A 41023-nucleotide genomic window follows, 5' to 3' on the forward strand; every position below is an offset into this window, starting at 1 on the left:
GGTAGAATTGATCCGTGAGGAAATACGTTCCACGGAAACCTGCGACCGCATCGACCCAGGTGGCGCTGTCTTCGCGGCTTACGCCATCGAGGACGCCGCCGGAGAAAGATACCCGGGTGCTCGCGTACCAGAGGCGCACCCCGGCAGTCACGTCCAGATGGCTTCGGCCATTGGTCAGCAGGCTGTAGCCGCCTCCCACCAGGCCCGAAAACGTCTCGGACGTCACACCGATCTTGTTCGTCAAAACCCCGGCGGGGCTGTGGTCACCTGCAGACAGCTTCGTGTAGATAACGTCGCTGAAAATGCTGAAGCGGTCATACCTACCCTCTGCCACGCCCATAAAGGCGAAATCCAGATCCTTGAGTATATCGCCGAAATCGGACGTCACGCTCGCCGGCGGAAGGCCAAACTGCCCGACAGTGCCGTCGATGCCGGCAGCCCAGAAATACGGGCTGGCATTGAACTGCCAGCCGGACGCGGTCTCGCTGTCGGCTTCGGGTTGGAATGGCAGGAACTGCTTATCCGCAGCCTTCGCCGAAGGCGAAAGCGTCAAAGCCGATGCGAATACAATTGAGCATACTGAAAAAAACTTCATTTTCTCCTCATTAACGGCCGACGCCCGCCGGCGAAAGAATGTTCACCGACGAAACAGGAGACGCGTGTACGACCTGCTGATTGCGCCACTTCGCTTGCCGTCCGCATCGAAGTACCTGTCTTCGCGGCATAGCCGCTCTTTGACGTCGCAGAAGATGCCATTGGCAAACGTGAACTCCGTCCGGTCGAAATCACCGTGTGAAAACAGCTTGATTGCAGCCTTCTTGCCAAGGTGCTTTTGCGTCAACCGGCGCGAAACGCCCCTATTGTCGGCGCACATATAGCGGTCACAGAGCACGCCTTTCTCCGGTGAGCGTAGCCCGTCCGCCGAAGCGGGTGTCGCAAACGCTGCAGCCAGCAGTCCCACGAGAGGCAGGAGGCTTTTTCTTGCTTGCATGGGGGACCACCGTATTGCGGTTGCTTGTGGAATACTCAAAATTGTACAGAAGCCTATTGTCTTATCGCGCCGACAGAGCGGCTTCCTCCGCAGCGCAGCTTGATGCCTCAGCCGCCCCGGCAGTCTTCAATTCGTCGCGTGCCGCCGCGACATCCGAGAGGAACTCTGCATTGTTATGCAGTTTTGCGACCGTCGCCGCACCCATGATGCGTCCCGCGTCGACGTCGCTCTGCCAATGTGCATCGCAAATTACGCGGCTCTGGCCGAATTCTATGCCGCGTTTCATCAGGGCATCGGCGCGTTTCGGGCTGATTTCGCTCAACACCAACGCCCAGGCCCAGCCAGCCGCCGTATGGCCCGAGGGATACGAGCCGTCGGTTCGCAGCAGCGGCTCCTGATCGGGATAGCAGGTGCCTTCATTGTGGACCACGAAGGGACGCGTGCGATTGTAGGTATTCTTCACCCCATACGTCGACAGGCCAGCATCGGTCAGGACCTTCTGCATCAAGCGGTACAGATGAGGGGTCTTTTCCTCATTGATATCGACGCCCATCGCGCAAGAAAAGGCTTTCGCCGGCTGCGGAAATTGCAGATCAGCGTCTGCACGCGCCAGATCCCAGCGCGGCGTACCACGCAGCGGTATGGTTGCGGCTCTGAACTCTTCGTCACGCGCAAGCGCCGCACTATCGTCCGCCGGCGGCGGGCCGAGCAGCACAAGGCTGTCCGGCAAGTCCCTTTTCGCGAGGTAACCCGGCGCCAACTGGAAATGAGGATCGGTAATTTCCGGCTGGGATGCACTTTCCGCACCAGCCGAGCCTATGCCACAGCCGGCAAATAAGATCGCCGACACCAGAGCAGATTTATGGATATTTTTTAGCATATGAGACTTGCCTAATGATTTATTCAAATTAGCGAAAGCATATCTTCGAATACCTTCACGACAGGTAAGGATTATTTTCGAAAATAAGCTGCCGAAATCACAAGGTTAACATAGTGCAAAATCAAATAAGCGATTGCTAATTGTCAACCGAAATGATTCAATAGTTTCTTTTCTCATTTCGCCACATTGCTTTGCCAAACTTGAAAACTTCGTACATAGATTTTCCTCGAAGCACTGTGTCAAACCGGACAATTGAGGGGAAAAATGGTACGTATGTCTCGGGATGCAGCAGAGCGCATCATATGCGGCGACGGCTGGCTGGCTCACATGTCCGAAGCCTTCAGAGCGCGGTTGCTACAGAATGCGTTGCTTCTCAAGTTTGATGCTGGCCAGATCATGTTTCGGCCAGGCGATCCGCCTGGAGGCATCTACGGGCTGGTCTCGGGAACGGTGACCGTGGACACGGCGCCTCTCGATTCGATGCCGCGCCTGATCCATATCGCTTTGCCCGGCGGATGGACGGGCGAAGACAGTTTCATGACCGGCGAGCCAAGGCGAATCGAACTATGTGCCCGAAGCGAAACCTGGGTGATGCACGTACCACTGGATGTGATGGAGCAGATGGCAGCAGCCGATCCGAAGGTCATACGGGCTTTCGGGGTCATGTCCACCCTCTCGTCGGACGTCCTCCTGCGTGTCGTGCACGATCTGCAAAGAAAGAGCGCGAGCTCCAGAGTGGCGTCGGTCCTGCATCGCATGTCGTGGAAATCAGGTGCGTCAGTCTCCGTTTCACAGGAGAATCTCGGAATCATGGCGAACGCGTCGCGCAAGCAGGTTAACAGTGCGATCAAGCGCTTTGCGCAAGCCGGCTGGGTCGATATCGGTTATCGAACCATAACGATCACGAACGCTCTGGCGTTGCGACGATGCGCTGAAGAGGAACTCGTCGACTGACTTCTGCGGTGGTCGACGCTCAATGAGCTGATTGTAGTGGGGTCCACCCCTTCCAAGGAAGTCGAGCATGATGTCCGCCATTGAAGGAAGAGAGCCGATCCTGTCAGTCTTGGGGCCTAAACCCAGACCTTGGCGGCAAGGACTCTGATGTCCGCTTTTCGTGTTGGTATCCCAGCAGCGGACGGTCGGCCATCGGCCCCTACGCTGCCGAGCTGCAATGCGCCCGCATGTCGCCGTTTAGGCCCGCCTTTGTCGCCGCCCGGAAGCAGATATCGCAGGTGGCAATGCTGGAGGTCGTGGTCGCGCCCCATGTCAGCGTTCCCCGACCCTTGACTTTGACATCGAGTAGGACTGAGATCCATTTCGTACCGGTATAAAGCAAGTGTTGCCCGGTACGAAATTCAAGCAGACCGGTCATCCCATTTTTGCATCCGCCAAGCCGGTCGCAACCGGGAGACGCCTTCATGCAGAAGATTCCGCGTCGAGAATTCATCACAAAGGGCAGTGCGGCCCTTACGGGTCTTGCGGCCTTCTTTGCCACCCGACACGCCTATGCTTTTCCAAGCCGACCCGGCGAGGAAGTCGTCAAATGGCTCGATCAACTGCCGCCGAACCCAGTTCCGGAGGTTATCAAGAACCAGCTCGTCTGGGAGGACCTCGACTCCTGGGTAACGCCCAACGACAAGTTCTTTTCAATTGCGCATTTCAACCGGCCAGTCATTGACGCAAGCACGTGGAAGCTCGAAATCGGCGGCTTGGTCAAAAAGCCGACTACGCTGACGCTCGCCGATATCAAGTCTCGGCCGCGCCAGGAGGTTACGTTCACGGTCGAATGTTCGGGTAATACCGGCCTCCCGTTTTTCAACGGGGGCATCGGCAATGCGCGCTGGTCGGGCACGCCGCTCGCCCCGATCCTGGAAGAGGCCGAAGTCCTCGACAGCGGCATCGAGGTCGTCTTCTGGGGCGCCGACGAAGGCGAGATCAAAAGAGCCGACGACGTTAAGTTCAAGCAGAATTTCGCGCGCAGCATGTCGCTCGCCGAAGCCATGGATCCAAAAAATATCCTTTGCTACGAGATGAACGGAACTCCCCTGCCGCCCGATAACGGGTTCCCGCTCCGGCTGATAGCGCCGGGCTGGTACGGGATCGCGAATGCGAAATGGCTCAAGCGCATCGACGTGCGCGGCCAGCGCTTCGAGAACCAATTCATGGGACGCGACTATGTTACGCTTCGCGAGGAAGATCACAACGGCGAGACCATGTGGGTGGAAACCTCTGTCGGTCGGGCGCGGCTCAAATCTGCACCGGCCCGGGTGACGCGCACCGGCAACGATTACCGGATCGTCGGGGCCGCATGGGGCGCGCCGATCGACCGGGTCGAGGTGAAGATCGACGATGGACCGTGGATCCCTGCGACCATCGATGAAGCCGACAAGGCGGAGTTTGCCTGGAAGATGTGGTCTATCGACTGGCCCAAGCCTGCCGCCGGGGAGCACACCGTCACCTCACGCGCGATCGATACGAGCGGTAACGCCCAGCCGGCGATGAGCGATCCGTGGATCGCCAAGAAACACACCTACTGGGAAAGCAACGGACAGGTGACTCGCCGCATTCAGATTCCTTGACGGCCCAGCGGCCCGTAGCGGATCGGGTGGGTGGTGGGTATGGGGCGGGCGGCGTGTCCGCGCCCTGCGCCGCCCAATCCATCTGACGACCCAGGAGGTAGGATTTGTTCTCATGTCTTATCGGGGGGGCTGTCTACAGGTCCGTCCAGTCCGCCTTGAGCCGGCAGACCGAGATCGTACCGGTGTCGCGTGCGGCCGCTTTCGCCATTCGGGCGCCGAAAGCTGTCGGACTGATAACGGCCCCGAGACTGACGGGCCGGTTCCAGCTTGAGCAGCCTGTCAGCAACGCGCCGATGTCAGTCGCGGAAGCAATTTTTAGACCTTCCTAAGAGCGGACGTTGTCCATGCGCAGATAACTTCTCAACTCCTTGCTATCCCGCCTCAGCAGACGTCGCGAGTTTCTTTCGGAGAAAGTCTCGAATCATGGCATCTTAAGAAATTGCGTGGCTGAATCCCGAAGTGGACAAGCCCCCCTCCAGGAAGGCTCTCTGGTTCAAAAGGAATTACTATGTCCGGCGCGAGCGACTTCGACTTTCTTCACCGCAATTGGAATGTTCAGCATCGTAAGCTGTCAACCAGGCTCGAGGGGGCAGATGATTGGATTGAGTTCGGCGGCACGAGTTCTACCAGACCGATAATGTCGGGGCAGGGCAACATCGAGGATAATGTGATCAATGACCCTGGTGGCGCTTACCGCGCTGCGGCTTTGCGTGCCTTCGATGGTGCCAGCGGACTTTGGCGCATTTGGTGGCTCGATCTGCGCTCCCCCTCGACACTAGGCGTTCCTGTCGTAGGCAGGTTCGAGGGAGGCAAGGGTGAATTCATCGCCGACGACACCTGGATGGGGCGCCCGATAAAGGTTCGGTTTGTTTGGCTGAAGGATACCGGCATTGGCCCGCGATGGGAGCAATCATTCTCGCCCGACGACGGGCAAACCTGGGAACTAAACTGGTCTATGCAGTTCAGCTAAGCCAACCTGACGGGTCATATCCAAGCCGAAGTCAAAGCGCTATCGACCCGGATACTCCCGCTTCTGATCCGCATCGCCGCGATCGCAAAGGCGGTCCCACAAGGGGAAAGCTCCCAGTACAGTCCCGGTGCAACCGAGATTAAGGGAGATGACGATGTTCTATGCTGCGTTGGACGTGTCACTGCGCTCAGTGGCGATCTGCATTATTGACGGAGCCGGGAAAGTCAGACTTGAGCGGTCGGTGCCATCTGACGTGCCTGACCTTGTTCCCTGCCTGAACGAGTTCGGCGAACCGATTCATCAGGTCGGGCTTGAGGCTGGTACGCTCACTCAGCACTTAACCTACGGCTTGACGGAGGCTGGTTTCGATGTCGTGTGCATGGAGGCGCGCCAAGTCAATGCCGCTCTTTCGGCCATGCGGAAGAAGACTGACAAGAACGACGCCCGTGGCATAGCCCAACTGCTGCGATCGGGTTGGTACAGCCGGGTGCATGTGAAGAGTGTCCAAAGCCATTACATCCGTGCACTCCTCTCCAGCCGCAAGGTCATGCAACGGAAATGCATGATCTCGAAAACGAGATTCGCGGCCTCCTCAAAGTCTTCGGCGTCAAGCTGCCGATGCGCCTGCGAGGTGGCGCGTTCGAAACGGCTGTCCGCGGCACAATCGAAGGCGGTCCAGCGTTGAGCCACGCGTTACTCCCGCTGCTGGAAGCCAGGCAAATGCTCCTGGAAACCTTCCTTGAACTCGATCGACGAGTCCGAAGTGTCGCGAAGCAAGACGCCGTCACCGCACGGTTTATGAGTGTTCCTGGTGTTGGGTACGTGACGGCATTGAGCTTCAAGGCCGCGGTTGATGACCCCGCTCGCTTCAGAAGTTCGCGTACCGTCGGCGCTCACTTCGGATTGACGCCGCGAAGGTTCCAGTCTGGCGAGAAGGACAACCCCGGTCGCATCTCGCACGCCGGAGACGCCGACGTGCGGGCGACACTCTATGCCGCCGCCAATGCGATGCTCATGCGCTCGATTGCCTGGAATAGCTTGAAGGCCTGGGGCATGCGGTTGATGAAGACCAAGGGACACCGACGAGCCATCGTAGCCGTTGCCCGAAAGATTGCCGTCGTCCTGCATCGCATGTGGATCGACGGTACAGAGTTTCGGTTCGGATCGGAGGCTGCAGCATGATTTAACACTGCCCTCGAAACCGACCCCGGCCGGATCGTCCCATGCGGACGACGGGATGGATGAAGCCGCCTATGACTGCTGCGCTTCGAGCGCGCCCCAAAGCGAGGCTCTCCAGACCCTGATCCCATGCATGCGTGCAGCGGCTCCAAACGCAAAGGAGTCAGTAGACTGCGAAGAGAAGCGTGACCCGCGTGAACGATCAGGCCAACGACGATCAAAAGAGCTTGACCCAAATGCCCGATTAGAGAAGCAGCCATACACCAGGTGACGACTACTGGCTCCGGTCAGAGTCCTCAAACCTCGCGACATCCGGGCACGGCATTCAGACAAGAACCGGAGCCTTGGAGCGGCCAAATAGGGAGCGTAGCTGCAAGACAGCCCAGTTACATTACGGTGAAGCCGTTTGCTCCGCGTTCTCCCATTGCGAGGACGAAGTCGATCGTCTGGCCAACCGCAGAGATGTCTTCATCGGCTTCGTCGGGAAATGTCATGGAGAACCCATCCTCGATCAGCATTCTGATCTGAACGACTTCGAGCGAGTCAGCCCCGAGGTCGTCGACTATGGAAGCATCGTTGTCCAAACCGTCTTTCGGAAGGTCGAGTTGTTCTGCTATGATTTTCTTTACGCGGAACGCGACATCGGCTCTGCTTACATCGATAGGCATTGAAATATCCTCGGGGGTGGGCGTAGCATGGATCGCCGTGGCCCGGCGTCCTCAGTTCTATGCCCGCCTTTTGAACGACGGCAGGAGTATAGCTTTGATTGCTTTTGGATTGCGTTGGCCCTGAGAGAAGAGCCGGATAATGGCGCTCCCCAGCGACTGTGCGGTGGCGCTGTCGCGAGAGAAGCTGCAGGCATCAAGGCATTCATCGAAAACGCTCTGAAGCTCGTTCAGATCGTCGGGGTCGAACATCCGGTCGTATTTGCTGCTGCCTGGAAAATCAGGATAGCCGGCGGCGGCGTGGCTTAGGGTTTTGGTCACGTGACTCTCTCCCTCGTTGGGGCGAGAGCTGCCATCTCCCTGTCGTTCCTGCCGTACATGTGGAAGCGATAGGGAACAGTGCGCCTTATGTATCGAGGCGTCTATTAAATTCGACGTACTGTCCCCTCACGGCAGCAGCGATCCGTAGCAGTCTGACCGTGCCGGCAAGAAAATCACCTTCAACTCCCAGAGTTTCAGGCGCTAGAGGGTTGGCTGACCCGGACGAGATACCGCCGGCACTTGCGCTGACGGCTCGCCCCTGCGAGAAAACTCAGGAAGGGGTCAAAACGCGAGCACGATCAACACGACGAATACCAGCGATACGATCAGCGCGATCTGCGCGATTGCGTCATCGGTAATGAGGGAAGCGAAGAACGAAAAGGCGTTCAAGTATGTTAGCCGGAGTGTCTCGGAGAACATGTCGTTCTCCTTTCTGATCGGGGCCGGGGTTGCCAACCTCGAACAGCAGCGCCCTTTTAATAAGCTGCTGGAGTTTAGACAGTGGGCGCTTTCCCGCCCGAAGGCAAACAGTTAATTCCGGAACGACAACTTGTTTCGAACACAATGGCTGCTTATACACGCATCGGTATCGCTGATGAGCGCTGGAACGCTTCTGCCGCTCGCGAATGCCGCAATCGCAATCTGACTTTGACCACGGATGTACTGGCACTGGGTGGAATAGCGATTGGTAAGGAAGGTCGGTGCGTTTTCGCCCCGGCCTTTTTTTGTTGCGCGCGTGCCGTTGTTGGCGTCTTGCAGCGCTGCTAGACTTTGTTTAATCGATGCCGCGGGATACCCGTCGCCATCCTTCATGGAGATGCCTATGGCGGCCTTTACGATACGATATCGGTTCGCTGCGAGGCTGATCAGTCATGGACGGTCTATGACGTTTTCACAGGCGATCCGGCGAAACCTTCGAGCTGGAATTTGGTGGACCTAACGTTTGACGAGTCGACCACATACTGCGCCATCCTGAACGCCAAAGACCTGAACCGCAGGAATATGCTGGGCATCTAGGCGAAGGCGGTATCAGTTCATGTTGTCCTGTGGGGTTGCTGAATGATCCGCCAATCTTGCCGTCGCACCGCCATCGGTTTGTGGCCAGGGACCCACTAAGGCTTGTGGTTTGAGCGCGTCAAGGAGTTCGGGACGAAGTCCATCACCGTGCTCAGCGGCGAGGACACGAAGTGCCACCAAGGGGGAGACAGCGCTTCTTGACCTTGCTCCCTGGAGGTGTCGGAATGGAGCGGCAGAATTCATCTGAAATCTCTCACATAGAGCGTCCGGCGGCCACGCGCATACGCCTTTGTCGCAACTTCGAGAATCGTACCGCGTGCCGCATCGAATGCCACCAGACATTCGGAAGCTATGATCTCCGAAGAGCCTGACTTCACGAGTGCGGCAGCCTCGATGAAGAAAGGCACCTCGAACACGCCGTCGTAGCCCAGAAAGCGGACGGCGTTCTCGCGTCGTCGTAGCTGCGGCTGCGGTTCGGAAAGATCAGAGTCATGGACTGGGCCTCTCGCTTACGGATGCAGGCTGCGGACGTTGACGAAGCGATATGCTGGCTGCCAATGGACGTGACGGGAGATGGTCTTCCCAGGCGTGCGTTCTCCTAGTTCGTGGGCCAGCCCATCGCCAATTCGGCGTCGTTTCGAAGTGCACTCGCAATCTCCGCCGCGGACACCGGCAAAAACTGGCGTGTGCCCGCTTCCACTGATATTGCAGGGATTTCAAGGTGGGTCGCCACGCGCCTGTAGGCCGCCAAACTGAGCCCTTCGATAAGCTCTTCGTCAACGACGAGACGATAAGTCCCCGCTTGCAAAGGGGCCACAAGGTTGCTCAGCACAAACGGGTGCGCGAAAGTAATCTCACTGTTTGTCGTTCTCACAGTCATGGTATCTCGCCTTTTTCCTGCGACGATGTTGGCTCACCCAGTACCGACAGGTGGTGGTTTCCGGGTTCCGGACGGAATGTCCAAACCATCGCGATTGATAACAGCACTAGCAAAGCAGCCATCAGTGATCGGCTAGACATTGCCGGTCACCTTTCATGGACAGAATAATTTCTGACGGCAGCCGAGAGCGCACACGGGTATGACCGGCACCGCCTTCGTTCTCCCAAGACTGTTCGTCTGCTTCTACGGATCGGGCATGCACCCTGAAGACCCGACCGAGTTCTGTCAGGGGCAACCCTTGAATGGCATAGCGTGCAAATGGTGACTTGTAGGGAGGCTTGTTCACACTCGCCTTCCCGAAGTTGTACTCCAATTGCGCCGAGAGAGCATCCGGAGACGTCTCACCCGCGAGGAACAGCTTCATCACAAGGAGCGCGGCCGCGTTGAATTGTCTCTGATCATCCATCAGGAAATCGGCGTCATAACCCGCATTATCCAAGATAGATTGGATCATTTCCATTTCGGTAGGGGAGATGACGGTGTAGCTGGGATCGGAAGACATTTCGTCCTCCTCTCGTTGGGGCCAGGGTAACTAGCCCTCAAACGGTAGTGCCCGTGACATTGCTACCGACAGTTCAACGATGCGCTTTAACAACACCTAAAGCAAGCGAGTGCAGGTTTCATTCGGGCCTGCTGTGGCAGCCCAACACCTGGGGCTGTGTCCAAGATCACTCCTCCATGCTGTCGCATGGCTAATGGGCCTGCCGCTTGCGTTTTGGCAAAGTCCGATATCGACGCTGTCGAGCCAAGATGCTCAGACACGAACCGGAGCCTTGCAGCGGCCAAGTCGGGGGTCCCGGCGAGGAAGTCACCTTCAACTCCCAGAGTTTCGCGCGCTAGGGGGGGCTGGTCCAACTGAGATACCGCCGGCATTTGCGCCGACGGCTCGCCCCTGGCTCAGGAATTGGGTCAAAACGCGAGCACGACCCACACGACGAATACCAGCGACCCAATCAGCGCGGTCTGCGCGATTGCCTCATTGGTGACAAGGGAAGCGAAGAACGAAAAGGCGTTCAAGTATGTAAGGCGGAGTGTTTCGGAGAACATTTCGTTCTCCTTTCTGGTCGGGGCCGGGGTTGCCAACCTCGAACAGCAGCGCCCTTATAATAAGCTGCTGGAGTTTAGACGGTGGGCGCTTTCCCGCCCGAAGGCAAACAGTTAATTCCGGAACGACAACTTGTATTGAACACAATGACTGCTTATACGGATGCCATCAGTATCGTTGATGAGCGCTGGAACGCTTCTGCCGCTCGCGAATGCTGCAATCGCAATCTGACTTTGACCACGGATGTACTGGCACTGGAAGAATAGCGATTGGTGAAGAAGGTCGGTGCGTTTTCGCCCCGGCCTTTTTGTTGCGCGTATGCCGTTGTTGGTGTCGTGCAGCGCTGCTAGACTTCATTTGATCGATGCCGAGGGATACCCGTCGCCATCCTTCATGGAGATGGCGGCTATGACGGCCTCTACGATACGATATGCGGTTCGCTGCGAGGCCGATCAGTCATGGACGGTCTATGACGTTTTCACAGGCGATCCGGCGAGACCTACGAGCTGGAATTTGGTGGCCCTAACATTTGACGAGTCGGCCACGTACTGCGCCATCCTCAACGCCAAAGATCTGAACCGCAGGAATAAGCTCGGCATCTAGGTGACGGCCAGGATCACCAGGTCATGTTGTCCAGCACTACGTAGATCATAAAGAGGGTCAGGATGGACAACCACCACGTGATGTTGAGAGCGTTTTTCATCCCCCAACATGCGCGTGTATCGGTGGTAAGTCGAGTGAATTTGGTGGCGCGACGTTTTTGAGCGTTGGTCCGCCGGTTGGCTAGCCGGGAGTATCGATTGTGTCCCTGTGACATCTAGCCGGGCAGGTGGAGTCGTCGCAAAGACGATGATACCAATTTCGAGCGACCGCGGTCTCGGTGTCATGCCACCTGCACCTACCAAAGCTGCCCATTGGGCGATCCGCTTCTTCCTAGACCGGGAGGGGCGCATGAGAAACCGCGCGCTGTTTGATCTCGCGATCGACGGTAAGCTCCGTAAGCGGTGTCTTGCCCCCACCTTGTGGATCAATGCGTGATTGACGTTGTTGGCCTCGAACCGAGGGCTTGGACATATGTCGATTTCATAGCTTACGCTTACATCCAGCGATGAAGAGCCGGTGCGCCGGTTCGAGGTTTTCACCGGCAGCGGCCGACGGCGCGCGTGGAGCGACGCGCGCAAGGCTGAGATCGTTGCCGAGAGTTATGAGCCTGGCGTGACGGTCTGCGCCGTGGCGCGACGGCATGGATTGACCCCGCAGCAATTGTTTACCTGGCGTCGGTTCGCCGGCAAGCCGCTCGACGCTGTGCCGGTCGCAGATGACGTTCCGATGTTTGCGCCAGCGGTCCCTCTGTCGGCCCTGCATCGACCAGCCGATCACACGGCGGGAATACAGGTCGATCACCATGGCCAGATAGGCGAAGCATTCGCAGGTTCGGATGTAGGTGGTGTCCTTGACCCAGGCTTCACGTCATTCCTGGAGGACGGCCGGATTGCCTGACGAACAACGCAGCCGAGCGGGCGCTGCGAGGCTTTGCCAAGGGCCACACTAAGTGCGCTTTATGAAGTACAGGCGGCTCGATTGTAAGAAGGCTGTGAAATTGCAACCAAATATTGAGGCTCATTGACCGCCCAGAAACTAAAAGTTGACACTCCGATCGGGACAGCCTATATACCGCATGTCGATATTTGCTTGTTTAGCTTTGGTTATCGCGCATCTGGCAACGCGCCCTGAACGAACCTTTCTTTCAAAAATCGCTATCATATTCCGCAGCGCTGTAAGCGTTGTGGTACTCCTATGCTATGAAAGGATTCATCATGACCACCGGCACAGTTAAATGGTTCAATTCCACCAAGGGCTTCGGCTTTATCCAGCCTGACGATGGCGGCGCTGACACGTTCGTCCACATCTCTGCTGTCGAGCGCGCCGGAATGCGCGACCTCGTAGAAGGCCAGAAGATCGGCTACGACCTCGAGCGCGACAAAAAGTCGGGCAAGATGTCGGCTTGCAACCTGCAGGCCGCCTAAATCATACCGGTATCGGCTCTCCGTTGACCACGGATGTACTGGCACTGTCGAGAGCATGGTACCAGCGAGGTCAGGCAGCTTGCCTGGCCTTTTTTTGTTGCCGCGGAACCTGCGGCGTCCAATCCGGAAAAAACCATGTCACAGCACAGCAAATCTCGGCAGCAGGCGGAGGTTGCCTTCGCCAATGCTCAATCGCAATTTTTTGGTCGCAGCAGCGCCGCTGAAGAACTTGATTCCCTAGCTCAGGCTCGCGAGGAAAAGACCCTGCGGCTTCGCGAAGCCCGCCTTGCGAAAGAGTCAAAGGACCATGAGGCAGCGGCGGCCTCTCTACTCGCTAAACGGGCCAAGAGGACCTGAATTGTTGCGACAATTGGCGAGACAAGCGGAACGGATGACTGTAGCTGCTGCCAGGGAAGCGCGGCGCGTGGAACGCAAACGGGGTGAAGCGTAGCGAAGCTGACCGCCGAGCGACCGAGGCTGCGGAGCAGCACACAGCCGCCGATGCTGCAGCGCGAGCGGAAACCGAAGCGCGCGAGACAGCGGAAAGAAATCGCATAGCACTCGTGCTCGAAGACGAGGCTGTTCGAAAGGCGGAGCGCGATCGGCGTTATGCGAACCGTAAGGCCAGACGAGCCTAGCGCCCCGCTTTCGGGCACGGGTGGCGAACTCATGGGCGCTTGCGGCAACGGGCTATCGGGGGCGTTTTTTTGCGACGACGTTGCCGATGCGCTCTTGTTTCAGTCCGAACCAAAAGCGCGGCGTATTCCGCCGCCAAAGTCCCATCATACCGAAAGGAACCTTTCATGGCAGAGCAAACCGGTGAGCTCCAAGCGATCAACACAGCATGGCAGATTGCGATTCAGGAAATACTGCGAATGGTGATCCGCGACATGTATCGCGGGGCGGGAGAACCCGCCTTTTTGGCCAACATCAAACGCATCGAAGAGGCCGCGGTGGACAGCATTTACAGCGATCTGCGTCTGCGCGGGACAGATGAATGGACGGAAGTGCTTGTCAAAGATAAGGCGAGTAATTTCGTTACCGCACTGCTGACATCCTTCACCTATGATCGCACTTGAATACGATTCTTGCGAAGAAGTCTTACCTGTTGTCCATCCCATTCCGTCTTGCCCAGCGCAAACGGATACCGTCATTGAAGAGTATGGGCTCGAACCGCAGTTGCCTTACGGCAAGCGCGCCAAGGTCGAAGCCGTCATCCCAAAGTCGGCCGCGCGTCGAACGCCCTGTCCCTGACCGCATCATCCCTTTATGGGTTGCTTGCTAATGAACGAAGTTGCGTTCAATGTGATTTCTTCAGTAGCCAATTATCAGGGCGCTGCTGCTTTAGGGTCCCCACACCCCAGCCCTCAATTGCGAAAGGAGGACACGATGTCCTCCAATGTTCATCACGTCGATTTTCGGACGAGCGACATCCGTATTATGCGAGAAATGCTCGTGAAGGCAGGATACGTCACAGCCAGGCTGGTGCCTTTGACAGGCCCCCTCCAGCATGCGTCAAAGTCCGTGCTTCGCCGCTTCATGACCGGAACCATGCAGGACTCGAATAAATGATCGGCGCGGTGGACGCTTTTCCGTATGCGCATCGCCCCGACCAGGACGGTACGTGGACTGTCTTCGACACTCGTTCCGGCGTCACCGCGGCACGGGGCTTTCTTCCGGTGATGGGACTTTCAGAGACAGATGCCGAAGGGGTGGCCGCGATCCTCAACCGGAACACCGTCGGCCCGGCATCCCGTTTGCACCGGTACGCGATACAGGCTCTTCCTGGAAAGCGCTAAACCGCCCATCCAGCTTCTTTGCCTCGCACGGCCGGCTGGCCTGGGTCGCGGCGCATCCATGTATTCGCTGAACGTCTCGGCAAAGATGAAAGACATCGACCCAGCCGAAATCATAGTCTCCGCGGCCATAGTCACAAAATCAAAAAGAGCAACTTGCGCGGCACCTCGACAAAAGCGCAAGAACAGCGACCACCGACCCCTTGGTCCGCGAAACGGCTCATCCTGACCCTGCGGCAAGCGGATCGCCCAAATCTCACGCTGTTTCAGCGGCTTCTTTACGCCGACCGTTCGGCCAGCGTTCCAGGTCGGACGCCCTGGTGCGGTAGGATCGTATTGTGCAATACCCATTTCAGTTCTCCTTCGGCCACCATTGGCCGTTGGCAGAACGCATGTGAGCAGAGAGAGGGGCGCTAGCTACCTGTTCGCCGTCGACTGTTACCAGAGGGACGCGGACAGACGATCATCGCACCTAATCGTCCGCGATTGGCCCTAGCCGGACGAACCAGAATGCGGCACAACGTCCGCGATGTCGCAACGACGCCAGGGATGCGCAATGCTTCGACTGACGAGCAATTGATGCGAGCAGCAGGCGTCGAGATTCCTGTCAGAAAATTCCCGTGTTATAATTCGCCAATGGCGTCGTCCGCCGTGGGGTTCCGCGCACCGAGGCTTGTCTAATGAGCGAAGTGGACGCGCTTTTTGCCACCCTGAGACACGCGGCTGACCCGCAAACGGTCGAGCGCATCGAGAACGTCGTCATGCGTGGCTCGGATCGTGACCTCAACCGTATCAATGCGCTCGCCTTCGCCGGGGCGCATCATCTCGATGAAGAGAATACGATCGCAGCGCTTCTGCATGCGGCTCGCCTGGGCGCGTTCGAGATGACCTGGAATGTCCTTTGCCCAGGATGCGGCGGCGTCCTTGACACCGGTGCAACCCTGAAAACAGTCGACCAGGAGACGTATCATTGCGCCCTCTGCGCTGCCGGATACGAGCCAACCCTTGACGAGATGGTCGAGGTAACGTTCACGATCAGTCCGAGGGTTCGCAGGATCGCTGCCCACGATCCCGATCGGCTACCTCCACTTGAATACTACCGCCAAATCTTCTTCAGTTCCGGAGTGGATTTGCCAGAGGACTTCGAAGCGAGGTTCGCGCGCATCCTTTTGGAGATCATCGAGCTGGATCCGGGCGAGAAGGCGTTCATCTCAGTGCAACTGCCAGCGCAGTTCGTCATCATCTTCGATGCGGTAACACACTCGGCGCAGTTCATCGACGTGAAGGGTGAGACCACGAGCGAACGGCAAAACGTCTCAATGGTCATCAGTCGGGCGCATGCGATGAACGAAACGCTGACCCTTCGTCCCGGCCCGCTGCGGATCACCCTCGAGAACCACACCGATCGCAGAGTGGTACCGAACGTCTGCGTTGCAGGAGACGACCTGCACGACCTGCTGGGCCGCCGTCGACCTTTCCTGACGGCCAAGCGTCTACTGACGAACCAGACCTTCCGCGATATCTATCGGACCGATACCCTTGACGTCGATCAACGCCTGAAGATCACCAGCCTGACATTTCTTTTCACGGACCTAAGGGGCTCGACCGCACTCTACGAGCGTGTCGGAGATCTTGCGGCTTTCGATCTGGTGCGGGCGCATTTCAGGGTTCTTCACGAGATCGTAGCCACTGAGACCGGAGCAATTGTCAAGACGATTGGCGACGCCGTGATGGCGACCTTCCCGAGCCCCGACCGCGCGGTGGCGGCCGCGCTGCGGATGCGGGAGGCGATGCTTCAATTGAACGCCGAACAAGGCAGCGACGACCTTCTTTTGAAGATCGGCATACATGAGGGACCATGCCTCGCAGTCAACCTGAACGACCGGCAGGACTACTTTGGCCAGACGGTCAATATCGCCTCCCGTGTTCAGGGTCTTGCTGATCCCAATGTTATCCTGACGACGGAGGCGATTGTCGGGGATGCCCAAGTCTCGCAGCTCCTACGAGACAGCGGTATCACATCGGCCTCCCGGATGGAGGAACTTCACGGCATTCAGCGGGAAGTAAGAATCTTCGCCCTGTCGTGAGCTTCGTCAGCTCTCCGATGTCATACGAAGTCTTCCTGACGGCCCGAAGTAGATAAAGTCCGGGCCGTTTCAGCCCGTAAGTCTTACTCCGCAGCGGCTCTCGAGACGTCCGTGGCGGCCACTGCTCGATTAGGGGCAGGTGGCCGCCGACGTGAGGCAGATGGTCCGTCGATTTCGCTTTGAAGCCAATGCCAGCTATTGTGGCGGGCTTACAGCGCCTTGGAGGCAAAATCATGTTCATCAAGACGATCGAACCCGACGAGGCAACGGGCGAAATCGCGGCGCTTTACCATGCCGAGGAAGAATCGATGGGCCGCGTGATGCAGGCGACGCAATGCTGGTCCGCCCGCCCCGATGTCATCGTTCCAATCGAAAGCCTGCTGCATCTGATACGAGACGGCTTTTCCCTCGGTCTGCTGAATTTTCGACTGATCACCTTCATTGCCGCCCAGCATGTGCCATCCAGTTACTGCTCTCACGTCTACTTCCGCAGCCTTTCCGGGCTGCTCGGCAGGGAGCAGGCGCTGGCGGTTCGAAGGGACTACCGCAACGCCGGTCTAACCGATCAACAGGTCGAGATGCTCGCCTATGCCGAACAGATCAGCCGCAACGCTTCGCAGATAGCCGAAGCCCGGATTCAGCGGCTGCGGGCTGTCGGCCTCACCGATGTCAATATCGCCGACATTGCCTTGGCCGCTTCCTTCCGCAGTTTCATGAGCCGCTATTTCGATGCCGTGGGTGCCACGGTCGAGCCGGAGTTTCTCGATGACGATCCCGCGGTCAGAGAAGAAATGGCGGTGGGGCGAAAGTAGCGCGCCGACAAAAAACCTGACCGCTATTGGCGCACTCCGAACGACTAACCGGCGGGTTGTTATGCTGGTCCGGCACCGGCAAGGATTTGGATCGATTGTCCAGCCTTGCTGGAAACGGGAAACCGACCTGGGCTGAACCCGAATATTTCTATCGCATTGTCGGACCGACAGAAGCTGGTTCGTCCTCGGGGCACTCTTGGTGTTCTATCCAAAGGAGGATCACAATGCCCAACACGATACGACTTCACCGCGTCCTTGTGGCCAGTCCTGAGAAAGTCTATCGCGCCTTCCTGGAGCCGGATGCACTGGCCAAATGGCTTCCCCCAAACGGGTTTGCGTGCACAGTGCACCATCTGGAACCAACCGTCGGCGGAACCCACAAGATGTCCTTCCGGAATTTCACGACCGGAATAAGTCATTCTTTCGGTGGCAACTATCTCGAACTCGTGCCAGGCGAGAAGCTCCGTTACACGGACAAATTCGACAACCCCAATTTGCCTGGTGAGATGGAGGTCACCGTGACGTTGACGAAAGTCTCGGTCGGCACCGAACTCGATGTCGTCCAGACCGGAGTGCCGGACGTTATTCCCCCGGAGGCATGCTATCTCGGCTGGCAGGAGTCGCTTCGCAATCTGGCACGGCTCGTCGAGCCCGAAATCAACGAATAGCCTCGGGACCTGCGCAGAGCTGGATGGGCCGCTCGGTCGGCAAGGCACCGTAACTGCCGATCCACCCATTTTTGCTGTAGGACCTTTGAGGCGAGTTGCCTTTATAGCCACTCGTCTCATGTTGGCCCAAAGCGGACGTGTGGCGAGCCTCACATGAGGCGCGAGCTGCGCCGCCCCGAGGCGCGCACGAGCCCGCTTCTTATGTGCGAGAAGCGAGATCGTCGGCGGTCTTGAAAGCGCTAGGACTTATTTCCGGTTTCGACTTCTCGCAATGATCGGCGAAACGACTTGGTGGCGCGATCGTCATCGGGTCGTTGCGGAAGACGTCCGACGGCAATCTCGACAGGGTACTTCATGATGATTTCGCGATGCGGGAATGGAACCGAAATGCCAGCCGCCTTGAACGCGTCCCACAAGGCCACGAGTACTTCGCCGCGAATGTTTGTCAGTCCGTTGCTGGGATCGGAAATCCAGAACCTCAGTTTGAAATCAAGCGATGAATCGCCGAAGGCCGTCATCCAACAAACCGGATGCTTGTAAGTGCTGGCTATCCGCGGAATGGTCTTGGCGGCCTCGATCGCGATGCGCACGACTTCGTGCGGATCGCTGTCATACGAAGTTCCGAAGCTCACCTCGATGCGGACATAGTCACTGGAGAATGACCAGTTCACGACCTGCTGGGAGATGAAATCCTCGTTTGGAATGAGGAACTCCTTGCCATCTCTCGTGATGACGGAGACGAAACGGGAGCGCAGGTCTCGGATCGAGCCGAACGTCTCCCCCAGTGTGATCGTGTCGCCCGGTTTGATGGACTTATCGAGAAGGATGATGATCCCGGATATGAAGTTGGAAACGACCTTCTGCAGGCCAAAGCCGACGCCGACGCCGACTGCGCCTGAAAAGACGGTGAGCGCCGTCAGGTCGACGCCTGTTGCCGATAAAGCAATTGTGCCTGCAAATATGACCAATCCAATCTTGACCAGTTTGCTGATGAGGACCTTCAAGGATGGTGTGAGATCGGCTGACTTCTGTATCCAGTTCGACGACATGTTACCGACCAGAACTGCCAGCCAGACTAGCGCGACCGAAAGGATGACGGCCTTCAAGACAAGCAGCATCGATAGGCGAACGGCACCGAGGTTGACGGCCATGCCGTCGAGGGCCGCCAGAAGCGCTCGATCCAGTCCTAGCGCATAAAGTGCAAAATAGAGCCAGCCCACGACTGCAACGACACGCGCCAGCGTCTGGTTTCTGATGATGCGCGTAAGTACCGAGATGACAAACCACGCCGCCACGAGGGTGAGGGCCGTCGCCACCAGCCACTGGTTCGAAGGCCATCCAAGCCGCAACAAGACCACGTCCACAACCCATAGCCACAAAATCAAAAAGAGCCACCGCAGTCGCCGCATGAAAGCGATGATGACACGAAGCAGGTCGGGATTTCCCTTGATGGTGCGGGCGCGCGATTCCAACACCGGCTCTATGCGCCTTGCCAGAAAGCCAGACAGCAGATAACCGACGACAATCAGGGCGGACTGATAGAGAGTCCACTCATTAAGAAGGAAAGCCTGCAGCCAATTTCCGGCGGCATTGAACGTCTTTACGAACTCCATTGTCGCTCTTTCATGGTTCTTCAGGATAACCATTGAGAGCGGGCTTTTGTTCAAGCCCCCTTTGTCGAGAGAGAGAAGGGGGACGGTCTCCAGCCAATTGAACGGATGTGGGCCTTCTTAGAGGCATTACAGGCGGTAGCCGCGCTCGAAAATGACAAGGCTTTCAGTCGTGAATGCCTTCTCCACGCAGGCTCGATGCTCCTCAAAGCCGCAGTCCGCCGACTAGCACCGTTGATCGTGCGCGCGTGCCAATGTTCGGGTCGAGCCGCGCCGCCCAATATGCTGACGATACCGCCGCGAGAGCGGCAGCGATACCTTCACCTTCAGGTCTATAAGGGAGAGCACCACTTCTGCGACCGCTCGAGATCCGATCCACATCGCCCGTGCTGTGTCGTCCTTTAGTTCGTCGATCGATGGTCATATGTCTGGAGGAGCCAGCTTGGGCGACCTGCCCGGATGGCCGGTTCGCGCCAAACCTAGCCATGAGGCCAGTTGGACGGCGTGGTGAAATAGACCAGATTCCTCAGATGGAATGAGGAGAAAGACCATGCCGAAAGCCAGCCTTGCCGACTTCTCTCGAGAGATCGCCGGCCTTGTCGCCGCCACCGCTCCGGGGATCGCCGCCGTCCATGCCAGCCGCCATCATTCTTCGAGCGCCGTCCATTGGCGTGAAGGATTGTTCGTTGCCGCGAGCGAGGTGATCGAGATCGAGGAGGACATCACTCTGACCTTGCCGTCCGGCAACTCCGCGGCGGCTGAATTCGTCGGGCGCGACCCAACGACTGGGATCGCGGTGCTGAAATCGGATGTGCCTGATGGTGCGCCGGCTCTGAAACCTGCCGGGCGGACGGAGGCAGGGGATATTGTCGTCGCTGTCGGCCGGGGGGAAGCCTCGACGCTGGCTGGCTTCGGGATTGTCAGCGAGGCCGGACCCGCTTGGCGCAGCATGCGTGGCGGCCTGATCGACCGGCGCATCCGCCTTTCCGCGAACATCGACCCGCGCGCCGAGGGCGGTGCGGCGATCGATGCAGAGGGCGGCTTCATCGGTGTCGTCCTGTTCGGCCCCCGCCGGCGTGCTCTTGTCATTCCGGCCGAAACGGTCGACCGGGTTGCGGCAACGCTCGCCGAAAAGGGCCATGTGCCGCGCGGATATCTCGGAGCAGGGTTGCACGCGGTGCGTCAGGAGAAGGCGCGCGGTGCAATGGTGATGAGCCTCGAGGCCGGCGGTCCGGCGGAGCAGGCCGGGCTGGTGCTCGGCGACATCATCACATCCTGGAATGGCGAGGCGGTGGAAGGCGTGCGGGACCTGATCCGTCAGATCGGTCCCGATAGTGTCGGCAAAACGGTGGCACTCGGAATATTGCGCGGTGGTGAGGCGCGAAACCTCGACGTCGTCGTCGGCGCACGGCCGCGCTCCTGAGCGACAGTGAGGATGGATGGCTGAGCGTCCGCTGACAGTGATGATAGCCTTGGCCGATCCGGAGCATGCGGAGGAATTGGAACATGCTCTGGCGGAGCGCGGTCATGTGGCCGTCGCGACGTCTTTCGATCTCGGGCAGCCGGAGGAATTCGATGTGGTCGTGACCGATGGCGAGCCTCTCGACGCGGCGACGCCGCATATCGTGCTTGGTGCAGCAGCCTCCGGAGGCAACATCTATGCTGTGCTGCCGCATTCCGCGTATGCTGCGCTCATCGCGGCCGCGACGACGGTCGTCGCGGCCGGATACCGCCTGTCAGCCGTTGATGCTGGAGATGCAAACGAGACCGCTGATACGGACGAGGCAGTGCTGCTAAGAGACGCGCATCACAACCTGTCACTCAGCCCGCGCGAATTGGAAACGCTTGCGCTGCTTGCTGACGGGGCCTCGAACAAGGTGATCGCCCGCCAGCTCAAAATCTCGGTGCATACCGCGAAATTCCACGTCGCCGCAGTGCTCGCCAAGCTTCATGCGCAGAACCGCGCTGACGCTGTGGCCATCGCGCTGAAGCAAGGGCTGCTTTACGTATAACGCTCAGCCAATAAGTGTGAAAAACCGCGCCGCAGCACCAGTTGCCTTCGGGTCATAGGGTAGCGTCGCCCACCAGCGACGGCTGATGAGTCTCATACCGAAGCTCAAACAGGCCCGCCTTATCAGCAGTGAAGGTTACGGTAGTGATATGGCCGCGCTTGACAGTGTGCGTAAATCCTCTCCTGCGGCGGTCGCACTATGGCCGCTCTTGGCGCTTTCCGGACACGATCACTCCCAAGCAGACCGTCGGCTTCCAGGAGCTCGACCCGATACTCTGAATGGCCGAAACTTCGGCGCAAAGCGGACTTGCAACTGCAATCGTGAACCCCGTTTTGGTCTCCTCCTGAGGGGGTTATTAGCGGTCGATAGCAACTTGCAACTGCTGCGAGGGAACATCGGCCTCGGTTCAGCCTGACTTGCCCCCATTGCAATTATTTTCGGCTTCGCATCTCTCGTGGAAGCCCTAAATTCTGACGAGCCACACGTTCTCCGGATTCTGCAGACCGCTTTTGGGTCTTGAACGCGCGCCACTCTCCGCTTAGATAATCGCCATCCGCAGCATAAACAGGATGGTGATTCATGGACTTCAGCCCGATTGCAACGCCGCTTTGCCTTGCCATCCGGGAATCTGTCTATGTCCGCTATAACGCTTGCGAATCTTTCGTGGTCTACGCCTGACGGGCGGCCGCTACTCACCAATTTGAATCTTAGCTTTGGCGCGGAACGCGCCGGCGTTGTCGGCCGCAACGGTGTCGGCAAGACGACGCTACTCAAGCTGATCATCGGCGAACTAGCTGCTGCTTCAGGGACGGTCAGCATCTCCGGCAACCTTGCTATTCTGCGTCAGAGCGTCCAGGTCGGGCCGGACGAAACCGTTGCCGATCTTTTTGGGGTGCGCCAGGCGCTTGCCGTGCTCGCGCGCGCCGAAGCGGGTGAAGCAACGGCCAACCAACTCGCCAACGCTGACTGGATGCTTGAAATCCGCATGGGCGAAGCGCTCGCACGTGCCGGCCTCGACGCGGATGCCGAAACGTCGCTCGCCACCCTTTCCGGCGGTCAGCGCACACGCGCCGGGCTTGCGGCGTTGATCTTCGCGGAGCCGGATTTCCTGATCCTGGACGAGCCCACCAACAACCTTGATAGAGATGGCAAGCAGGCTGTAATCGACCTTCTTGCCGACTGGCGCGGCGGCGCGATCATCGTCAGTCATGACCGAGAATTGCTGGAGACCGTCGATGCGATCGTCGAGATCACATCGCTAGGTGCGACCCGCTACGGCGGCAACTGGAGCCGGTACCGCGAGCGCAAGTCACTGGAACTCGCGGCCACCGAGCACAATCTCGCTGATGCCGAAAGACGTCTGACGGAGGCCAAACAGACCGCACAGGTGACCGCCGAACGCAAGACGCGCAAGGACATTGACGGCAAGAGGAAGGCCTCGAGGGGCGATATGCCGCGGATCGTTGCCGGCGGATTGAAGCGGCGCGCGGAAAACACGAGCGGTGCGAATGCGCGGCTTGCCGAAAGGCTGCGAACACAGGCGACCGATGATGTCTTGGCAGCACGCGAAAGGATTGAGATACTACAGCCACTTTCGGTGACGCTTCCTTCAACCGGCTTGCCGACGACGAGGGTCGTTCTGCGGATCGACGGTGTCACTGCCGGCTATCATGCCGAAAAGCCGGTTCTTCGCGACCTCTCCTTTGAGATGACTGGGCCGGAACGGATCGCCGTTACAGGGCCGAACGGCTCGGGAAAGACGACACTCTTGTCGCTGATATCTGGTTGTCTTCCGCCGTTCTCGGGCACGGTGCGGTTGCCGGTGAAAATGGCCATGCTTGACCAGCAGGTAAGCATGCTCAACCCGGCTCTCTCCATCCGGGACAATTTCCGGCTTCTCGGTCCGGAGGCGGACGAGAATGAGTGCCGGGCAGCGCTTGCCCGTTTCATGTTTCGCGCCGACGCCGTTCACCAAATAGTTGGCACGCTTTCCGGTGGACAGATGTTGCGAGCCGGCCTTGCCTGTGTTCTTGGCTGTTCGCAGCCACCGTCGCTTCTTGTCTTGGACGAGCCGACCAACAACCTGGACATGGACTCAATCGGGGCTGTCGAAGCGGGACTGCGTGCATATGACGGTGCATTGTTGGTGGTAAGCCACGATGAGGAATTTCTCAAAGCGGTCGGCGTGACGCGCCGGCTGGTGCTCGACCCGCCCTCGGCGTAGTCTCCGACTGTCGAGCCCTGTGGTTGGACGCCATCTGTGGGATGACCTTCCGCCCACATATTCCTGCGTCTTAGTTCCTGCCACTCGTGCGCCACGGCAGAGAGGATTTAGTCGCCAGGATAAAACGCCTGCGAAACTTGGGACAATCCAGATGCGTCTCCGCCGGGCATTCAGCAACGTGGCGAAGTGCATTTCTGAGCGCGGTCATCCTTGGGATTTGTGCATCGAGCGCCTCGGCACGGGCATGGATGGCCGTGCGCGGAAGGTCGGGCATTCCCTTAACGATGTCCGCTGTCGGCCAATAGCGGACATGTCCCGATGGGCAGTTCGGTAAAGCGATAAAATGCTATTTCGCCAGCAATGCTTTAATAAGCGAGTATGTGGCCTTTACGCGGGCTTCGTTCGGGTAGTTCTTGTTGGCGAGCACGACAACCCCAATTTCCTCGCTTGGCACCATCGCGACATATCCGCCAAATCCGTTCGTCGATCCGGTCTTGTTCAGAATCGCATCTTTCTGGGGATGGAGCGGCAGGCTGATCTTTTCGGCTGGCTGAGGTTTCATGATGAAATCATAGCCATTGCCAGAAAGCATCGTTTGCAGGTCCGTGGGCCAAGGGTACTGCTCCCAAATCATTGCTTGGGTGAAAAAGGCAGTTTTGTACTGGCCCTCGTGGGTCCGCTCGACCGCCCCCCGCAACTCTTGAGAGGCGTTTCCGTGTCCCAGTTCGACATCAAGCACCTTGAGCATGTCGCGGACGCTGGACTTCACGCCATACGCTTCCGCGTCCAGGACCCCTGGGTTCACCCGAATTGGCGCATTGGTCTTTCGGTCGTAGCCGAAAGCGTATTGGCTCATTTCACTCTTCGGAACGTCGATCCATGTGTGGTGAAGGCCAAACGCTGGGAAGAGCACGTCTTGCGACGCCCGCTTGTAATTGGTGCCCAAAGCTTTGCCGGATATGTATCCGAGCATTCCGATGCTGACGTTTGAGTAGCTTCGTGTTCCCGGCTGCGGCGGATGCCAATTCTTCAGCCAGGTCACCAACCCATCTGCATCTGAGACGCCATCCGGCACCTGCAAAGGCAAGCCCCCCGAGTAATGGGTTGCCAAATCCATCAGTGTGAGGTCGTTGCCAATCGAACATGCGTCGGCACAGACGTGATGTGCTACCGTATCATCAAGGGTGAGCTTTCCCCGTTGTTCAGCCAATGCTGCCAGTGTGACGTTGAAAATTTTGCTTATTGAGCCAAGCTCGAAAAGCGTGTCAGGCGAAACTGGGCGATTGTCGGAACGCGATGCCAAACCAGTAGCATAAAACGCATGCTTTCCGCTTCGTGTCACGCCGACCACGAGGCCGGGAATGTCGTATTCCTTCACTACGGGTCCGAACGAAGCTTGCACCTCATCTTCGAAATCACCTGCACGCGCAGTCGCGGTGTGCGAGGCAAGGGCCAGGATAACAAAGGCCAACAGGTGCGAACGCCGGTTCATTCCATATGCTCCAAATATACGTGTCCAAACGGGGCCGCTCGGATACTGTCAACCTTGGGGCGAAGTTATGGCAATGACGGCTTAGGGGGCGCAAAGCAGCCGCTCCTTAAACCAAGAACACCAGCTTCTCGAGAGGCGACGACGGTCGCATCCCTAACCGGCCTATGTGCCTTTAGAGAATCGACTCCAAGTGCAACCTGGCGTGCGCAGGGTAGGGGATCACACCGCCGTCCCGAAAACGCGCCATGAACATCTTGGCAGGTATTCTGATGACGAGGCACTGAAGCGGCGGATGCCCTTGTTGCGCTCTCGCTCGGCACCTGTGTGCCACGGCGAATTGGGCTCAGCGGAAACCGAAAATACAGCGACGGCTGGATCATGTTCCCGACCAGCTGCCAACAATTTCGTCTCCAGTTAACCTGACATCGCTGCTGTGCCAGTTTCAAATACTGGCGCAGTTGGCGATGCATAATGCTGGACCTGACGGCATCGACTGCCCCTCAGAGGGCCATCACCTTTTGCAGGTTTTCGTCGATCTTGTCGAGGAAGCCGGTGGTGGAGAGCCACGACTGGTCGGGACCGATCAGAAGTGCCAGGTCCTTGGTCATGAAGCCGCTTTCGACGGTGTCGACGCAGACCTTTTCCAGCGTGTCGGCGAACCTGGCGAGCTCGGCGTTGCCGTCGAGTTTGGCGCGATGGGCCAGGCCGCGGGTCCAGGCGAAGATCGAGGCGATCGAGTTGGTCGAGGTTTCTTCGCCCTTCTGGTGCTGGCGGTAGTGACGGGTGACGGTGCCGTGCGCAGCTTCCGCCTCGACCGTCTGGCCGTCCGGCGTCATCAGCACCGAGGTCATCAGGCCGAGCGAGCCGAACCCTTGCGCGACGATGTCGGACTGCACGTCGCCGTCATAGTTCTTGCAGGCCCAGACGTAGCCGCCGGACCACTTCAGCGCCGATGCGACCATGTCGTCGATCAGGCGGTGCTCGTACCAGAGCTTGGCTTCCTTGAACTTGTCGGCGAATTCGGCGTCGAACACCTGCTGGAAGATGTCCTTGAAGCGGCCGTCATAGACCTTGAGGATGGTGTTCTTCGTCGACAGATAGACCGGCACCTTGCGCTGCAGGCCGTAGTTGAACGAGGCGCGGGCGAATTCGGTGATCGAATCGTCGAGGTTGTACATGCCCATGGCGACACCGGCAGACGGCGCATCGAAGACGTCGTATTCGATTTCCTTGCCGTCTTCGCCGACGAACTTCATCGTCAGCTTGCCCTTGCCTGGGAACTTCAAGTCGGTGGCGCGGTACTGGTCGCCGAAGGCGTGACGGCCGACGATGATCGGCTTGGTCCAGCCGGGGACGAGGCGCGGAACGTTCTTGCAGATGATCGGCTCGCGGAAGATGACGCCGCCGATGATGTTGCGGATCGTGCCGTTCGGCGATTTCCACATCTTCTTCAACTTGAACTCCTCGACGCGGGCCTCGTCCGGAGTGATCGTCGCGCACTTGACGCCGACACCGTACTGCTTGATGGCGTTGGCGGCGTCAATCGTCACCTGGTCGTCGGTGGCGTCGCGGTTCTCCATGCCGAGGTCGAAGTACTTCAGGTCAATGTCCAGGTACGGATGGATCAGCTTGTCCTTGATGAACTGCCAGATGATGCGGGTCATCTCGTCGCCGTCGAGTTCGACGACCGGATTGGCGACCTTGATCTTTTTCATGTTCTATTCTCCATCGGACGCGCCTTGGTCGTCCACTCGTTGAATGTTGTTCGCCGCACGGACCAGGGTTACGTCCCCGGACACTGGACTTAAGCAACCGAAGTCGGCGGCTGCAGCACTCCTTAGCCGGCGGAGGCCGGAGTGGCGGCATACTTACCGAGTAGTGCCGATGCTGCTTCCCTCAAGACCCCGACGTCGGAGCCGATAGCGATGAAGTCGACACCGAGTGCAAGATATTCCGAGATCAGGCCGTGATCCGATGTCAGAACACCCGACTTCTTGCCTGCTCCTTTAATGCGGTCAAACGCGTCGTGAATTGCAGTCTGGACGGCATCTTCCTTGGGGCGACCGAGATAGCCCATGTCGGCGGCAAGATCTGCCGGACCAATGAATATGCCGTCAACACCGTCGATGGCTGCGATCTCATCGAGAGCGTCAAGGCCTTTGCGTGATTCGATCTGCAACAGCAGGCAGATCTCGTCATTGGCAATCTTGAGGTAGTCTGTTTCGGCACCGTATCCGGAAGCACGCGCAAGTGCCGCACCGACGCCGCGGCAACCGTGCGGCGGATAACGGACCGCTTCGACCAACTGCCGTGCCTGTGCCGCCGATTCGACCATCGGGATCAGGATAGTCTGGCAGCCCGCATCGAGCAGTTGCTTCAGTATCCACGCCTCGCCTATCGGCGGCCGTATGACAGCCTCGACCGGATATGACGAAAGCGCCTGCATCTGCGCAACGGCCGAGCGGAGGTCGTTCGGTGCATGCTCAAGGTCGATCACCAGCCAATCAAAGCCGATGCCGCCAAGCAATTCAGTACTGATGGGATTGGCGAGTGCAAGCCAGAGCCCCGTCTGCCTCCTCCCCTCGGCAAGCGCAAGCTTGAAGCGATTTTTCCGTGCCGGCATCATGATCTCCTAGGCAAAGTGGCAGGCAACGCTGCCAATGGGTCCAAAGTCGGCCACCACGGTCGAACCGGGCGGGCACTCCACCGGACGGATGAAGGAGCCGGAAAGGACAATCTGCCCGGCCCTAAGCCCATGGCCGACAGTTGCCAGGCGCTGCGCCAGCCATGCGAGACCTCGCGCCGGCTGATTGAGAACACCTGCTCCAAGGCCGGTTTCCTCTACGCTCCCATTGCGCGAAACAATTACCCCGAGCCAGCGCAGATCCAGCTCATTTGGCCGAATTGGACGGCCACCAAGGACAAAGCCGGCATTGGCCGCATTGTCGGCAATCGTGTCGCAGACACTGCGTGTGCTGCCTGTCTGCTCATCCCGGCGCACGATTCGCGTGTCCAGAATTTCAAGCGCCGGCACAACATAGTCCGTGGCGTTCAGGATATCGAAGACGGACGCATTCGGCGCGACGTCATCCTTCATGACGAAGGCCAGCTCCGCTTCGATGCGCGGTTGAATAAACCGGTTCCCCGGCACTATCGAACCGTCGTCGAAGCGCATACTCTCCAGAAGATAGCCGGAATCGGGAATGTCGATGCCAAGTGCCTGCTGCATTGCACGCGAGGTAAGGCCAATCTTCCATCCGACGTGGCGGTCGCCGGCGGCAATCTTCCGCTTCACCCAGGCTTCCTGAATGCGATAGGCGTCGGCCATCGACATGGCTGGATATTGCAGACTCAGAAGAGCGACCTGAGACCGGCTCTCTTCCGCACTTGCCAGCGCTTGAGCGGCCAGCATTACCTGTTCGTCGAGCATGACGGTTTCTCCGATCAGACCTGTTCGCGGACGACAGGGTTTTCAAGCGTTCCGACACCCGGCACTCGCACCCTGACGACATCCCCCTCGACGAGATATTTCGGGGGATCGAAACGTGCGCCCGAGCCGGTCGGCGTTCCCGTTGCAATCAGGTCGCCCGGCATCAACTCGGCAAAGGTCGAGATGTAGTGAATGAGGTAGCTGAAGGAGAACATCATCCGTCCTACCGTGTCTTCCTGACGCAACTCATCGTTGACCCATGTCGACAACGAAAGCGCCGAAAGGTCCGCATCGTCGACCGGAACGATCCAGGGCCCGATGCTGCCCGAGTGATTGAAGTTCTTGCCCTGCGTCACGTTGAACTTCGCATGGCGCATCCAGTCGCGCACACTGCCTTCGTTGCAGACGGTCAGCCCGAAAACATGCGAAAGGGCATTTTCTTCAGGGATGCGCCGCCCGCCCTTGCCGATCACCAGGACAATTTCGCCTTCATAGTCGAACTGCGGCGATTCAGGCGGCAGCATCAGCGGCTGACCATGCCCGGTAAAGGAGCCTCGCGTACGTAGAAAGAGGCTCGGATATTTCGGCAATTCGGAGCCGTCTTTGTATTCGGCGTTCCGGTCGGCGTAGTTGACGCCAACGCAGATGATCTTGTCAGCGTCCGGCACCGGAATGCGATAGGCGATCTCCGTTTCCTTGAAGTCGACGGGCGCGGCTTCGGCGATCAGCCGGGCAGCCTCGATGCCCTTGGGCGAAGCTATCAAGGAGCGAAGCGAGGCGAATTCCGTGCGTTCGCCAAGATCCGCCACACCAGCGTCGTGGAGCAGGCCGAAGCGATCGCGATCGCCGGCGTGAAAACTTATCAATTTCAAGGTGTTTATCCTTCTCGGAAGTCCAAGGGTTCGCAGTGCCGCGCGGTCCCGCGCAGCCGACTATTTCATGCATCCTGTTCGAGATGCTGTTTGTTACGCTGGACCGTAGGTACCAGCATCAGTAGGAGCAGCCCCGCGCCGCAGGCCAGGAATGTCGCGCTAATGGGGCTTTGCAGGAACGTCATGGGGTCGCCATGGGAAATCAAAAGCGCCCGGCGAATGTTCTCCTCAAGCATTGGTCCAAGGACGAGACCGAGGATGAAGGGGGCAAGGGAGAACTCCAGCTTCAGCACGAGATAGCCGAACACGCCAAAGCCAGCACCGATCAGAACATCCATCGCATTGTTCGACAGCGTGTAGATGCCGAAGCAGGACAGGATCAGAATGATCGGGTAGAGCCAGGAATAAGGAACCTTCAGAAGAGAGGTCCACAGGCGGATCAGCGGCAGGTTCAGGATCACGAGCAGAACGTTGCCGATCCACATGCTGGCGACGAGGCCCCAGAACAGGGTGGGACGTTCTGTGATGACGTTCGGTCCCGGAGTAATGCCATGGATCATCAAGGCGCCCAGCATCAGTGCCATCGTCGCGCTGCCCGGCACGCCAAGGGTAAGCGTCGGGATGAAGGAGGTCTGGGCGGCGGCATTGTTTGCGGACTCTGGCCCGGCCACCCCTTCGATCGCGCCCTTGCCAAAACGGCTCGGATCCTTCGCGCAGCGTTGCTCAAGAATGTAAGAGGCGAAGGAACTCACCGTCGAACCGATCCCCGGCAGGATCCCGAAGAACAATCCGACTCCTGTTCCGCGCAGGATCGGCTTGACGGACTGCTTCAGTTCCTCACCCGTCGGCATCAGCGAGTCGACCTTGATCTGGCCGTGATCGACGTCATTGCCAGCACGCAGTTCGCGTACGATCTCGGAGAATGCGAACATTCCGACCGCGACGACCACGAAGTCGATGCCCTCCATCAGCCACTGCTGCCCAAAGGTGAAGCGCATCACACCGGAATTGAGGTCCATTCCAACGAGCCCGACAAGAATGCCGAGGAGCGCCATGAGGATACCTTTGACTATCGCGCCCTGGACCAGTACCGCGGTAGCGACCAACGCCATGATGATCAACGAGGCATACTCGGCCGCCCCGAAGCTGAGCGCCATCTGGCCAAGCATCGGGGCAAAAAGTGCGATCGCAAGTGTGCCTATGCAGCCGGCAACGAAGGATCCGATCGCAGCGATGGCGAGCGCTGCACCAGCCCTGCCGCGGCGAGCCATCTGATAACCATCGATGCAGGTGACGACGGAGGAGGATTCTCCCGGCAGGTTCACCAGGATCGCCGTCGACGAGCCGCCATAGGACGCGCCGTAGTAGATGCCCGCCAGCATGATCATCGAGGCCTCGGGACTGAGGCCATAGGTCATCGGCAGCAGGACAGCGATTGTCACCAGCGGACCAACGCCCGGAAGCATGCCAATGAATGTTCCAAGCGTTACGCCGATAAGGCAATATAAAAGGTTGTCGAGAGAGAACGCGACTTGGAATCCGAGTATAAGACCGTCCAGCATCAGAAGCCCCAGATCTTGATCGGCAGGTTAAGACCGTAGTTGAAAATCAGGATCGGAATGATGATCCCGGCCAGAAGCAAGGCGGGCAGGGTTTTGCGCTTCCTCCTCGGATCGGCAAACCACGCCACAACGACAAGAAATGCCACGGCGACGATCGTGCCGAACTGGATGAGGTAGGCAAATCCGGCGATAGCCGCCGTGATGATGATGAGCGGCCTCCAGTCAACCTCGATGGTTGCTTCCGGCTGCTTCTCACGCACGCTGCGCAGGTACAGCAGCAGCCCGAGCGCCAGCATGAGAACCGAAACCACCCGCGGGAAGTAGCCCGGGCCCATGCTCAAGGCGGAGCCGATCGGATAGCTCCACGAAATCAGCAGGGCCGCCAATCCGATCGCGGCAAAAAACAGCCCGCCCAACCCATCCTTCGTTATCCGCATTGCCGGTCCCTCCCCAAAAATCCATAACTGTTTATGAGGCGGCGGCGCGCCGTTTGATGTGCTCATGCAGATTGTTGAACTTGTAGTTCAGATCCGCGCTCATCTCCTGTACCTCGAACGCGGCAGCGAGCGGCCTCCGGTCAGAGAGCGGCTTCACGAGTGCGCAGACCCGTTCAAATATCGCATCAGCGGCAGCCTTCTTGGTTTCGAGGTCGCGACCGGCTCCTATCCGCAACACGATGTGCAGGAAGCTGTTGTCGACGTGGCCGTCGCCGACGATGTAGTCTGAAATAACCTGGAAACGGACGCGCACGCCCCCGATCGGAAAGATCCCCGTTTCAAGTGCACAGTCGTAGACCAGATTCTTCAGGTCTTTCACTTCCGGCTCGTCCGCGATGTTGGCCGAGCATTCAATCCACGCGTGAGGCATGATCCCAATAGTCTCCTGATAGTGTTTGGGTTGGCGGCCGCAGCCGCGGCCGCCCTTCTCCGGAATAGCGCTAGCCAGGCTCTTTCATTCGGGCTGAATACCCTCTTCCTTGATGAGAGCGGTCCAACGCGCCAGCTCCGCACCTATGAGCGCTTCGAACTCGGCCGGTGTCGAGCCGCGGGCTTCCACACCTGCCTTTTCGAGGCTCGCGCGTACGCTGTCCGCTTTCAGGGCCGTGACCACTGCTTCGTTGAGCTTGCCGATCACGGCCGGGTCCGTACCTTTCGGCGCGGCCAGCCCGTACCAGCCCGACACGTCAAAGCCCGGATGACCGAGCTCGGCCATCGTTGGCACGTCGGCGAGCGAGGGAAGACGAGCCGGCCCAGTAACCGCGAGCGCCACCAATGCTCCCGACTGCACATGCGGGAGGATGGAAACGGGACTGGACAACATCACGCCGACGCGTCCGGACAACAGGTCGGTCAGCGCCTGACCGGATCCCGAATAGGGAATGTGGGTCATTTCGATGCCGACGGTCTTCTGGAACAGGATTGACGCCAGGTGAGCGGCGGCCGCGCCGCTGGCATAATTGACCTTGCCAGCTTCAGCCTTTGCCTTGGCCACAAGCTCATCGATGCTTTTTACCCCGAGACTGGGATGAGCGACGACGACATAAGGCGACGTCGAGAGCTGCGAGACCGGTGCAAAGTCCTTCACCGGGTCGTAGTTGGTCGCCGAGTAGAGGCTCGGGTTCAACGCCAGCGTCGCCTGGAGGACGAAGGTCACTGTCTGACCATCGGGCTCAGCATCTGCGCCAGCCTTCGTCCCCGTTATGCCTTGTGCGCCCGGCCGGTTCTCCACGAGAACCGGCTGGCCGATACTTTTTGACATCTCCTCAGCGACGATCCGTGCCACGACATCGGTACCGCCGCCGGAGTTGAACGGCACGATGAAACGGATGGGCCCGCTCGGAAACTCCTCCGCCCATCCTGGTGCGACCGCAGCAAATGTCGTCAATGCGGCCAGCGCCGCAACCATCGAAAAACGCTTCATAATTCCTCCCGTTTTACAAAGTCGCTGCTCAGCTCATCTTCTTGGCAGCAAAGAGTTCATCGATCTTCTTTTCGTAGTCATGGTAGTTGAGATAGCCGTACAGTTCCTCGCGGGTCTGCATGGTATTCAGAATGTCTTTCTGCGTTCCGCGCTGCCGGATCGTTTGATAGACATTGAGTGCTGCCGCATTCATTGCGCGCGCCGCGGAAAGCGGATAGAGCGCCGCCGACACGCCCGCATCACGCAATTCCTCGGTGGTGAAGTTCGGCGTCTTCGAGAATTCGGTGATGTTTGCGAGAACCGAGTGGGGCCGATTCAGGGCGTCCGCGAGCTTGCGATACTGGCCAAGTTCCGTGAAGGCCTCGGCGAAAATCATGTCCGCACCGGCCTCCATGTACGCCATGGCACGATCGATAGCGCTGTCCAGCCCCTCGATCGCCAACGCATCGGTCCGGGCAACGATGACGAAGTCCTCGTCGTAGCGAGCATCGACAGCAGCCTTGATGCGGTCCAGCATTTCGGTCTTGCTGACAATCTCCTTGCCGGGACGATGACCGCAGCGCTTCAGTGCTACCTGATCTTCCATGTGCAAAGCGCCGGCGCCGTCCTTGATCAGGCCGCGAACCAGGCGAGCAATGGAGTACGCGCCGCCAAAACCGGTGTCCACATCGACCAGCACCGGAAGATCGGAGGCATCAGAAACCTTGCGGAGGTCGGCCAGCACGTCATTGATCGTCGTAATGCCCAGATCCGGCAGACCGTAGCTGGCGTTTGCGACACCTGCACCGGCAAGATATAGCGCCTTGTAACCCACCTGCTTGGCCATCAGCGCCGTGTACGCGTTGATCGTACCCATGATCTGCAACGGCACCTCCTCTTTGAGGGCCTGCCGAAAACGTGCTCCAGGGGATGTGCGCACCGGGACGTGCATAAGCATTGCTAAACTCCACTATATGGACTATTTTTAGGACGTGACATGCAACATAAGCCACTATATGGATTACGTTGTCAACATGGTGGACTAAGACTTTTTATCTGATCCATATCGTGGAGTTTTCATGGAGCAAGGAGCTCAAACCATCTATCGCGCGGTCGCCGTTCTCAGGGAGTTGGCAAGCCGCAACAACGAAGGCACCGGCATGACAGAGCTGTCGGACGCAACAGGGCTCACCGGGCCGACGGTCCACAGAATACTGCGGGCTCTCGTCGGTGTCGGCCTGGCCCACCAAAGAACCGCGGATCGACGATATTTTCTCGGCCAACTCGTCTACGAACTGGCGCTGAACCTCGGTAATCGGTTCGATCTCGGAGCCGTGGCGGCAGCTGCGACGGACAAATTGGCGGAGCTTACCGGCGATACCGCTTTCTTTCTGTATCGAAGCGGCGGGGATATGGTGTGCCTCAACAGGACGTCAGGCTCGTTTCCGGTGAAGACGCTGCTGACAGATGTCGGAACACGGCGCCCGCTTGGCCTCGGCGCAGGCGGCCTTGCAGTACTGGCAAAGCTCCCCAGAGAAGCGGCCTTGAAAATCATGGCCGCAAACGAGCAGACGTATCATGGTAACGGCCAATCGCTTGCGACCATTGTCGACGAGGTCGAGAAGGCCGCAGATCTGGGTCATGTTGTGCGGTGGCTGCCCGAACTGGGCGCAACAACCGTCGCCGTCGCGATTTGCGATCGACAGAACCAACCATTCGCCGCCTTGAGTGCCAGCGCCATCTCGCAGCGCATGGAAGGGGAACACCTGATGCAGGCTCTCACCGAAATGAAAAAGCTGCGTGACGAAATCGAAGCAGGCATAGGCTGACGGCGCGAGAGCGATGCATCCATCGAAGGGAAACTCCCGGCGTCGCGTGCAACTAGGATAAGAGTTGGTGGGACATAGCCTTTCTCCGCGTCGCCTGCGGTTTGAGTCCTTTCAAGGCGATCTACGCGAACCGTTTGGACCAGGGAAATCGCATAATCTTATGGAACTTACTGGCAAAAATCGTCAAAGCTCTCAATGGATATCATGGCGGGTCGTCGCATCAGACGACTGACCAGCCATGAACTAATTGTTGAGGTTTAAAGTGACGGTGAAGTTGCCGTTCGGATCACGCGGGCTTCCACCGATCGTGTAGGTTCAATTTATTCAAACGCCGCCCTCAGCCACATAGACTGTCGGAGCTAATATACTATCGCAAGCTTGCAAATTCGACAAATGCATCAAAAATCCGGGCGCCGGGATGGGTGTCGGCGTCTAACAGCTCCGGGTGCCATTGCAGGCCCATAGCAAAAGATCGAGATGGCACTTCGATCGCCTCAACGACACCATCAGCCCCGTGGGCGGTAGCAATCACATCAGCAGATAGTTCAACAATTGCCTCCCGATGATAAGTATTCACGCTGAATGTCTCGGCACTGAAGATGTCAGCCATTTTTGTGCCCGCCTGAACGATCACTTCGTGGAGTAGACCACCACCCTGATCATGGTTGATCGCACCTGGCCGTGAGGAACACACGTCTGACACCATCCGGCAGCCATGCAGGCATCCGAGCATCTGCATACCGTTGCAGATACCAAGTACGGGTTTATTGCGAGCAAGGAATCCTTCCATCAGCGCCAATTCAACGGACAAACGCTCGGATGGCGCGTACTGGGATTGGTCACCCTCAACGTACCAATGCTCCGGAAATTTGATACGTCCACCAACGCTCAGGAATCCGTCGAACTCCTCGACCACCGGGTCGACTATCTGTGGCAGGTACGGAATGCCAAAAGGAAGCGCTCCCGAGCGAGCCAGAGCGGTGAAGTAGCTCTTGGACGTCTCGTATAGATTACCACCGGTGCTGGTGTTTTCATCCATTATTACTGCAATGATCGGTTTGCGTTTCATCGTATTTCTATTCTCCTCGGATGATGTCAGGATGCATTTCAAGGCTTTGAAATGCGGGATTAAAGGCAAAAATGGGACTGTGAATAGCGGCCATTGCCTGTCAGACCGCGCTCTTGCACCCCTCCTCAAGATACAGGCAACGCAGCCGCTTTGCGATCCGACCTGGCGCCCCATTGACCCATCCTTTCGCAATCGTAGTGACGTCGCGGGCTTCGGTGAAAACTCAAGTTGGAAATGGGGAGGCTAAGCCACGTACGCTCCAAATGAGGGTCATTTCATCAGATGCACCAATTTCAGCGCACGCTGAAATGCCATATTCCAGCGAAACTGGTTGACAAATTTCGGTGGTTCTGCGAGTTTCAGCGCATGTTGAAACATGCTGATTCATTGAAAGAAGTGGAAGCGCGCGCCCTCAAGGCGGTCGACGCACTCCTTGCGGATGTGCCGTTTGTTCAGGATGTGAGTTTCGAGACAAATGTCTCGATGCGCCGGGAGATCGATATCTTGGCCGAGGTGACTATCAAAGAAAGAAAACACCGGCTTGTGTGCGAGGTGAAAGGGAACGGCCAGCCTCGGTTTGTCCGAGCCGGGATACTGCACGTGCGCAGCGCTGCTGCGCAGTTCGATCCGCCCGCAACACCGATATTCATAGCGCCGTATCTTTCGCCAGAGGCGCAAGCCCTCTGCCTTGAGGAGGGGGTGGGCTATCTCGACCTTGTTGGAAACGCGCGGATCGTTTTCGGAACGGTCTACATTGAGCGCCAGTTCGACGCCAAGCCACCGGCAGTCCAGCGTGGCCTAAAATCTGTTTTCAAGCCGAAGTCGGCACAGATTTTACGCACGCTGCTGCGTGACCCCGACCAGGCTTGGCGCGTCGTCGACCTCGCAGATGCGTCGGATGTTAGCCTCGGTCTCGTTAGCAACGTTCGCAGCGAACTCGTTGATCGCGAGTGGGCAGAAATCAACCACGACGGTATCCGTTTGGTGAGGCCCGACGCACTGCTTGATGCCTGGCGCGACGTGTATGAGGCTCCGGCTGGAGAGAGGTCAACCTACTACACCACGCTGCACGGAAAGGCGTTTGAAGACGCGGCTCGCAATGCCATGAACTTCGATCCCGCTCGACGGCGCGCGGCGTGCGCGTCCTTTTCGGCCGCCAATTGGCTGGCACCCTATGGGCGCGTATCCACGCAGTACTTCTATGCGGATACATCGGCAGCCGCGCGCCTGCGGACCACACTCAAGCTATCACCGGCCGATTCAGGCGCCAATGTGGTGATTACGATCCCGAAGGAGCAGGGCATCTTCCGCGATACGGTCGATTGCGCCCAAGGAATAGTCTGCACCAGTCCGGTTCAAACCTATCTCGACCTCTCCGTCGCCGGCGAAAGAGGAGCGGAAGCCGCCGATCATCTTCGAAAGGAACTCCTGGCATGGAGATAAAGGTAACGCCTCAACCGCAATCTGCTTCCGACTACGAGGATCGCACGACCAAGGCTGTGAAGGGTGTGCTCGTCGAGATCGGGCAGATCCTGGGAAGCTTCAAGGGGAAGTTCGCCGTCATCGGTGGTGCAGTCCCGTGGCTGCTGCTGGACAATGAGGAGATGCGACATGTAGGCACTCTTGACGTGGACCTCGGTCTCGATGCCGAAGCGCTTGGCGATGGGGAATATGTTACCCTCGTCGAGGCGTTGATGGGCCATGGCTACGAGCAAAGCGCCGACCTGAAGCGGTTCCAACTCGTGCGCGAAGTGCCGACCGAAGATTCGGGTCAGCCGATTAAAATCGTCGTCGATTTCCTGATGCCGCGAGACGCCGAGATCGTGAAGAACAAGCCGCCGATCATCAGCGACTTCGCGGTTCAGCGCGCCGATGGTGCGGACCTCGCATTGCGCTTCTACCAGCTGGTCGCCATAACGGGTGATATGCCATGGGGGGGGACCAATCGGGTTGAAGTGGCCGTGTGCTCAATTCCGGCGCTCTTGGCGATGAAGGGGTATGCTCTCAATGGCCGGCATAAGCAGAAGGACGCCTACGACATTTATTACTGCATCCGAAACTATCCGGATGGCATTGAAGCGTTAGCGAAAGCCTGCAAACCGTTGCTCGAACACGCAAGCGGGGCCGAGGGTTACAAGCATATCGCCAACAAGTTCGATGCGCCTGAAGGTTATGGCGCGACGAGCGTTCGAAACTTCGTCGCCGAAACCGATATCCTCGACGGCCGCTCGGCCGAACAGTGGCAGCGGGACGCCTTCGGGCAGGTCGATGAATGGCTGCGCGCGCTGGGGCTGAGGGGTTGAGAGAATCGACGCCCCTTAAGCGAGCTGATCGCCTAAAGCAACGCGCGAAAATTTCGTCGGGATAGCTTCTTCCAGCCTGGAGGTCGCAAGTTCCGTTTTTAAGGCTCCCATGTTGCTTTTCTCAGGGAGCGTCGATGAGGTCCGTGCTGCGTGAGCTTAGGGGCGCTTGTCGACCGTCATTGCTCGACACGTCGTCGGTACCTACCTTTCCGGCGTGATCCAACATACTCGAGCAATCTGGCGCGCTGAAGACCTTGGATGTCCCGCCGCGCGGTCTTCCGGCTAACATCCCAGACGAGCACAATCTCCTTGGCACCACATCGGTCACCGTCAACAACGCGCTCGAGAAACCAGTGCTGCCGTTCATTGAGCTCCACTGGTTCAGGGTCAATTATAAGGTCACGATCAGGGCCATTTTTAGGGTCACTATCCCACGCGTCTCTTGTCAGCGCGCTGAATGCCGCTTCCGCAGCAGCATAAGCCTCCGTGGCAACTGCACGCGTGACGCGATCGCCCGCTAGTGACCATGGATTGGAAGCCGGGCCCTCGATTAGGCCAAGAACGAAAGCGCGGATAACGGGCGAGGAGACCACAAGGCGCAGGAAAAACAATGTGTCTGGAGCATGTTGTGCCGCCAGCCAGTGCTTCACCGTGCGCTCGCTCGCGCTTGTTTGCCTGATTAGTTGTTTGATTGCGCGGTGACTATCGCCGTGCTCTTTCCGCATGAGATCGGCAACAGTCTTTGCCAAAACATCGCGCGCCCCCAGAACACCTTTCCACGCCGGCAGCTTCCTGCCCGTTTTAGGCAACATCTTCCGTTCCGTCATCAGTTCTGCTTGCGAACAGTCATATCGCCCGGTGGCTTGCATACCACCGCCAGGAATATCTCGGGGAGTTTCAGAAAATCGCAGAGATCGATGCGATCGGTCCTCAGCCGGATGGTTAGGAGACATAACGTCCGTATTCAATCCGCATACTGGGATAAGGGTAATGAGCCAACCCTGGCGTGGTGGAGGTTCAGCGATTACGGAATGTTCCCGCTTTGTGCATTTATGTGGCAGCCAGGTTGAATTGTCCGCCGACGAGCCAAGTAGAAATGTCACTTTGTGCTGACACGCCGCACCACGACCAGCCCCGATCCGACCGGCTGGGCCGGGTTGCAAGGGCGGAGCGGGGCGGGTGAGAGACACCTTCCGCTTTCGCTGTGAGACACTTCGATCGAGGCCTCACTCCACAGCGTCGAGCCTTGCCAGTGCCGCGTCGCGGCGGGCAAGCACCGCCGGATCGTGCATGAAATCCTTTTGCCGGCCCGGTCCGCGAGGACGTCGCACGTAGCCGTTCTTGTCGCTGTTGGTCTTCACCACCGGCGCCGACTTTTGCTCCTGACGCTCCTTGATATAAGCCAGAACATCGGAAAGCCGCTTGTTCTCGGTGATTGCCGCATGTGTCACCCGCTGGTCCTTGTCGAAGGTCCTGTAGGGCAGGGAATGGCCCTTCCACCGCACCGACCATCCGCATAGGCATAGGTCTCGACATAGCGGCCGACCAATCCGCGTGTCAGCTCGGTCTCCACCAGCATGATCCGCTGGCGCTCGAACGAAAACGTCAGCTGCGACCCGACATAGCGCTGCTCGCGCTTGCACAGAATCTGCTGCAGCCGATCCGGGGCCACGGACATCGGCCGGTGCAGGTCCTCGGGCCGGGCAGGGACGAGCGCAAACCGCGCATTGTAGTGCTCGATGAAGCCCGGCAGGAAGGCATTGCCGGCGTCCATGCTGTCGATGCCGGCCAGCCGCAACTCCTTGACCAGGCGATCCTGCAGGGTCCGGTTCATGCGCTCGACACGTCCCTTCGCCTGGCTCGAATTTGCACAGAGAATCTCGATGTTTAGCTCGCAAAGCGCACGGCCGAACTGGGTCATGCCCTGGCCGCCCCTGGCATCCTTCTTCGCTACCCGGAACACTGAATGCTTGTCGGAATAAAAGACCACAGGCGCACCGTGAGCACGCAGGTAAAGCTCAAGCGCCTCGAAGTAGCTGAAGGCGCTTTCCGAGCGCGCAAAGCGCAACTGCATCAACCTGCCCGTCGCATCGTCGACGAAGACAAGCAGCGAACACGGATCGCCACGGTCCTCGAACCAGCGATGCTCGGAACCATCGATCTGCACCAGCTCGCCATAGGCCTCACGCCGCAGCCGCGGTTGATGGAACGTCCGCCGCTGCCGGCGCGACAGCCAAAGGCCGGCCTCCGACATCCAACTGCGCAACGTCTCGCGCGATACCCGCAATCCACCGCGCGCAGCAAGCGTCTCGGCCGCCAGCGTCGGACCGAAATCCGCATAACGCTCGCGAACCAACGTCACGGCGTAATCCCGAACACCGTCACTGATCCGATTGTTCGATGGCCGGCCGATTGCCTTGTGCCGGATCGACGCGGCACCGCCAGTGCTGATCCGCTCCAGAAGCCGGCGGACCTGGCGCGTGCTCAGGCCGAGAACATGCGCTGCCGTCACCAACGTCATCCGGCCGGCGATCACCTTCGACAAAACCTCGATCCGCTGCAGATCACGCTCGCTCATCGCAATCAGTCCCATCCGCAATCTCCCACGTCATCAAACGCGGGGAGTGTGACATTCTTACTTTGCAGATTCAGGACATTCTAACTTTGCGGTGGAGAATCGACGCCAAGTGCAACATGGGCGTGTGAAGGGTAGGGGATCACCCGCCTTCGCGCAAATGCGCCAT

Annotated in this window: 42 protein-coding genes and 7 pseudogenes; 23 read left to right on the top strand and 26 right to left on the bottom strand. The window is 58.5% G+C overall.

All coding sequences use genetic code 11. From position 1 onward, the window contains the following. From J2Y48_RS24640 to J2Y48_RS24650, 3 genes are all read right to left on the bottom strand, one after another. A partial coding sequence (locus J2Y48_RS24640; RefSeq protein WP_310424081.1) for a hypothetical protein occupies positions 1 to 595 on the bottom strand: 595 nt, incomplete at its 3' end. 42 nt (positions 596 to 637) lie between these two features. Then, positions 638 to 991, bottom strand: a complete 354-nt coding sequence (locus J2Y48_RS24645; RefSeq protein ID WP_310424084.1) for a YcgJ family protein — start codon at positions 989 to 991, stop codon at positions 638 to 640. A 61-nt stretch (positions 992 to 1052) separates the two neighbouring features. Continuing rightward, positions 1053 to 1871 carry a phosphatase PAP2 family protein gene (locus J2Y48_RS24650; protein ID WP_310424087.1) on the bottom strand — a complete coding sequence of 273 codons (819 nt, stop codon included), beginning with the start codon at positions 1869 to 1871 and terminating at the stop codon, positions 1053 to 1055. A gap of 327 nt (positions 1872 to 2198) precedes the next feature. Between J2Y48_RS24650 and J2Y48_RS24655 the strand changes: the two genes are divergently transcribed. From J2Y48_RS24655 to J2Y48_RS25505, 5 genes and pseudogenes are all read left to right on the top strand, one after another. Beyond that, positions 2199 to 2825, top strand: a complete 627-nt coding sequence (locus tag J2Y48_RS24655) for a Crp/Fnr family transcriptional regulator (protein WP_310424090.1) — start codon at positions 2199 to 2201, stop codon at positions 2823 to 2825. A gap of 464 nt (positions 2826 to 3289) precedes the next feature. Further along, entirely contained in the window at positions 3290 to 4450 is a 1161-nt protein-coding gene (locus J2Y48_RS24660) for a sulfite oxidase (protein ID WP_310424092.1), read from the top strand. A gap of 508 nt (positions 4451 to 4958) precedes the next feature. Next, on the top strand, positions 4959 to 5420 hold the full coding sequence (locus J2Y48_RS24665; protein ID WP_310424094.1) for a DUF1579 domain-containing protein: 462 nt from the start codon (positions 4959 to 4961) through the stop codon (positions 5418 to 5420). Between the two features lie 154 nt (positions 5421 to 5574). Then, a pseudogene (locus J2Y48_RS25500) lies at positions 5575 to 5940 on the top strand (transposase); the annotation flags it as partial. A gap of 38 nt (positions 5941 to 5978) precedes the next feature. After that, positions 5979 to 6602, top strand: a complete 624-nt coding sequence (locus J2Y48_RS25505) for an IS110 family transposase (RefSeq protein ID WP_405030315.1) — start codon at positions 5979 to 5981, stop codon at positions 6600 to 6602. A gap of 383 nt (positions 6603 to 6985) precedes the next feature. Here J2Y48_RS25505 and J2Y48_RS24675 read toward each other — a convergent pair whose 3' ends face one another. The 8 genes from J2Y48_RS24675 to J2Y48_RS24710 form a co-directional block, all read right to left on the bottom strand. Then, the gene (locus J2Y48_RS24675; protein ID WP_310424097.1) at positions 6986 to 7267 is read right to left on the bottom strand and encodes an acyl carrier protein; all 282 of its coding nucleotides are present in this window, start codon (positions 7265 to 7267) and stop codon (positions 6986 to 6988) included. Positions 7268 to 7324: 57 nt separating this feature from the next. After that, positions 7325 to 7585 carry a hypothetical protein gene (locus J2Y48_RS24680; RefSeq protein ID WP_310424099.1) on the bottom strand — a complete coding sequence of 87 codons (261 nt, stop codon included), beginning with the start codon at positions 7583 to 7585 and terminating at the stop codon, positions 7325 to 7327. A gap of 282 nt (positions 7586 to 7867) precedes the next feature. Then, entirely contained in the window at positions 7868 to 8005 is a 138-nt protein-coding gene (locus J2Y48_RS24685; protein WP_310424103.1) for a hypothetical protein, read from the bottom strand. A 111-nt stretch (positions 8006 to 8116) separates the two neighbouring features. Further along, positions 8117 to 8398: a hypothetical protein gene (locus tag J2Y48_RS24690; protein ID WP_310424106.1), complete on the bottom strand. Its 282-nt coding sequence runs from the start codon at positions 8396 to 8398 to the stop codon at positions 8117 to 8119. Between the two features lie 443 nt (positions 8399 to 8841). Continuing rightward, positions 8842 to 9018, bottom strand: coding sequence for a DUF1488 family protein (locus J2Y48_RS24695; protein WP_405030316.1), 177 nt, complete (start codon positions 9016 to 9018; stop codon positions 8842 to 8844). Between the two features lie 182 nt (positions 9019 to 9200). Then, complete coding sequence (locus tag J2Y48_RS24700; RefSeq protein ID WP_310424108.1) at positions 9201 to 9482, bottom strand: hypothetical protein; 282 nt, start codon at positions 9480 to 9482, stop codon at positions 9201 to 9203. A 121-nt stretch (positions 9483 to 9603) separates the two neighbouring features. Beyond that, a complete protein-coding gene (locus J2Y48_RS24705; RefSeq protein WP_310424111.1) occupies positions 9604 to 10044 on the bottom strand; it encodes a hypothetical protein in 441 nt (146 codons plus the stop codon). A gap of 407 nt (positions 10045 to 10451) precedes the next feature. Beyond that, positions 10452 to 10589, bottom strand: coding sequence for a hypothetical protein (locus J2Y48_RS24710; protein ID WP_310424114.1), 138 nt, complete (start codon positions 10587 to 10589; stop codon positions 10452 to 10454). Positions 10590 to 10670: 81 nt separating this feature from the next. Between J2Y48_RS24710 and J2Y48_RS24715 the strand changes: the two genes are divergently transcribed. From J2Y48_RS24715 to J2Y48_RS25510, 3 genes and pseudogenes are all read left to right on the top strand, one after another. Further along, a complete protein-coding gene (locus J2Y48_RS24715; RefSeq protein WP_310424118.1) occupies positions 10671 to 10853 on the top strand; it encodes a hypothetical protein in 183 nt (60 codons plus the stop codon). A 619-nt stretch (positions 10854 to 11472) separates the two neighbouring features. Then, a pseudogene (locus J2Y48_RS24720) lies at positions 11473 to 11586 on the top strand (integrase); the annotation flags it as partial. A 120-nt stretch (positions 11587 to 11706) separates the two neighbouring features. After that, positions 11707 to 11823 (top strand): annotated as a pseudogene (locus J2Y48_RS25510) (transposase); the annotation flags it as partial. A 117-nt stretch (positions 11824 to 11940) separates the two neighbouring features. Here J2Y48_RS25510 and J2Y48_RS25515 read toward each other — a convergent pair. Next, a pseudogene (locus tag J2Y48_RS25515) lies at positions 11941 to 12054 on the bottom strand (DDE-type integrase/transposase/recombinase); the annotation flags it as partial. Between J2Y48_RS25515 and J2Y48_RS24730 the strand changes: the two are divergent. The 9 genes and pseudogenes from J2Y48_RS24730 to J2Y48_RS24765 all read left to right on the top strand — a co-directional run. Continuing rightward, positions 12049 to 12131, top strand: a pseudogene (locus J2Y48_RS24730) (transposase); the annotation flags it as partial. The pseudogenes J2Y48_RS25515 and J2Y48_RS24730 overlap by 6 nt on opposite strands. Before the next feature lie 273 nt (positions 12132 to 12404). Then, the gene (locus tag J2Y48_RS24735; protein WP_310424121.1) at positions 12405 to 12614 is read left to right on the top strand and encodes a cold-shock protein; all 210 of its coding nucleotides are present in this window, start codon (positions 12405 to 12407) and stop codon (positions 12612 to 12614) included. Between the two features lie 135 nt (positions 12615 to 12749). Continuing rightward, complete coding sequence (locus J2Y48_RS24740) at positions 12750 to 12971, top strand: hypothetical protein (protein WP_310424125.1); 222 nt, start codon at positions 12750 to 12752, stop codon at positions 12969 to 12971. Between the two features lie 10 nt (positions 12972 to 12981). Then, positions 12982 to 13252 (top strand): annotated as a pseudogene (locus J2Y48_RS25520) (hypothetical protein); the annotation flags it as partial. Between the two features lie 165 nt (positions 13253 to 13417). Next, a complete protein-coding gene (locus J2Y48_RS24745) occupies positions 13418 to 13693 on the top strand; it encodes a hypothetical protein (RefSeq protein WP_310424128.1) in 276 nt (91 codons plus the stop codon). A 489-nt stretch (positions 13694 to 14182) separates the two neighbouring features. After that, positions 14183 to 14413 (top strand): hypothetical protein, encoded by a 231-nt coding sequence (locus tag J2Y48_RS24750; protein WP_310424131.1) that lies wholly within the window; start codon positions 14183 to 14185, stop codon positions 14411 to 14413. A 677-nt stretch (positions 14414 to 15090) separates the two neighbouring features. After that, entirely contained in the window at positions 15091 to 16497 is a 1407-nt protein-coding gene (locus J2Y48_RS24755) for an adenylate/guanylate cyclase domain-containing protein (RefSeq protein ID WP_310424133.1), read from the top strand. A 233-nt stretch (positions 16498 to 16730) separates the two neighbouring features. After that, on the top strand, positions 16731 to 17309 hold the full coding sequence (locus J2Y48_RS24760) for an alkylhydroperoxidase (RefSeq protein WP_310424136.1): 579 nt from the start codon (positions 16731 to 16733) through the stop codon (positions 17307 to 17309). 224 nt (positions 17310 to 17533) lie between these two features. After that, entirely contained in the window at positions 17534 to 17977 is a 444-nt protein-coding gene (locus tag J2Y48_RS24765) for an SRPBCC family protein (RefSeq protein ID WP_310424139.1), read from the top strand. Positions 17978 to 18216: 239 nt separating this feature from the next. On the opposite strand, the gene J2Y48_RS24770 is transcribed toward J2Y48_RS24765, so the two are convergent. Next, the gene (locus J2Y48_RS24770; protein ID WP_310424190.1) at positions 18217 to 19590 is read right to left on the bottom strand and encodes a mechanosensitive ion channel domain-containing protein; all 1374 of its coding nucleotides are present in this window, start codon (positions 19588 to 19590) and stop codon (positions 18217 to 18219) included. A 547-nt stretch (positions 19591 to 20137) separates the two neighbouring features. On the opposite strand from J2Y48_RS24770, the gene J2Y48_RS24775 reads away from it, so the two are divergent. The 3 genes from J2Y48_RS24775 to J2Y48_RS24785 all read left to right on the top strand — a co-directional run bounded on the left by J2Y48_RS24775 (position 20138) and on the right by J2Y48_RS24785 (position 23823). Next, positions 20138 to 21010, top strand: a complete 873-nt coding sequence (locus J2Y48_RS24775; protein ID WP_310424142.1) for a S1C family serine protease — start codon at positions 20138 to 20140, stop codon at positions 21008 to 21010. A 16-nt stretch (positions 21011 to 21026) separates the two neighbouring features. Beyond that, the gene (locus J2Y48_RS24780; protein ID WP_310424145.1) at positions 21027 to 21599 is read left to right on the top strand and encodes a helix-turn-helix transcriptional regulator; all 573 of its coding nucleotides are present in this window, start codon (positions 21027 to 21029) and stop codon (positions 21597 to 21599) included. Between the two features lie 634 nt (positions 21600 to 22233). After that, the gene (locus J2Y48_RS24785; protein WP_310424148.1) at positions 22234 to 23823 is read left to right on the top strand and encodes an ABC-F family ATP-binding cassette domain-containing protein; all 1590 of its coding nucleotides are present in this window, start codon (positions 22234 to 22236) and stop codon (positions 23821 to 23823) included. A gap of 346 nt (positions 23824 to 24169) precedes the next feature. Here the strand turns inward: J2Y48_RS24785 and ampC are convergent, their stop codons facing one another. The 10 genes from ampC to prpB all read right to left on the bottom strand — a co-directional run bounded on the left by ampC (position 24170) and on the right by prpB (position 34036). Next, positions 24170 to 25315: a class C beta-lactamase gene (gene ampC / locus J2Y48_RS24790; protein WP_310424151.1), complete on the bottom strand. Its 1146-nt coding sequence runs from the start codon at positions 25313 to 25315 to the stop codon at positions 24170 to 24172. A gap of 500 nt (positions 25316 to 25815) precedes the next feature. Further along, positions 25816 to 27030 carry an NADP-dependent isocitrate dehydrogenase gene (locus tag J2Y48_RS24795; RefSeq protein ID WP_310424154.1) on the bottom strand — a complete coding sequence of 405 codons (1215 nt, stop codon included), beginning with the start codon at positions 27028 to 27030 and terminating at the stop codon, positions 25816 to 25818. A gap of 122 nt (positions 27031 to 27152) precedes the next feature. Next, on the bottom strand, positions 27153 to 27938 hold the full coding sequence (locus tag J2Y48_RS24800) for an HpcH/HpaI aldolase/citrate lyase family protein (RefSeq protein ID WP_310424156.1): 786 nt from the start codon (positions 27936 to 27938) through the stop codon (positions 27153 to 27155). A 9-nt stretch (positions 27939 to 27947) separates the two neighbouring features. Then, the gene (gene hpaH / locus J2Y48_RS24805) at positions 27948 to 28745 is read right to left on the bottom strand and encodes a 2-oxo-hept-4-ene-1,7-dioate hydratase (RefSeq protein WP_310424159.1); all 798 of its coding nucleotides are present in this window, start codon (positions 28743 to 28745) and stop codon (positions 27948 to 27950) included. Between the two features lie 14 nt (positions 28746 to 28759). After that, positions 28760 to 29626: a fumarylacetoacetate hydrolase family protein gene (locus tag J2Y48_RS24810; protein ID WP_310424193.1), complete on the bottom strand. Its 867-nt coding sequence runs from the start codon at positions 29624 to 29626 to the stop codon at positions 28760 to 28762. 56 nt (positions 29627 to 29682) lie between these two features. Beyond that, positions 29683 to 31179: a tripartite tricarboxylate transporter permease gene (locus J2Y48_RS24815; protein ID WP_310424161.1), complete on the bottom strand. Its 1497-nt coding sequence runs from the start codon at positions 31177 to 31179 to the stop codon at positions 29683 to 29685. Continuing rightward, the gene (locus J2Y48_RS24820) at positions 31179 to 31682 is read right to left on the bottom strand and encodes a tripartite tricarboxylate transporter TctB family protein (RefSeq protein ID WP_310424164.1); all 504 of its coding nucleotides are present in this window, start codon (positions 31680 to 31682) and stop codon (positions 31179 to 31181) included. The genes J2Y48_RS24815 and J2Y48_RS24820 overlap by 1 nt, the downstream gene beginning before the upstream one ends. Next, on the bottom strand, positions 31648 to 32046 hold the full coding sequence (locus J2Y48_RS24825; RefSeq protein ID WP_310424166.1) for a 5-carboxymethyl-2-hydroxymuconate isomerase: 399 nt from the start codon (positions 32044 to 32046) through the stop codon (positions 31648 to 31650). Before J2Y48_RS24825 ends, J2Y48_RS24820 begins: the two co-directional genes overlap by 35 nt. Before the next feature lie 84 nt (positions 32047 to 32130). Further along, positions 32131 to 33099: a tripartite tricarboxylate transporter substrate binding protein gene (locus J2Y48_RS24830; protein WP_310424169.1), complete on the bottom strand. Its 969-nt coding sequence runs from the start codon at positions 33097 to 33099 to the stop codon at positions 32131 to 32133. Positions 33100 to 33127: 28 nt separating this feature from the next. Next, entirely contained in the window at positions 33128 to 34036 is a 909-nt protein-coding gene (prpB, locus tag J2Y48_RS24835) for a methylisocitrate lyase (protein WP_310424172.1), read from the bottom strand. A gap of 121 nt (positions 34037 to 34157) precedes the next feature. Here prpB and J2Y48_RS24840 point away from each other — a divergent pair, with 121 nt between their 5' ends. Further along, positions 34158 to 34907 (top strand): helix-turn-helix domain-containing protein, encoded by a 750-nt coding sequence (locus tag J2Y48_RS24840; protein WP_310424176.1) that lies wholly within the window; start codon positions 34158 to 34160, stop codon positions 34905 to 34907. Between the two features lie 367 nt (positions 34908 to 35274). Here J2Y48_RS24840 and J2Y48_RS24845 read toward each other — a convergent pair whose 3' ends face one another. Further along, positions 35275 to 35976: a gamma-glutamyl-gamma-aminobutyrate hydrolase family protein gene (locus J2Y48_RS24845; protein WP_310424179.1), complete on the bottom strand. Its 702-nt coding sequence runs from the start codon at positions 35974 to 35976 to the stop codon at positions 35275 to 35277. A 366-nt stretch (positions 35977 to 36342) separates the two neighbouring features. Between J2Y48_RS24845 and J2Y48_RS24850 the strand changes: the two genes are divergently transcribed. After that, on the top strand, positions 36343 to 37419 hold the full coding sequence (locus J2Y48_RS24850; RefSeq protein WP_310424182.1) for a type IV toxin-antitoxin system AbiEi family antitoxin: 1077 nt from the start codon (positions 36343 to 36345) through the stop codon (positions 37417 to 37419). A 65-nt stretch (positions 37420 to 37484) separates the two neighbouring features. Beyond that, positions 37485 to 38279 carry a nucleotidyl transferase AbiEii/AbiGii toxin family protein gene (locus J2Y48_RS24855; protein ID WP_310424184.1) on the top strand — a complete coding sequence of 265 codons (795 nt, stop codon included), beginning with the start codon at positions 37485 to 37487 and terminating at the stop codon, positions 38277 to 38279. Between the two features lie 176 nt (positions 38280 to 38455). Here J2Y48_RS24855 and J2Y48_RS24860 read toward each other — a convergent pair whose 3' ends face one another. Further along, positions 38456 to 39106 (bottom strand): hypothetical protein, encoded by a 651-nt coding sequence (locus J2Y48_RS24860; RefSeq protein ID WP_310424187.1) that lies wholly within the window; start codon positions 39104 to 39106, stop codon positions 38456 to 38458. Positions 39107 to 39505: 399 nt separating this feature from the next. Continuing rightward, positions 39506 to 40872, bottom strand: a pseudogene (locus J2Y48_RS24865) (ISNCY family transposase). Positions 40873 to 41023 lie beyond the last annotated feature (151 nt).

It is taken from the genome of Mycoplana sp. BE70 (assembly GCF_031455855.1).
Taxonomy (GTDB): Bacteria; Pseudomonadota; Alphaproteobacteria; order Rhizobiales; family Rhizobiaceae; genus Mycoplana.

Coding starts and splice junctions, on each gene's coding strand:
- J2Y48_RS24645 (WP_310424084.1), bottom strand. CDS start 991: ATGCAAGCAAGAAAAAGCCTCCTGCCTCTCGTGGGACTGCTGGCTGCA.
- J2Y48_RS24650 (WP_310424087.1), bottom strand. CDS start 1,871: ATGCTAAAAAATATCCATAAATCTGCTCTGGTGTCGGCGATCTTATTT.
- J2Y48_RS24655 (WP_310424090.1), top strand. CDS start 2,199: ATGTCCGAAGCCTTCAGAGCGCGGTTGCTACAGAATGCGTTGCTTCTC.
- J2Y48_RS24660 (WP_310424092.1), top strand. CDS start 3,290: ATGCAGAAGATTCCGCGTCGAGAATTCATCACAAAGGGCAGTGCGGCC.
- J2Y48_RS24665 (WP_310424094.1), top strand. CDS start 4,959: ATGTCCGGCGCGAGCGACTTCGACTTTCTTCACCGCAATTGGAATGTT.
- J2Y48_RS25505 (WP_405030315.1), top strand. CDS start 5,979: ATGCATGATCTCGAAAACGAGATTCGCGGCCTCCTCAAAGTCTTCGGC.
- J2Y48_RS24675 (WP_310424097.1), bottom strand. CDS start 7,267: ATGCCTATCGATGTAAGCAGAGCCGATGTCGCGTTCCGCGTAAAGAAA.
- J2Y48_RS24685 (WP_310424103.1), bottom strand. CDS start 8,005: ATGTTCTCCGAGACACTCCGGCTAACATACTTGAACGCCTTTTCGTTC.
- J2Y48_RS24690 (WP_310424106.1), bottom strand. CDS start 8,398: ATGAAGGATGGCGACGGGTATCCCGCGGCATCGATTAAACAAAGTCTA.
- J2Y48_RS24700 (WP_310424108.1), bottom strand. CDS start 9,482: ATGACTGTGAGAACGACAAACAGTGAGATTACTTTCGCGCACCCGTTT.
- J2Y48_RS24705 (WP_310424111.1), bottom strand. CDS start 10,044: ATGTCTTCCGATCCCAGCTACACCGTCATCTCCCCTACCGAAATGGAA.
- J2Y48_RS24710 (WP_310424114.1), bottom strand. CDS start 10,589: ATGTTCTCCGAAACACTCCGCCTTACATACTTGAACGCCTTTTCGTTC.
- J2Y48_RS24735 (WP_310424121.1), top strand. CDS start 12,405: ATGACCACCGGCACAGTTAAATGGTTCAATTCCACCAAGGGCTTCGGC.
- J2Y48_RS24740 (WP_310424125.1), top strand. CDS start 12,750: ATGTCACAGCACAGCAAATCTCGGCAGCAGGCGGAGGTTGCCTTCGCC.
- J2Y48_RS24745 (WP_310424128.1), top strand. CDS start 13,418: ATGGCAGAGCAAACCGGTGAGCTCCAAGCGATCAACACAGCATGGCAG.
- J2Y48_RS24750 (WP_310424131.1), top strand. CDS start 14,183: ATGATCGGCGCGGTGGACGCTTTTCCGTATGCGCATCGCCCCGACCAG.
- J2Y48_RS24755 (WP_310424133.1), top strand. CDS start 15,091: ATGAGCGAAGTGGACGCGCTTTTTGCCACCCTGAGACACGCGGCTGAC.
- J2Y48_RS24760 (WP_310424136.1), top strand. CDS start 16,731: ATGTTCATCAAGACGATCGAACCCGACGAGGCAACGGGCGAAATCGCG.
- J2Y48_RS24765 (WP_310424139.1), top strand. CDS start 17,534: ATGCCCAACACGATACGACTTCACCGCGTCCTTGTGGCCAGTCCTGAG.
- J2Y48_RS24770 (WP_310424190.1), bottom strand. CDS start 19,590: ATGGAGTTCGTAAAGACGTTCAATGCCGCCGGAAATTGGCTGCAGGCT.
- J2Y48_RS24775 (WP_310424142.1), top strand. CDS start 20,138: ATGCCGAAAGCCAGCCTTGCCGACTTCTCTCGAGAGATCGCCGGCCTT.
- J2Y48_RS24780 (WP_310424145.1), top strand. CDS start 21,027: ATGGCTGAGCGTCCGCTGACAGTGATGATAGCCTTGGCCGATCCGGAG.
- J2Y48_RS24785 (WP_310424148.1), top strand. CDS start 22,234: ATGTCCGCTATAACGCTTGCGAATCTTTCGTGGTCTACGCCTGACGGG.
- ampC (WP_310424151.1), bottom strand. CDS start 25,315: ATGAACCGGCGTTCGCACCTGTTGGCCTTTGTTATCCTGGCCCTTGCC.
- J2Y48_RS24795 (WP_310424154.1), bottom strand. CDS start 27,030: ATGAAAAAGATCAAGGTCGCCAATCCGGTCGTCGAACTCGACGGCGAC.
- J2Y48_RS24800 (WP_310424156.1), bottom strand. CDS start 27,938: ATGCCGGCACGGAAAAATCGCTTCAAGCTTGCGCTTGCCGAGGGGAGG.
- hpaH (WP_310424159.1), bottom strand. CDS start 28,745: ATGCTCGACGAACAGGTAATGCTGGCCGCTCAAGCGCTGGCAAGTGCG.
- J2Y48_RS24815 (WP_310424161.1), bottom strand. CDS start 31,179: ATGCTGGACGGTCTTATACTCGGATTCCAAGTCGCGTTCTCTCTCGAC.
- J2Y48_RS24820 (WP_310424164.1), bottom strand. CDS start 31,682: ATGAGCACATCAAACGGCGCGCCGCCGCCTCATAAACAGTTATGGATT.
- J2Y48_RS24825 (WP_310424166.1), bottom strand. CDS start 32,046: ATGCCTCACGCGTGGATTGAATGCTCGGCCAACATCGCGGACGAGCCG.
- J2Y48_RS24830 (WP_310424169.1), bottom strand. CDS start 33,099: ATGAAGCGTTTTTCGATGGTTGCGGCGCTGGCCGCATTGACGACATTT.
- prpB (WP_310424172.1), bottom strand. CDS start 34,036: ATGCTTATGCACGTCCCGGTGCGCACATCCCCTGGAGCACGTTTTCGG.
- J2Y48_RS24840 (WP_310424176.1), top strand. CDS start 34,158: ATGGAGCAAGGAGCTCAAACCATCTATCGCGCGGTCGCCGTTCTCAGG.
- J2Y48_RS24845 (WP_310424179.1), bottom strand. CDS start 35,976: ATGAAACGCAAACCGATCATTGCAGTAATAATGGATGAAAACACCAGC.
- J2Y48_RS24850 (WP_310424182.1), top strand. CDS start 36,343: ATGTTGAAACATGCTGATTCATTGAAAGAAGTGGAAGCGCGCGCCCTC.
- J2Y48_RS24860 (WP_310424187.1), bottom strand. CDS start 39,106: ATGACGGAACGGAAGATGTTGCCTAAAACGGGCAGGAAGCTGCCGGCG.